Below are 55840 nucleotides of genomic sequence, written 5' to 3'. Positions count from 1 at the left end.
ATATCCAGATGGTCTTCCAGGACCCGCTGGCCTCGCTCAACCCGCGCATGACCGTGGGCCAGATCATCGCCGAACCGCTGACCACCCATCACCCCGGCCTGAAACGCGCGAGGTGAAGGAACGGGTCAAGGCGATGATGGAAAAGGTCGGGCTGCTGCCCAACCAGATCAACCGCTATCCGCATGAATTCAGCGGCGGCCAGTGCCAGCGCATCGGCATCGCCCGCGCCCTGATCGTCGAGCCGAAGCTGATCATCTGCGACGAGCCGGTCAGCGCGCTGGATGTCTCGATCCAGGCGCAGGTCATCAACCTGCTGATCCGGCTGCAGCGGGAACTGGGGCTCGCGCTGATCTTCATCGCCCATGACCTGTCGGTGGTGAAACATATCAGCGACCGGGTGATGGTGCTGTATCTGGGCCGGGTGATGGAGATCGCCTCTTCCGACGAACTCTATGCCGCGCCCCAGCATCCCTATACGCAGGCGCTGCTATCGGCGGTGCCGGTGCCCGATCCCGCGCATGACATGGCCGGATCGGTGGTGCCGCTGGCCGGCGACCTGCCCTCGCCGCTCGCCCCGCCCTCGGGCTGTGTCTTCCGCACCCGCTGCCCGCGCGCCACCGAAAGATGCGCGGCAGAGGCGCCGGTGCTGCTGGGTGCGGATCACCAGACCGCCTGCCATTTCCCCGGCCCGCTGACCGAAGCGGAAATCGCCTTCGCACGCAGGACCGAGGCCGCGTAACAGGCCGGAACCGCATCCCGGCCCGATCTTGCCCGGTCCGACCCAAAGCCCTCCCGCATTTCTTCTTTGTCCAAATACCTCGCGGGGGGCTCCGGGGGGCGCGAAGCCCCCCGGCAATCGCGGGACGCAACTCATCGGCGCTTGATCTGCAGGCGAATCCCGCCTAGGCAACCCCTGCCGAAACATGGGGGCCACATGTCCGACAAGGATTTCGAAGCGCGCCATCTCGAGACGCTCGACCGCGATCTCGGCAGGTTCTCGAATCTAGAACGGGCCGCGGCCTATACCGGACGCCCGCTGGTCGGCCCCGGCATCGCGCTGGTCTTCATCGTACTGGTGGGACTGGCCGCTTCCCTGTTCCTGGGGCAGGGCAACAACGCGCTGATCGTCACCGTGGCAGCCGGGTTCGGTGCCTATATGGCGCTGAATATCGGCGCCAATGACGTGGCCAACAACATGGGACCGGCGGTGGGCGCCAACGCGCTGACCATGGGCGGCGCCATCGCCATCGCGGCGATCTTCGAGAGCGCCGGCGCGCTGATCGCCGGGGGCGACGTCGTCTCGACCATTTCCAAGGGAATCATCGCGCCTGCCGGCCTGGCCGACAGCACGGTGTTCATCTGGGCGATGATGGCGGCACTCCTGTCCTCGGCGCTCTGGGTCAATCTGGCGACCTGGATCGGCGCGCCGGTCTCGACCACCCATTCGGTCGTCGGCGGTGTCATGGGCGCGGGCATCGCGGCTGCAGGGCTTGGCGCGGTCAGTTGGGGCACGATGGGCGCCATCGCCGCAAGCTGGGTGATCTCGCCCGCGCTTGGCGGTCTCTGCGCCGCCGGGTTCCTGTGGTTCATCAAGGCCCGGATCATCTATCGCGACGACAAGATCGCCGCCGCCCGGGTCTGGGTGCCGGTGCTGGTGGGGATCATGGCAGGTGCCTTTGCCGCCTATCTCGCGCTCAAGGGGCTCAAGCACCTGATCTCGGTCACACTGGGGCTGGCCCTGCTGATCGGGCTGGTGCTCGGCGTGGCGACATGGCTGACGATGATCCCGGTCATCCGCCGCCAGTCGCGCGGACTGGAAAACCGCAACAAGTCGCTCAAGGTCCTGTTCGGCATCCCGCTGGTCGTCTCGGCCGCGCTGCTCAGCTTTGCCCATGGCGCGAATGATGTCGCCAACGCGGTCGGCCCGCTGGCCGCGATCGTCGCCGCTTCGCAGACCGGCAGTTTCACCGAGGCCGTGAGCATCCCCTTCTGGGTGATGCTGATCGGTGCCTTCGGGATCTCGTTCGGGCTGTTCCTCTTCGGGCCGAAGCTGATCCGCATGGTCGGCAGCCAGATCACCAAGCTGAACCCGATGCGCGCCTATTGCGTGGCCCTGTCGGCAGCGATCACGGTCATCGTCGCAAGCTGGCTTGGCCTGCCGGTCAGTTCCACCCATATCGCGGTCGGCGCGGTCTTCGGCGTCGGCTTCTTCCGCGAATGGGATTCCGAGCGCCGCTTGCGCCGCGCCCATATCGCCATCCCCGACAGCCCCCGCGTCGGCCCCGAGGAACGCCGCCGCCGCAAGCTGGTGCGCCGCTCGCATGTGCTGACCATCGTGGCCGCATGGATCGTCACCGTTCCCGCCGCCGCGATCCTGTCGGCTGTGCTCTTTACCGGCATCCGCATCCTGGCGATGTAACCCCGGTTGCCGCCGCCCGACCCCAAGGCTAGAGTGGCGCGACCGCCGAGGTGAGGATGAGCGAAGACAAACCCGCATATCAGGTGCTGGCCCGCAAATACCGGCCCGAGACATTCGCCGATCTTGTCGGGCAGGATGCGATGGTGCGCACGCTGAAGAACGCCTTCGCCGCCGACCGCATCGCGCAGGCCTTCATCATGACCGGCATCCGCGGCACCGGCAAGACCACCACCGCCCGGATCATCTCCAAGGGCATGAACTGCGTCGGCCCCGACGGCCAGGGCGGCCCCACGACCGAGCCTTGCGGACAATGCGAGCATTGCGTGGCGATCAGCGAAGGTCGCCATGTCGATGTGCTGGAAATGGACGCGGCCTCGCGCACCGGCGTCGGCGATATCCGCGAGATCATCGAATCGGTGCATTACCGGGCGGCCTCGGCCCGCTACAAGATCTATATCATCGACGAGGTCCACATGCTCTCGACCAGCGCCTTCAACGCGCTGCTCAAGACGCTTGAGGAACCGCCTCCGCATGTGAAATTCATCTTCGCCACGACCGAGATCCGCAAGGTTCCCGTCACCGTCCTGTCGCGCTGCCAGCGTTTTGATTTGCGCCGGATCGAGCCCGAGGTGATGATCGCGCTCCTGCGCCGGATCGCCACAGCGGAAAACGCGCAGATCACCGACGAGGCACTGGCCCTGATCACCCGCGCCGCCGAAGGCTCGGCCCGCGACGCGACCAGCCTGCTGGATCAGGCGATCAGCCATGGCGCCGGGGAAACCGGGGCCGAGCAGGTCCGGGCGATGCTGGGCCTGGCCGATCGGGGCCGCGTCATCGACCTGTTCGAGATGATCCTGCGCGGCGACGCCGCCAGCGCCCTGACCGAGCTGCAATCGCAATATGCCGATGGCGCCGACCCGATGGCGGTGCTGCGCGACCTGGCCGAGATCACGCATTGGATCTCGGTCGTCAAGATCACGCCCGAGGCGATGGAAGACCCCACCATCTCGCCCGATGAACGCACCCGCGGGCAGGATCTGGCCGGACGTCTGCCGATGCGGGTGCTGACCCGGATGTGGCAGATGCTGCTCAAGGCGCTGGAAGAGGTCTCTGCCGCGCCCAACGCGATGATGGCCGCCGAGATGGCGATCATCCGCCTGACCCATGTCGCCGACCTGCCCGACCCCGAGGCGCTGATCCGCAAGGTCCAGCAGGCGCAGGCGGCGGGCGATTTCACGCGCGGACCTGCCGCGCCAGCCGCCCCGAACGGGCAGGCCCCGCGTGCCACCCGCCCCGCGCCACCGGTCGCGATGCAATCCGGCACCGTGCAACCCTCGGGCGCGGCCACGGCGCTGGCCGTCTCGCCCGACGCTTTCGCGGCCTATCCCGATTTCGCCTCGGTCATGGAACTGATCCGGCGCATGGGCGACATGCTTCTGCTCGTGCAGGTCGAGCGTCATGTCGCGCTGGTCCGCTACAGCCCCGGCCGGATCGAGTTCGAACCCCGCGCCAACCCGCCTGCCGACCTGGCGCAGCGGCTGGCCGAACGGCTGCGCGGCTGGTGCGGCGGGCAGCGTTGGGTGGTGACCGTCTCGAATGGCGGCGGTGGTCCCACCATCGCCGAGACCCGCGAGGCCGACATGAAGGCCGCGCGCGAACGGGCCCTGCAACTGCCCATCGTGCAGCAGGTGCTGGCCGCCTTTCCGGGGGCAGAACTGAAAAACGTCTCCCGGATCGCACCGGAACCGCTACAGACCGACGAGATCGCCGCCGAGGGCGCGGCGAACCCGCATGACATGACACAGGGACCCGTTGCCGAAGTCGAGGAATGGGATCCGTTCGAGGATGAGGATTAGGGAATGTTCAAGGGATTGGGCGGCATTGGCGACATGTCCAAGATGATGAAGGCCGCCAAGGACATGCAGGACCGCATGCAGCAGATGCAGGCGGATATGGACAAGATCACCGTCACCGGCGAATCCGGCGCCGGGCTGGTCAAGGCCACCGCCACCGCCAAGGGCGAGCTGACATCGCTGGACATCGACCCGTCGATCTTCCAGCCAAGCGAGAAAGAGGTGGTCGAGGACCTGATCCTCGCCGCGATCAAGGACGCGCAGCGCAAGGCGCAGGACAAGATGCAGTCCGAGATGTCCCGCATCACCCAGGAACTCGGCCTGCCCGCCGACATGAAACTGCCGTTCTGACGCAATGGCCGAGGGCAGCGACGACATCCAGGCGCTGATCGCCCTGATGGCAAGGCTGCCCGGCCTCGGCCCCCGCTCGGCCCGGCGCATCGTGCTGCAGCTGATCCGCAAGCGCAACGGCCAGATGACCCAGCTTGCCCAGCTTCTGGACAATGTCGCCCGGAATTCGCGCGAATGCCTGACCTGCGGCAATATCACCGACCGCGAGCAATGCGCGATCTGCGCCGATCCGGCCCGCGCCAATGGCGAGATCTGCGTGGTCGAGGATGTCGCCGATCTCTGGGCGCTCGAACGCGGCCGGGCCTTTCGCGGCCGCTACCACGTGCTTGGCGGCACGCTTTCGGCGCTGGACGAGATCGGCCCCGAGGATCTGCGCATCCCCGCCCTCATCGACCGCATCGGGAATGAGGGCATTCGCGAGGTCATCCTGGCGCTGAACGCCACCGTGGACGGCCAGACCACCGCCCATTACATCGCCGACGCGCTGGAGGGCAGCGGTGTCTCGATCACCGGTCTTGCCCAAGGCGTGCCCATCGGCGGCGAACTCGACTATCTCGACGACGGCACCATCAGCGCGGCCCTGCGGGCGCGGCGCAGTCTTTAGGATGGGGTGCGGCCGGAAGCGGCCGGACATGCGCGATACGGACAAGCTTGCCATTTGCCGGCGAATGCTTTCCGCTATGCCAGACAGATCAGGAGGCAGATGAATGCCCTTCGAGAACTGGATCGCCTATGTGATCGCCTATGCCGTGATCTCGCTTATTCCCGGCCCAAGCGTATTCATGGTGATCGGGCAATCCCTGTCTCGTGGAACCCGAGCCGCCATTTTCTGCATCCTTGGCGACCTTGCCGGAGGCGTGATCGTCATGATGGCATCCTATCTGGGGCTTGGCCTGATTCTGGCATCATCCAGCATTGCCTTCATGGCGCTGAAATGGGCGGGCGTGGCCTATATGGCGTGGTTGGGCTTCATGCAGATCAAGGCTGCTCACAACCTGCTGGAAGTCAAACCGATTGGTCCTGCCGCTACACGGGGAAGCCTGGGCGCGGGCTTCCTGACCGGCGTTCTCAACCCGAAAGCCATCATGTTCTACATGGCCTTTCTTGCCCAGTTCATCGAACCGAGCGCCCCGCAGCTTCCCCAATTTTTGATCCTCATGGCGACTTCCACGCTGCTCGTCGCGCTTGTGCTTGGTGCTTATGCCTTGTTGGCCGTAAAGGCCAGCGCCCGGCTGCAAAGCCTCACGGCCCGCAAGAGGATGGGTTATGCGGGCGGTTCCTGCCTGCTCGGCGGCAGCGTCCTCATGGCAACAACACGCTAATGCGCTGAGGCCACGAAGCGACCACCCCACACAAAAAGGCGGCCCGAAAGCCGCCCCTTTCTTCTTCATCCAAATATCCCGGGGGAGTGAGGAGCGTCAGCGACGAACGGGGGCAGAGCCCCCGATCACCGCGGAAGACAGCGCGATCAGGCGTCCAGCTTCTCGACCTTCGGGGCAGATTTGGCGATCTCGATCCGGCGCGGCTTCAGCGCCTCGGGGATCTCGCGGACCAGGTCGATATGCAGCATGCCATCGACATGGCTGGCGCCCTCGACGCGGACATGATCGGCCAGGGTGAACTTGCGCTCGAAGGCGCGGGTGGCGATGCCGCGATGCAGGTAGCTGCGGTCCTCGTCCTCCTCGGCCTTCCGGGCCGCGACGATGACGGCACTGTCGCGCAGCTCGACGCTCAGATCGTCGGCGGCGAAACCGGCCACGGCGATCGAGATGCGATAGCTGTCCTCGCCGGTCTTCTCGATATTGTAGGGGGGATAGGTCGGCGCGGCCACGTCAGCGGTCAAAGCGCGGTCCATGACGTCGGCCAGCCGGTCGAAACCCACGGTGGCACGATAAAGCGGGGTCAGGTCGAAATTACGCATCAGTCACATCCTTTCATAAGCGATGCCATGTCATTGCCCCCCGGTCTCCGGGCGGGCGGTTCACCGGCGCCATTCCGGCCGCCGATGCCAAAAATCTGGTAGCGGAATCGCGGCTTTCAAGACCCGGCGGTTGATTTTTCCGACCATCCCCGCATTTCGCCGGATCGCCTCACGGCCTATCGTTCCGATATGCCTTCGGGGCGCGAAACCGGTATCCACCCTTGCTGGAAATGCTATAGAAATGGACATGTTCGCCAATATCCCCTTCGCCACCGAATTGACGCCGCTCGATATGGCGGCCGTCATGCTGCTGTTCCTCGCATGGCTGGGCATCGGCTGGATCACCGAGAACCCGCCGCCCGGCAAACCCTCGGTCTCGGTGCTGATGAAGCGCTATCGCCGCGAATGGATGCAACATTTCGTCACCCGCGACCCGCGCATCTTCGACGGCAATATCCTCGCCAGCCTCCGCGAGGGCACGGCGTTCTTCGCCTCGGCCTGCATGATCGCCATCGGCGGCGCGCTGGCCCTGATCGGCAATACCGACCGGCTTCGCGGCATCGCGCGGGAATTCGAGCTGGAGCATGGCACCGCGCTTCTTTGGGAACTCAAGCTGCTGGTGCCGATGTTCTTCGTCGTCAACGCCTTCCTGAAATTCGTCTGGTCGCACCGGCTGTTCGGTTATTGCGCGATCATGATGGCGGCGGTCCCGAACGAGACCGACCACCCGATGGCCCGCGACCGCGCCAGCCAGGCGGCAGAGTTGAACATCACCGCCGCCCGCAGCTTCAATGCCGGGCTGCGCTCGGTCTATTTCGCGCTCGCGGGGCTGGCATGGCTGGCCGGAGCCTGGGCATTGCTCCTGGCGGCGGTGGTGGTGCTCTTGGTGACATGGCGGCGCGAATTCGCCTCGAACTCGCGCCGGGTCATCATGCGCAGCCTTCCGGCACCGCAACTGCCCGATCCTGCCAGACCGCCAGCGTCAGAACCACCGCCCCCGCAACCGTAAGCCCGATTCCGACAAGGCCCGGCGCCTGCCAGCCCCATCCGGCGGCAAGGGCGGCCCCGGCCAGGAACGGCCCCAGGGCATTGGCGGCGTTGAAGGCGGCATGGTTCATGGCGGCGGCCATGCTCTGCGCAGGGCCCGCCACATCCATCAGCCGGGTCTGAAGCGGAATGACCAGCCCCGCCCCCGCCGCCAGCAGGAAGGAAGACAGCACCATCAGCATCCAGTCGCCCACGACCAACGCCGCGAAACCCTGCGTCACGGCCATGGCCGCAAGGCTGATATAGGCGGCGCGGATCTGGCCCAACCGCTCGGTTATCTGCCCGGCGGCCCATGTGCCAAGCGTGCCGCCCACCCCGAACATCGCGAGTGCCAGCGGGATCGCCCAGCCCGGAGCATTCGTCGTGGCCAGCATCGCCGCCGTCAGGAAGGCATAGACGGCGAACAACCCGCCAAAGCCGATCGCGCTCACCGCCAGAAGCCACAGCACCCTGGGATTGCGCAGCGCCTGCAACTCATCCCAGGGCCGCGCATTCGGATCCGCGCCCACGCGCGGCGCCAGCCGCAGGATCGCCCAGGCCGAGACCAGCGCCAGAACCCCGGGCAGCGCAAAGCCCCAACGCCAGCCGATCCCCTGCCCCAGGGCTCCGGCCAGCGGCACTCCGGCGATATTGGCAACCGTCAGCCCCATGATGATCTGCGCCGCCCCCCTCGCCCGATGCTCGCGCGGCAGGGCATCGGCGGCATAAAGCATCGCCACGCCCAGGAAACCGCCATGCGGCAGCCCCGCCAGGAAACGCATCCCCGTCAGCAAGGCAAAACCCGGCAGCACTGCCGCCAGCAGGTTCATCACCCCGTAAAACGCCATCAGCGCCGCCAGGTAACGTCGCCGCGGCAGCCTCGCCCCAAGGATCGAGGTGAGCGGCGCGCCGATGACCACGCCAAGCGCATAGGCGCTGATGACATGGCCCGCCTGCGGCTCGGTCAGCCCCAGGTCACCGGCGAAATAGGGTAGCAGCCCCATCGCCGCGAATTCCGACGTCCCGATCGCGAAGGCCCCCAACGAGAGGGCCATGATGGCAGGCCGCAGGCCGCGCGAATCACTCATGACGAGTCCTTTCCAGTTCGGTGCCAAGATCATGCTGCGGCGCAGCATAGACAAGGGCCCGAACAGGCAAGGCAGCATTGCGATACACGCAAAGCGCGCGAAAGGCTCAGAGAGCCCCGCGCCTGACCATCACCCAGATCAGCAGCGCCGCCAGCAGCATCAGCCCGAACAGGACCGAGGCCGCGAAATTCAGCGCGCGGTTGCGCCAGCGGCTCATCTCTCCGAGCGGTTGCAGATGCGCGATCAGCGCGCGATGGGCGCGGCTGATGGCGGGCAAATCCAGTTGCCGGGCGATCCTTGGCTGGGCGCCATGCAGATCGGCCTCGGACAGGAGCCTGGCCATCCGCCGCAACTTGCGCGGCAGGGCTCCGCCCCGGCGCCGCAGCATGGCCTGCATGTCCGGGTGCTCGCCCCGGCGGGCTCCACCGAAACGATCGGCCATCAGTCCGGCGACCTCATCGGCCATGTCGCGGACATCTTCGATTGTCTGTGCATCGCGAGTCATGCCCGACTCATAGACGGGATGGCGCAGGCAGGCCAGACATCATAGGATCGCCGCCATGAAGCTGAATCACTCCGTCACCGGGCAGGATCAGGGCCTGCCGATCATGCTGGTCCACGGCCTGTTCGGGCAGGGCCGCAATCTGGGCGCCATCGCCCGGCGCCTCTCCGAACAGCGTCGGGTCATCCTTGTCGACCAACGCAATCACGGCGACAGCCCGCATGATCCCGATCACAGCTATGCCGCCATGGCCGGCGATCTCGCCGAGGTGATCGGGGCATTCGGCGGGCGCGTCGATCTTGCCGGGCATTCCATGGGCGGCAAGGCCGCGATGCACCTGGCGCTGACCCAACCGGAACTGATCCGCAAGCTGGCGGTGATGGATATCGCGCCGGTGGCTTACGCCCATAGCCAGAACCATCTGGTCGACGCGATGGCAGCGATGGATCTGCAAGGCGTGGTCCGGCGCAGCGAGGCAGACCGGCGCCTTTCCGAACATATCCACGATACCGGCCTGCGGGCCTTCCTGCTGCAATCGCTGGACCTGAAATCCGATCCGCCCCGCTGGCGGCTGAACCTGCCGGCGCTGCGCGACTGGATGGACCGCACGACCGGTTGGCCCGAGGGCCTGCCCAAGGGCATATTCGACGGCCCGGCCCTGTTCATGGCCGGTGCCGAATCGGATTACGTGGATGACGCGGGCGAGGCCGCCATCCGCGAATATTTCCCGCAGGCACGGTTATTGCGCATCAAGCATGCCGGGCATTGGATGCATGCCGATGCGCCCGAGGCGGTGGCCGAGACCCTGTCGGCCTTCATGGGTGGTGGGTGACCAATAGCGGTTCGGGTCATGCGGAGATCATTACCCGCAAAATCCTAACAGCGGGTTAATGGCCACGCATTTTCATCCAGCCATACCCGGCACAGGCGAATTTCTCCGGGCCTGACCGCCCCAAAGACAGCATGGCCGCCAACCACGAGCCATTCATCGAATCGACTGCAACATATCACGCTTACCCATTGATCATGAACGATCAATATCGCACCCAGAAAGCCGCTTCTTCTTCATGAAAATATCCCGGGGGAGCGCCCGGAACGGGCGCGGGGGCAGCGCCCCCAGTCATCACCCGGGACAATATCCCACCCCACACCCGATCTTCGGAAAAGAACGTGGCTCAACCGTTCTGCTGATCTTCCAGCCGCTCGGCCAGCGATTCGGCGCGGGCGGCCAGTTCGGCCATCGCCTCCTTCAGGTCCGAGGGAATCACCGGCACCTCGACGCGGGTCGGGTTGGATTGCAGGCGATTGGCAAGCCGCTCGGCCTTCTCGGCCCGCGCCTCCATCGACGCGAAACGATCCGCAAGCATCAGCCCGGCCAGCAGCAGCAGGCGCGGCTCGGGCATCCGGCCCGCCTGTTCGATGATCTGCCGTGCCTCGCCATCCAGGATCTCGGCGGCGCGTTGCAACTGCTTTTCCTCGCCATCCTGGGTTCCAAGGCTGTATTCCTTGTGCCCGATGGTGAATTCGACTTCCGCCATTTACTTCTCCTCCACCCCGGTCTCGTCCTCGGCCACATCATCGTAAACGCCCGAGAACAGCCCCTGCCCGTCCCGGTTTCCCGCCTCGCCGCCGTCCTCGGGCACGCCGGCATCGTCGCCTGCCATCTCGGGCGCGGGCGCGGCAGCATGGTCCGCCTCGGGCAGGAGCCGTTCAAGCTCGATGATGATATCCCCGAGATTCGAGATCTCGGCGGCCCGCGCGGCCCGCAACGCCTCGATCTCGGCCTCCAGCGCCTCGCGGATCGCGGTGACGGAATCGCCATCGGCCTGCGCCGCGACGGTCTCGACCAGCGCCCGGTTCGCAGCCGCCAGATCGTCATTCGCCGCCGCCAGGCGTGCCGCCTGTTCGCCCGCCTCGACCAGACGATCCTCGCCATTTCCAGGGACGGGCTCGGCCAAGGCGCCATCGGCCTTTCTCAATTCGGCGATCTCGGCCTTCAGGCGGGCATTCTCGGTCTGCGCCGCTTCCAGCGCATCCCTCAGGTTCGGCTCGCCCGCAGCATCCGGCGATACCGATCGGGAGCGGCCGGTTTCCAGGATCTGGTCGATGCGATCGAGTGCGGCACTGAGACGGCGTTCACTGGCGGCAATTTCGCTCATCGTGGCGGTCCTTCGGAATCGATATCCCCGGTTTTGGCACCCATGGGACGATAAAACAAGAACGGGCAGGATTTTCCCGCCCGTTCCACTGATTATCTCGGCATACTCAGGCGAGTTCTCGCCGCTCGGCCAATAGCCCCTTGACCGTGGCCCAACTTGCCCCGAGCAGGACCAGCGTAAAGGGCAGCCCGGTCGAGACGGCCATGGCCTGCAACGCGGCCAGGCCGCCGCCCAGCAGCAGGGCGATGGCGACCACGCCCTCGATCGTGCACCAGAAGATCCGCTGCGGCACCGGCGCATTGACCTTGCCGCCCGCCGAGATCGTGTCGATCACCAGCGAACCGGAATCCGACGAGGTCACGAAGAACACGATGACAAGGATGATCCCCACCGTGCTGGTGATCGTGGTCCATGGCAGATGCGTCAGCATTTCGAACAGCTTGAGCTCCAATGCCGCGTTTCCAATCGTCTCGATCCCTTCGGCGGTCATCGAGATCGCGGTGCCGCCAAGCGCGGTCATCCACAGGACCGAGATCAGCATCGGCACGATCAGCACGGCAATCAGGAATTCCCGCACCGTGCGGCCCCGCGAAACGCGGGCGATGAACATGCCGACAAAGGGTGACCAGCTGATCCACCAGGCCCAGTAGAAGGCCGTCCAGCCTTGCCGGAAATTGTCGTCGTCCCGGCCGAACGGGTTCGACAGCGGCACGACCTCTTTCACGTAAGCGCCCAGATTGCCGAAGAAACCGGTGATGATGCTCATCGTCGGCCCGACCGCGATGATGAAGAACAACAACAAGACCGCAAGGCCCATGTTCAGCTCGGACAGGCGCTTGACGCCCTTCTCGACACCCAGGATCACCGACATCAGCGCAACCCCGGTGATCAGGACGATCAGCACCACCTTCGCGGTCGCGTCGGCTTCGAACAGCCCCAGGAAGTTGAAACCGGCCGCCGCCTGCTCTGCCCCGATGCCCAGGGAGGTCGCAAGGCCGAACAGCGTCGCCAGCACGGCCATCACATCGATGACATGCCCCGGCCAGCCCCAGACACGCTCGCCCAGCAGCGGATAGAAGACCGAGCGCAGCGTCAGCGGCAGCCCCTTGTTATAGGCGAACAGCGCCAGCGACAGCGCCACCACCGCATAGATCGCCCAGGGGTGCAGCCCCCAATGGAAGATCGTGGCGGCCATGCCAAGCCGCCTTGCCGCGGCCTCGTCCCCTTCGGCGCCGTTCAGCGGCGCCCAATCGGTCCGCACGCCATCCTCGACGACCGGACCTCCGAATGCCGATTGGAAATGTCCGAGAGGTTCGCTGACCCCGTAGAACATCAGGCCAATGCCCATGCCCGCGGCGAACAGCATCGCGAACCAGCCGATCATCGAGAAATCCGGCGTCGCCTCGGGACCGCCGAGGCGCACCTTGCCCAGGGGCGAAACGATCAGCGCCAGGCAAAGCACCACGAAGATGTTGCCGGCCAGCAGGAAGAACCAGTCGAATGTCGAGGTGACCCAGTTGCGCAGCCCCTCGAACGAGGCCTGGATACCGCTTGGCTGCGGCACGCCATCGATCGGCGGCACCGCCGTCACCACCTGGAGGATGATCGTGATAACGGTAAACAGAACCACGGCGCCCGCCGAAATGGCGAATACCGGATTGTGAATATCGAATGGAATCGGAGCCTTGCCCTCGATGTTGTCCTGACCGACCTCGAATGCGGTTTCGATGATCTCGGTCGGACCTTCCGGCGAGGGCAAGGATTCTTCACTGGCTTCGGGAAGTTCCGGCTCGAAGCGGCCCTTCAGGGCTTCGCGCTCGCGCCACTCATCGCCAGGTCGGCCCTTGTGCCCCTTGCGGGGAGGGTTGGGTGTTTGGTCTGACATGCGTCCCTTTCTCGTTCCGTTTTTCGTTTCGGTTTCGGTCGGATCGGTTCGGATCGGTTCAGCGCATCGGCGCAGGTGAAAATCCCGCGCAACGCTCTCCCATCTTCACATTCCTATCACAATGACCGGATGGCTGCAAAAAGCGCTCCTTTTACGACGGGTTAGCAGTCACAAGCGACTCAAACCCCGCCCATGCTTGACCTCGACGATGCCGCAGGTGAGAAATGGGCGGCATTTGGAAATCGGCCGGAGTCCCGATGGGCAAGGAAAATCGAAGCTTCGTCGTCGTCGGCCTTGGCGCCTTCGGCAGCGTGGTCGCAACGGAACTGGCACGATTCGGCAATCGCGTGCTGGGCATCGACAGGGATCAGAAACGCGTCGCGGCACTGGCCGAACAGCTTTCCAACGCAGTCATTCTCGACGCCACCGACGAAGGCGCGCTGCGCGAGGCGGGGGTGGATCGCTACGATGTCGGGCTGGTGTCGATCGGCAATGACCTGGAAAGCAGCGTCATCGCGGCGATGAACCTGCGGCTGATCGGCATCGAGACCATCTGGGCCAAGGCCGAAAGCCGCACCCATCACCGCATCCTTTCCAAGATCGGCGCCGACCGGGTGGTCCTGCCGGGATTGGAAATGGGCCGGCATGCCGCGCAGATGCTGAACAATCCGGCGGTGCAGGATTATGTCAGCCTCGGCAACGGGTTCTCGGTGGTCAACCTGCTGATCCCCGAGCGGCTGAAGGGCAAGAAACTGTCCGATCTGCCTTTCGGAACCGGCATCACCCGGTTGGGCATCATGCGCGGCACCGAATATATAGACCTGCGCGAACGCGATCCGGTCCTGCTGACCAATGACCGGCTGCTTCTGCTGGGCAAACGGGTCGAACTGACGCAATTCGGCGACCGGCTGTGAAACGCCCCCTTTCGACCGCCCTGCGGCGATGGCTTGAGCATACGCCGCCGCCCGCGGTGCTGGCCACGCTGTATATGGTGCTGATCCTGCTGGGTGCCTTCGCGCTGAAGCTGCCCTTCATGACGCGCGAGGCGATCAGCCTCAGCGATGCGCTCTTCACCTCGACCTCGGCGGTGACCGTGACCGGGCTCGCCGTCATCGACACCGAGCTGACGCTGACCTTCTGGGGCCAGCTTATCGTGGCGCTGCTGATCCAGTTGGGCGGGCTGGGGCTGATGAGCTTTGCCGTGCTGGTCCTGTCGGCGCTCGGGCTGCCGCTTGGCATCACCCATCACACCTATCTGCGCGAGGATCTGAACCAGACCTCCTATGTCCGGCTGATGAAACTGGTAAAGACGATCTTCCGCGTCGTGCTGATGGCCGAGATCGCGGGCGCAATGCTGCTTTGCCTGACCTTCATCCCTCGCACCGGGCTGGGGCCGGGATTGTGGCATTCGATCTTTCATTCAATCTCGGCCTTCAATAATGCGGGCTTCTCGACCTTTTCATCGGGGCTGACGGAATATGCCACCGATCCCGTCGTCAACAGCGTGATCCCGTTGCTCTTCATCACCGGCGGCATCGGCTATGTCGTCATCTCGGACGTCTTCCGCCAGCGGTTCTGGCATGGCTGGTCGCTGCATACGAGGCTGATGCTGGTGGGCACGGCGGCGCTGGTGGTGATCGGGGTCGGGCTGACTGCCATTCTCGAATGGAACAACCCCCGCACGCTCGCAGCCTATGACAGCGCCGCATCGCGGATGACGATTGCATGGTTCCAGGGCGTGACGACGCGGACGGCGGGCTTCAACACCACCGATATCGGCGGGCTGCATGATTCCACCTCGCTGCTCTACATGGCGCTGATGATGATCGGCGGCGGGCCGACCTCGACGGCGGGCGGCATCAAGGTGACGACGGTGGTGGTCATGCTGCTGGCCACGCTGGCCTTCTTTCGCCGCCGCACCCAGATCTGGGCCTTCGGGCGCTCGATCGGGCTGGACGAGGTGCTCAAGGTCATGGCGCTGGTCGCCATCGCCGCCATGCTGGTCTTTTCGGCGGTATTCGTGATGACGGCCACCCATGACGGCCATTTCCTCGATATCAGCTTCGAGGTCGCCTCGGCCTTCGGCACCACCGGCCTGTCGCGCGGTTACACGTCCGAATTGAACGAGCTTGGACGCGGGGTGATCATGCTGGTGATGTTCCTGGGCCGGGTCGGGCCGCTGACGCTCGGCTTCTTCCTCGCCACCCGCATCTCGCCCCGCGTGCGCTATCCCGAGGGACAGGTCCATCTTGGCTGATCGCCCCGCCCGTCCTATAAGCGCCATGCAATGAGAAGGATATCCCATGCGCAAGGCCAAGATCACCCGCAAGACCGCCGAGACGCAGATCGAGGTGGAGCTGAATCTCGATGGAACCGGGCAGTATGAAAATCATACTGGCGTCGGGTTCTTCGATCACATGCTGGACCAGCTCTCGCGGCATTCGCTGATCGACCTGAGCGTGACCGCCAAGGGAGACCTGCATATCGACGATCACCACACGGTCGAGGATACCGGCATTGCCATCGGGCAGGCGCTGGTCAAGGCGCTTGGCGACAAGAAGGGCATCCGCCGCTATGGCAGCTTTCACCTGGCAATGGATGACGCGCAGATCCGCGCGGCGCTGGACCTGTCGGGGCGGCCCTACCTGGTCTGGAATGTCGATTTCCCCAGCCAGAAGATCGGCAGCTTCGATTGCGAACTGGTGCGGGAGTTCTTCCAGGCGCTGTCCACGCATGGCGGCATCACGCTGCATATCGACCGGTTGCACGGGCTGAACAGCCACCATATCGCCGAGGCCGCCTTCAAGGCCGCCGCCCGCGCCTTGCGCGAAGCGGTCGAGCCCGATCCGCGCATGTCCGGCGTGCTGCCTTCGACCAAGGGCGCGTTGTGATGCGCGTGGCGCTGATCGATTACGACAGCGGCAACCTGCATTCGGCGGCCAAGGCGTTCCAGTTGATGGGGCGCGAGGCCGGGGCCGAGGTCGTCGTGACCTCGGACCCCGAAACCGCCCTCGCCGCCGACCGTATCGTGCTGCCCGGCGACGGCGCATTCCCCGCCTGCCGCGAGGCCCTGGGCGAGGTGGACGGCATGGCCGAGGCGGTCCGCGAGGCGGTATTGACGCGCGGCGCGCCCTTCATGGGGATCTGTGTCGGTATGCAGATGCTGGCCACCAGGGGGCATGAATATCGCGAGACCGCCGGGCTGGACTGGATCGGCGGCGAGATCGAGGCCATCGACGCGCCGGGCCTGAAAGTGCCGCATATGGGCTGGAACGACCTGGTGATCGACCACCCTCACCCGGTGCTGGAGGGCATCGCGACCGGTGATCACGCCTATTTCGTCCATGGCTGGCAGTTCCGCGTCGCCGATCCGGCGCACCTGCTGGCGCATGTCGATTACGGCGGGCCGGTGACGGCGGTGGTCGGGCGCGACAATATCGTCGGCACCCAGTTCCACCCCGAGAAATCCCAGCAGGTCGGGCTGCGCCTGATCGCCAATTTCCTGCGTTGGACGCCCTGACAGGCAAGCCGTGATTGCGTCCCGCGATGGCCGGGGTGTTTCACACCCCCCGGCACCCCCCGTGGGATATTTTCCTGAAGAAGAAGCGGCCCGTGGATTCGCTATTGCCCGCGCGCATCCGCCAGGGCTGCGCCGATGGCATGGGTGAAGATCCCCGTATCGGTCGAGAGCGAGGCAAAGTCGAAGCCGCGCTGATGCATCTGCCGGATCATCTCTCCCGAGCCGCAATGGATACCGGCCAGCAGCCCCGCCTTTCGGGCCGAGGCGAGGATGGCATCGATCGCCTCATGCACCTCTGGCGCTTCGGGGCTGAGTGTCGGGGGATGACCGAGCGACAGCCCCAGGTCAGCCGGGCCGATATAGATGCCCGACAACCCCTCGACCGACATGATCGCGTCGCGATTGGCCAGCGCCTCGGCGGTTTCGATCATCGCGAAGACCTGCACCAGCTCCCCTGACCGCGCGACGTAATCGGAATGAAGCGCCGCGGCCCGCACCGGCCCGTAGCTGCGCGCGCCAAGCGGCGCATAGCGCGTGGCGGCGACAAGGCGGCTTGCATCCTCGGCATTGTTGATCATCGGGCAGATGATGCCGCTTGCCCCGGCATCGAGGCATTTCATCGCGATGCCGGGCTCGTTCCATGGCAGCCGGACGAATTTGGGCGCGGTGCTGGCCGACATTGCCTGCAGCATGGTCAGCATCACCTGGTAATCGACCAGCCCATGCTGCATGTCGATGGTCAGCATGTCGAAACCCGCCCGCGCGACGATCTCCGCCGTCGCTGCCGATGGCAGGCCACACCAGCCATTCACCGCCTTGCCCCCGGTGGAAAAATGGCTGTGGAAATTTTCTGCCGTCAGTGTCATGGCGCACCCTCCCCTCGCTGCTGGCCGCAGGCAAGCATGCGCCCATGCCAATGGCAAGCAGATCCGGGGCAAGCGGATCTGGACTGTCGGACGGGGATGGGGTTCTGTAGGGGGTGACAATGACGGAGGCCCGCATGGACGATCTGGAACGGCGTATCGCGCAGGCCCGTGGGGATCAGCCCGCCGATCTGGTGCTGCGCGGGGGGCAGGTCTTCGATCTGGTGACCGGGGCGATGATTGCGGGCGACGTGGCGATCTGCGGCGACCGCATCGTGGGAATCGGTGCCGATTACGACGCAGGCGAGGTGATCGACGTGACCGGCCTGACGCTGGTGCCGGGTTTCATCGACACCCATCTGCATGTCGAAAGCAGCCTTGTCACGCCCTTTGAATTCGACCGCTGCGTGACGCCACGCGGCATCACCACCGCCATCTGCGACCCGCATGAGATCGCCAATGTCATCGGGCTGGACGGGATCCGCTATTTCCAGCAAGCCTCGGAACATCTGCTGCTGGACCTGCGGGTGCAACTGTCCTCCTGCGTGCCCTCGACCGATATGGAGACGGCGGGCGCCCGGATCGAGGCCGATGACCTGCGCGAGGTCATGAATCATCCGTCCGGCATCGGGCTGGCCGAATTCATGAATTATCCCGGCGTGATCCATCGCGACCCCTCTGCCATGGCCAAGCTGCGCCTGTTCGAGGGCGGCCATATCGACGGGCATTGCCCGCAACTTTCGGGCCGTGACCTGAACGCCTATATCGCCGCCGGTATCCGCACCGAGCATGAGGCAACCACGGCCGAAGAGGCGCTGGAAAAACTGCGCAAGGGCATGCGGGTGCTGATCCGCGAGGGCTCGGTCTCCAAGGACCTGGACGCGCTGCAACCGATCCTGACCGAGGCGGCCAGCGGCTATATCTGCCTGTGCACCGATGACCGCAATCCGCTGGATATCGGCGAGCATGGCCATCTCGACTACATGATCCGGCGGCTGATAAAGCTGGGCACGACGCCGCTGTCCGCCTATCGCGCCGCCTCGCTTTCGGCGGCAGAGGCCTTCGGGCTGAAGGATCGCGGGCTGATCGCGCCGGGCTTGCGGGCCGATATCGTGGCGGTGGGCTCACTTGAGGCATGTGATGCACGATTGGTGCTCTGCGCGGGCCGGGTGGTCGAAGACGCCGCTTTCGCAGAGCGCGGATTTATTCCGCCGGTCGGGCGGGCCTCGGTCAAGGCTCCGACGGTTCGGGCCGAGGATTTCCGCTGCAGCGGCAACAGGGCCGAAACCGATGTGATCGGGATCATGGAAGGCAAGATCATCACCCAGCATCTGCGCGAAGAGATCACCCCGCAGGATGGCGACAAGCGCCCCGATCCGGCGCGTGACCTGATGCGGATCGCGGTGATCGAGCGCCATGGCAGGAACGGCAATATCGCCACCGGCTTCGTGCGCGGCTTTGGCATCGCGCGCGGCGCCATCGCCTCGACCGTCTGCCACGATCACCATAATATCGCCGTGGTGGGTGCGGATTACGATGACATGGCGCTGGCCGCGAACCGGCTGTCGGATATCGAGGGCGGGTTTGTCGTGGTCGATGGCGGACGCATCCTGGCCGAGCTTGCCCTGCCCATCGCCGGACTGATGAGCCTCGATCCCTTCGAGGCGGTCCGCGACCGGCTGGTCGATCTGCGCGAGGCGGCCCGCAGCCTTGGCGTCACGCTGGAAGAACCGTTCCTGCAGCTCGCCTTCCTCGCCCTGCCGGTGATCCCGGCCCTGAAGATCACCGATCGCGGCATGGTGGATGTCGAGAGATTCGAGATCATCGCGGGATGATCCACTACTGCTTGCCGCACCCCGACCTCCGGCAGCGGCTCGCCCCCTTCTTCTTCATGCAAATATCCCGGGGTTGTCGGGTGGTGCGCCACTGGTTCGAGAACCACCCGGCGACGGGGTGGAACCCCGGTCCCGTTGCGGCAATCAATCGTGCCGTATCACCATGGTCCTTGTGGCGGCAAATTCGTAAAGCGCATCGAAGCCCTTTTCCCGGCCATGCCCGGATTTCTTCATGCCGCCGAAGGGCAACTCGACCCCGCCACCGGCGCCATAGGCATTGACGAAGACCTGCCCGACCATGATCTGCCGCGCCACGCGGATCGCCCGGCTGCCATCGCGCGACCAGACCCCGGCGACCAGCCCGTATTCGGTGTCATTGGCCAGCGCCACGGCATCGGCCTCGTCCCGGAATGTCATCAGCGACAGGACCGGGCCGAAGACCTCCTGCCGGGCCAGCATGTGATCGCGGGGAACCGGGCCATAGGCGCGCGGAGCGATGAAATTACCGTTTTCCGAGATGCTCGCATCCAGCTTCCCCTCGGCAATCAGCGGGATGGCATCGGCATCGGCCTGCTCGCAGAAACGGCGCACGCGGGCCAATTGCCTCGGATTGATCAGCGGGCCGAGATCGCGGTCATCCTCGGGCGCGCCCGCGGTCAGCGCCGGGAATTCGGCGCGCAGACGCTCGGTTACGGTCTCGGCGATGCTTTCCTCGACCAGCAGCCGCGCTCCGGCAGAACAGGTCTGCCCGGCATTCTGGGTGATCGCCTTCATGATGATCGGCATGGCGCGGTCCAGATCGGCATCGGCAAAGACGATCTGCGGAGATTTGCCGCCCAGTTCCAGAGTGCAGCCGATATGATGCGCCGCCGCCGATGTCTGGACCGCCGCGCCGACCTCGGGACTGCCGGTGAAGCTGATGAAATCGATGCCGCGATGCGCCGACAGCGCCGCCCCGGCCTCTTCCCCGCGCCCCGGCACCACGTTCAGCGCCCCCGGCGGAAGCCCGGCGTCGCGCAGCAATTCCGCCAGCCGCAAGGGCGTCAGGCAGGCATCCTCGGCGGGCTTCAGCACGCAGGCATTGCCCATCGCGAGAGAGGCGGCGATGGTGCGACCGAACATCTGCGCGGGGTAGTTCCACGGGATGATATGACTGGTCACGCCAAAAGGCACGTATTCGGTGGTCACGAAATGCCCCGGCAGGAAGGGGATCATGTCGCCGTGAACCTTGTCGGCCGCGCCGCCGTAGAATTCCAGGTAACGGGCAGCCGCCGTGATATCGGCGCGGGCCTGCGTCATCGGCTTGCCGGTATCGCGGGCCTCCAGCGCGGATAGTTCCTCGAAATTCTCAAGGACCAGCGCGGCGGCCCGGCCAAGGATTCGCCCGCGTTCGGTCGCGGTCAGCCTGCCCCATTCCCCCTCGCGGGCGCGCCGCGCGGCGGTGACCGCCGCGTCGATATCCTGCGCATTCCCGGCGGCGATCCGGGTAAAGGCCTCGCCATTGGCCGGGTCGATGACATCGAGCGTGGCGCCGCTGGCGGAGGGCTGCCAGCGATTGTCGATGAAGACGCCGTCCGAGGCGGCGGCGATGGCGCGGGGCTGGATATTCATGGCGGCTCCTCCTTGCGGGAGATAGCCTCGCCTATTGGCGGGATCAGCGCAAGAGGCTCAGCCGCGCACCCGGTCCACGATGGCGATGGCGGCGGTGATCGCCTCATCGACAGAGATATGGCTGGTATCGATGATTGTCGCGTCATCGGCGGGGCGCAGCGGCGCGGTGTCCCGTTCACGATCCCGGCGGTCGCGCTCGTGCAACTGGGCCAGCATCTCGGCCGGGTCCGCCCCCAGTTCCTCGGCCCGGCGCCGCGCCCGGACCTCGTTCGAGGCGACCACGTAGAGTTTCACCTGCGCATCGGGGCAGATCACCGTGCCGATATCGCGCCCGTCCAGGACCGCCCCGGGCTCTTGCGCGGCAAAGCGGTGCTGGAAATCCACCAGCGCGGCGCGCACTTCGGGTATGGCGGCGATGCGGCTGGCGGCCTGCCCCGCATCGGCGCTGCGCAGATCGTTGCGGCGCAGATCGTCGGGCACGAGGGTGCGGGCGGCCTCCACCGGGTCGCCGCCTTTCGCACCGGTGGCGCGATAGAGCAATCCCGTGTCGAGATGGTGAAACCCGTAGTGATCCGCCAGGGCACGGGCAATCGTGCCTTTACCCGATGCGGCGGGTCCGTCGATGGCAATGATGAAGGGCATACCTGGTAAACAGATTAAGGGAGTCGGACAGTTCAGCCTGATTGGCACATTTTCGGTACACGAATCCAGCACCTGATCGGGAAGAAGGCAAAAAATACGACGCCAACCGGGATCGGCTGGCGTCGCGTTCATCCAGACGATGAGGAACGGATCAGTTGCCGCCCAGGGTCTTGGCGACCTCGGCTGCGAAATCCTCTTCCTTCTTGTCGATGCCTTCGCCCACGGCGACACGGGCGAAACCGGTGATCGTCGCGCCGGCCTCTTTCGCCGCCTCCTCGACCGTCAGGTCGGGATTGATGACGAATTTCTGGCCCAGCAGCGTGACCTCTTCGAAGAACTTGTTCATCCGGCCCACGATCATCTTCTCGATGACGGCTTCGGGCTTGCCGGATTCGCGAGCCTGCTCGGTCAGCACCTGCTTTTCGCGCTCGATCAACGCCGGGTCCAGGTCGTCCTGGCCAAGCGAGGCAGGCGAGGTCGCGGCGACATGCATGGCGATCTGGCGGCCGATCTCGTTATCGCCGCCTTCCAGGCCGACCAGCACGCCGATCGTGCCCATGCCTTCGGCGACCGAGTTATGCACATAGGTCACGACGGCCGGAGCAGTCACGACGGTCATACGGCGCAGCGACATGTTCTCGCCGATCTTGGCGATCGCGTCGGTCAGAACCTCGGAGACGGGCTTGCCGTCGATCTGGGCGTTCTTCAGCGCCTCGACATCGTCCACGTCCAGCGCGGCATTGGCGATCTTGCGGACCATGTTCTGGAATTCTTCGTTCTTGGCGACGAAGTCGGTTTCCGAGTTCACCTCGACCGCGACCCCCTTGCCGTCGCGCGTGGCGACCGCAACCAGGCCCTCGGCGGCGACGCGGCCGGATTTCTTGGCGGCCTTGGCAAGGCCCTTGGTGCGCAGCCAGTCGGATGCGGCCTGCATGTCGCCATCAGTCTCGGTCAGCGCCTTCTTGGCGTCCATCATCCCTGCGCCGGTCGTCTCGCGCAGCTCCTTCACCATCGCGGCTGTGATAGCATGATCCGTCTCCTTTGTTCAACGCCTCAGGCGGGGCATATCCCCGCCTGACGACAATTCTGTAAACCTGCGATAATCCGATCCGGCGAGATCAGGCGTCGGTCGTGGCCTGCTCGGCGGCGGCGGCTTCGGCCTCGCCTTCTTCCAGAACCTCTTCCGGAGCCTCGGCCAGCGCGCCGATATCGACCCCGGCAGCGCCCATCTGCGCCGACATCCCGTCAAGGGCCGCACGGCTGGCCAGATCGCAGTAAAGCGCAATCGCCCGCGCCGCATCGTCATTGCCCGGGATGATGTAGTCAACGCCGTCGGGCGAGCAGTTGGTATCGACGACGGCAACGACCGGGATACCCAGCTTCTTCGCCTCGGCGATGGCCAGGTCTTCCTTGTTCACGTCGATGACGAAGAGCAGGTCCGGCAGACCGCCCATGTCGCGGATACCGCCCAGGGAAGCCTGCAGCTTGGCCTGCTCGCGTTCGAGGCCAAGGCGTTCCTTCTTGGTCATGCCCTCGGCACCGCCCGCCATGGTCTCGTCGATCGCCTTCAGGCGGTTGATCGACTGCGACACGGTTTTCCAGTTGGTCAGCGTGCCGCCCAGCCAGCGGTGGTTCATGTAGAACTGCGCCGATTTCTCGGCCGCGTCGGCGATCGATTTCTGCGCCTGACGCTTGGTGCCGACGAACAGCACGCGGCCGCCCTTGGCAGCAGTGTCGCGGATGACCTGCAGCGCCGCGTCCAGCATCGGCACGGTCTGGGTCAGGTCGATGATGTGAATGCCGTTGCGATCACCGTAGATGAATTCGCCCATGCGCGGGTTCCAGCGCTGAGTCTGGTGACCGTAGTGAACGCCAGCTTCCAAGAGCTGACGCAGCGAAAATTCGGGAAGCGCCATGTCCATTTCCTTTCCGGTTTGCGCCTTGGCAGAGGTTTCGAGGCGGATGCCCCAACCGGTGGACCGTTCACGGATGTCTCCCGCAAGGGCCCTCCTCTGCCTGAGAAGTGTGGGGGAAATAGCCGCTCCGGGCCGCTTTGGCAAGGGGATCGGCCAAGAAAAGCATGCAGGTCGCGTTGCGTCATCGGCAGTTATCGCGCATCATGACAGGCAAGGCTATCCCATCCAGACAGGCCCTGCCGCAAATGACCTCGCAATTCCCGTTTGGCAGACCCTATGATTTCTATGAGTTGCTGGCGGACGGTATCGTCCACGGCATCGGCATGGCTTTCGCGCTGATCGGCGCGACCACGCTGATCTTCTATGCGACAATATGGGGCGGCGGGGGCGAGCAGGTCGCCATCTGGATCTACAGCCTGGGGCTGGTTCTCGCCCTGGGGGTTTCGTTTGCTTATAACATGCTGCCGCATTCGCGGGTCAAATGGGTGATGCGGCGCTTCGATCATTCGGCGATCTTCATCCTGATCGCGGCAACCTACACGCCGCTTCTTCAGCAAGGGATGAGTGATCCGCAGATCACCGCGCTGCTCGTCTGGATCTGGACGGTCGCATTTTTGGGAATCGTCCTGAAATGCGCCTTTCCCGGCCGGGGCGACCGGCTGGCGGTGCTGCTCTATCTCGCCATGGGCTGGAGCGGGCTGGTCGCCATCGGGCCGATCTCGGGCTATCTGCCGGGGGCGTCCATGTGGCTGATCGTCATCGGCGGGCTGATCTATTCCGCCGGGATAAGCTTTCACCTGCGGGAAAAGCTGCGTTTTCAGAACGCGATCTGGCACGTCTTCGTCGTCGCAGCAGCAGCGGTGCATTACTCGGCCATCTTCACGGCCCTGCATCTGGGCGGGATGTGAACGCTCCTTCATCGGCAGGCCATCGGCACCGGCGAGGCGGCATCGCCTCCGAAAGTCACGGCAAGTTGCTTGCATTGCCGGGACAATGGGGTCAGTTTGCAGGCGATTTCCGCCAGTGAGGTGAGGCCATGACCCCAGAACTCCAATCGCAAAAGACCCGTGCGCTGTGCCAATTGGCCCCGGTCGTGCCGGTGATCGTCATCAAGGATGCCGGCAAGGCCGCCGACCTGGCGCGGGCGCTGGTGACGGGCGGATTGCCGGTGCTGGAAGTAACCCTGCGCTCGGATGCCGCGCTGGACGCGATCCGGGCGATGTCGGCGGTCGAGGGCGGACATGTCGGCGCGGGCACCGTGCTGACCCCGGATGACGCGAAACGCGCCAAGGATGCCGGGGCGGAATTCGCCGTCTCGCCGGGAGCCACCGGCAAGCTGATCATGGCCTGCGCCGAACTGGAACTGCCGCTATTGCCCGGCGCGGTCACCGCCTCCGAGGTGATGCGGGCGGCGGATGCCGGTTTCGACATGCTGAAATTCTTCCCTGCCGAGGCAGTGGGCGGCGCCCCTGCCCTGAAATCGCTGGCCGGTCCGTTGCCGAAGATCAGTTTCTGCCCGACGGGCGGCGTCTCGCCCTCGAATGCGGGCGATTACCTGGGCCTGCCCAATGTCATCTGCGTCGGCGGAAGCTGGATCGTGACCGATGCCGACATGGCGGCGGGCAATTGGCAAGCGATCGAGGACCGGGCGCGAACCGCCGCGGCCCTGCCACGAAGTTGAGCACCGCGGCGAGCATGACCCGCGCCCGGCGCAATGTCGTGGTGCTGGTTGCCGCACAGGCCCTGCTTGGCGCGCAGATGCCGGTAAATTTCATCCTCGGCGGCCTGGCCGGGCAGACGCTTGCGCCCAATGCCTGCCTTGCTACCCTGCCCCTGTCGATGATCATCCTCGGCTCGGCCCTGACCGCGCGGCCTTTGGCCCGCTTCATGCAGCATCACGGGCGGCGCGCCGGATTCATGCTGGCGGTCCTGGCGGGCGCGTTGGGGGCGGCGGTTTCCGCCGCCGCGCTGTGGGTCGGCAGTTTCTGGCTGTTCATGGCGGGTGGTCTGATGACCGGGATCTACATGTCGGCGCAGGGATTCTTTCGCTTCGCCGCCACCGATACCGCACCCCCGGAATTCGAGGCCCGCGCGATCAGCTGGGTGATGGCCGGAGGATTGGCGGCAGCCATCATCGGCCCGGCCATCGCACGAACCACCAACGACCTGGGGGCGATCCCCTTCCTGGGCAGCTATATCGCGGTGATCGTGGTCAACCTGCTGGGGCTGGCCCTGTTCATGTTCCTGGACATTCCCAAGCCCCCTGCCGCGCAGAATGGCGAGGACCAGGGGCGCCCCCTGCCGCAGCTCTTGCGCGAACCGGCCATCGTCGTGGCGATGATCTGCGCGATGGTGTCCTACGCGCTGATGAACCTGGTGATGACCTCGACCCCGCTTGCCGTGGTCGGCTGCGGTTTCGCCGCCAATAACGCCGCCGATATCGTCAGCGCGCATGTGCTGGCCATGTATGCGCCCAGCTTCATCACCGGGCCGCTGATCAATCGCTTTGGCACCACCCGCATCGTCGGGCTGGGCCTGATCCTGCTGGCCCTGGCCGGGGGAGTCGCGCTGTCGGGGGTGGAGCTCACGAATTTCTTCGGCGCATTGATCCTGTTGGGGCTGGGCTGGAATTTCGGCTTCATCGGCGCGACGGCGATGCTGGCGCGCTCCCATAGCCCCGCCGAGCGTGGCCGGGTGCAGGGCATGAACGATTTCGTGGTGTTCACCGGTGTGTTCATCGCCTCGCTTTCGTCGGGCGGGCTGATGAACTGCCTCGGAGGATCGCCGCAAGCCGGATGGAGCGCGGTCAACCTGGCGATGCTGCCCTTCCTGGCGCTGGCAGGGCTGGCGCTGGCTTGGCTGACGCTTCGTCACCGCCGCGAGGCACGGGCGGCTGGCTGACACCCTGCAGGTGGAGGCCGTGAATTTGCGTCCCGCGATGGCCGGGGGTGTTTCACCCCCCGGACCCCCAGAGGATATTTGCATGAAGAAGAAACGGCCGCTTGCCCGGGGCGATATCTGCCTGCCGGGCAAGGCCGGAGCGCTTCAGATCTGGCGCTCAGGCATCTGCACGACCAGTCCGTCGAGTTCGTCGGTCACTTTCAACTGGCAGGTCAGGCGCGAGCGCTCGGGATCGGGTTCATAGGCGAAATCCAGCATGTCCTCTTCCATCGGGTCGCGTGGAGGCAGGCGGTCGATCCATTCCGCGTCCACATAGACATGGCAGGTCGAACAGGCGCAGGCACCGCCGCAATCGGCATCGATCCCCGGGATTCCGTTGTCGCGCGCGCCCTCCATCACGGTCATGCCGGGGGTGACGTCGACTTCATGGCGGGTGCCGTTATGCTCGATATAGGTGATCTTGGCCATTTGCTCGCTTCCTTTGCTGCGCCGGAAATAAGACATCGCTGCCGCAATGAAAAGGGGCGGACCGGCAGGCCCGCCCCTTCTGGCTCATCGGCAATGCAGGCCTTATTCCGAGGACTCGCCGACCGGCAGCGCGACGAATCGCGGCTCGCCCCCGCGACGGATCAGGACCAGCACCGATTTCCGGCCCGCCTCGCGCGCCTCGTCGATGCGGGCATTCAGGTCGTCCAACGAGGAAACCGCCTGCTGCCCCGCCTCGGTGATGACATCCCCGGGCATCAGGCCCTTGTCGGCGGCGGCGCCTTCGGGATCGACCTCCTTGACCACCAGCCCCTGCGCATCCTTGGGCAGATCCAGCTCGGCCGCGATTTCCGGGGTCAGGGTGGCGATGGTCATCCCCAGCAACTCCTCTTCGCCCGGAGCCACCGGTTTCGCCTGCCCCTGCTCATCGGCGGTGCCTTCGGCGACCTCCCGGCGGCCAAGCGTCACGGTCAGCGTCACCGGTTCGCCATCGCGCTGCACGGTCACCTCGACCGGCTCGCCGGCGGGCGCATCGGCAACGCGCTGCACCAGTTCGCGGATATCCTTGACCTCGCCGCCATCGAAACCGGTGATGACATCGCCCGCCTGCATCCCGGCATCCTTGGCCGGGCCGTCGGGAACATCGGTCACCATCGCCCCGCCCCTGGTTTCCAGCCCCAGGGCCTCGGCCATGTCGGGGGTCACGTCCTGGATCTTGACGCCCAGCCAGCCACGGCGGGTTTCACCATATTCGCGCAGCTGATCGACCACTTTCGAGACGACATTCGAGGTCATCGAGAAACCGATCCCGATCGAGCCGCCATTGGGCGACAGGATGGCGGTATTCACGCCGATCACCTCTCCGTCGAGATTGAAGAGCGGGCCGCCCGAGTTGCCGCGATTGATGGCCGCGTCGGTCTGCAGGTAATCGTCATACGTGCCCGACAATTCGCGGTTGCGGGCCGAGACGATCCCCGAACTGGCCGAGAAGCCCTGTCCGAGCGGGTTGCCCAGGGCCAGCACCCAATCACCCACCCGCGCCGAATCGGAATCGCCGAATTTCACGAAGGGAATCGCCTCGTCGCTTTCCACCTTCAGCAGCGCGACATCGGTTTTCGGATCGGTGCCCACGACCGTGGCGGGCAGCGTATTGCCCGAATAGAACTCGATCTCGATCTCGTCGGCGCCCTCGATGACATGGTTGTTCGTGACGATATAGCCATCGGCCGAGATCACGAAGCCCGAACCCAGGGCATTCGACCGCTGCGGCCTGTTCGGAGCCCCGTCAGGTCCGGGGAACTCGGGAAAGCCGAAATCGCGGAACAGGTCCTCGAACGGGCTGCCCTCGGGGAAAACCGGCCCCGGTCCGCGCGTCGGCTGCGAGATCACCGCCGTGGTGGTGATGTTCACGACCGCCGGTGCAACCTGCTCGACCAGGTCGGCAAAGCTTTGCGGCATGACACCAGGGGCGCCGGGTTCTGCCTTCGGTGCGGTCAGCGGCTCGTTGTTGTTCGCCGCCTCCTGCGCCTGCTGGCTGACTTCGGGTGAAACATCGGGTTTGGTCTGCTGCGCGGCGGCAAAGCCGAGGCCTAGGCTCACGGCCAGGGCCGAGGCGGTGAGAAGATACCGAGGAGAACGCGGTTTCATGCTGAATGTCCTCATATTTCAATTGAATTGCGGCTGATCGATCGCAGCCGGGACAGGATTGATGTGAAACGGATTTCGCGGCTCGTTGCAAATAAAGCACGCTCGCAGCGAGTGAACTGATCGTGACTTTTATTGCAAGACGGGCGGAAAACCATGTTTCCGCCCGCCCTTGGCTCAGTTTCCGTTTTGCGCATCCTCCGGCGCATCATCCTCCGCCGGCGCGGGGTCCTCTGCGGGGGGAAGCTCTTCCGAGGTTTCGTCATCCGCGGGGGCGGCTTCCTCCGCAGGGGCGGCTTCCTCCGCGGGGGCCTGCCCCTGCGCTTCCGTCCCGCCTTCCGCCCCGTCCGCGGACGGTTCCTCGGCGGGCGGCATCACCTCCGAGGGCTCCTCGGGCGGGGTGACCAGGCTTTCGGGGACCGGGGTCAGCTTTACCCCTGCCGATTCACCGAGGGGCTTGCCCTCGCGATCGGTGACCTCTGGCGTGACCAGTTCCTGATCCTCGCCCCCCGCCGGACCCCGTGTCTGGCTTTGGGCTTCCGAGGCGCGGTCTCCGGGAGGCACCGGCTCTGACGCCGGATTGGCTGTCTTCGAGCCGTCCTCGGCCAAATAGGAGAAGAATTCACCATCCGGGCTGATCACCATCTGGCTGTTTTCCCCCTTCAACGCCCGCTCATAGGAGGTCATCGAGCGAGTGAATGCGAAGAATTCGGGGTCGCGGCCAAAGGCATCGGCATAGATCGCGTTACGGACCGCATCGGCCTCACCGCGAACGATATCGGCGCGTTTCTGCGCCTCGGATGTCAATTCGACGACCGTCCGGTCGGCGGCGGCACGGACACGCTGCGCGGCCTCGCCGCCCCGTGCCTTCTCATCCGCCGCTTCACGCTCGCGCTCGGCCCGCATCCGGGCATAGGTGGCGTTCAGGTTCTGCTCGGGCAGATCGGTGCGGGTCAGCCGCACATCGATGATCTCGACCCCCAGCCCGGCCGAGTTCTTTCGTGCCTCGTCGCGGATCTGGTTCATCAGCGCGGTCCGGTCGTCGGATAGCACATCGGTCGAGGGAACCGCACCCAGAACCTCGCGGATCGCGGCGTTCACGATCGGCTCCAGCCTCCCCTGCGCGGTCTCGATGCCGCCGGCGCCGACGGCCTGACGAAAGCCGACCGGATCGGTGATGCGCCAGCGCGCGAAGGCATCGACCACCAGGCGGCGATCGTCCAGCGGCGTCACCTCAAGCGGCGTGGTCGGCAGGCCGAGGATACGGTCGTCATATTTCACGACATTGTCGAGAAACGGCACCTTGAAGCCCAGCCCCGGTGCCTCCTGCACCGAAACCACGCGGCCAAGGCGCAGAACCAGCGCCTTTTCACGTTCGTCCACGATGAAGACAGAGGCGAGACCGACAACGACGATCCCGATGATGACTGGAACCGCAAGTGCGGAAAGGGCTATTTTGCGGGCGGCCATCACTTGTCCCCTTCGGTCGGTTTGCTGTTGCTGCCACCGCCCGAGCGGCGCAATTGATCCAGCGGCAGGTAAGGCACCACATTCGAGCCTTCGCCACCTTCATCCAGGATGATCTTGTCGAGCCCGCCCAGAACCTTTTCCATGGTTTCCAGATACATCCGGCGGCGGGTCACTTCCGGCGCCTTGACATATTCCTCGTAGATCGAGTTGAAGCGCGCCGCCTCGCCCTCGGCCGTGTTCACGGCCTGGGCGCGATAGCCCTCTGCCTCTTCAAGCAGCGCAGCCGCCTGACCACGCGCCTCGGCGAGGACGCGGTTGGCATAGGCGTCGGCCTCTTTCTCCAGCCGGTCGCGTTCCTGCTGCGCGGCCTGCACCTCGCGGAACGCGTCGATCACCTCTTGCGGCGGATCGGCGCGGTCGAGGTTCACACGAACCACGTTGATGCCCGACTGATAGGCGTCGAGCGTGCGCTGCACCGCATCCTTGAGGTCGCTGGCGATGGAACCCCGGTCACGGTTGAGGATCGGCGCCAGTTCGCTGCGCGCGATGATGTCGCGCATCGCCGATTCCGATACGGCCCGGATGGTGTCGGCGGGATCGGCCAGGTTGAACAGGAATTTCTCGGGATCGGCGATGTTCCAGACCACCTGGTATTCCATGTCCACGATATTCTGGTCGCTGGTCAGCATCAGCCCGCTATCCATCGGCCCGGCACGCCCGGTGCCGATCTCGGTCACGCGTTCATTGGTCACCGACACGACCTCGGCGGTCACGATGGGCCAGGGGGCAAAGTTCAGACCCTCGGTTCCCACGGAGACCGCGCGACCGAACAGGAACTCGACGCTCTTTTCATTGGTCTGCACACGGTAGAAGCTTGAGAAGGCCCAGATGGCGATGGCAACCAGCGCCACGATGGACAGGGTCGTGCGGTTGAAGCCGAAACCGAAACCCGGCCCGGAAGGTCCGCGACCGCCGCCGTTGCGGCCGCCGCCGCCGCCACCGCCCATCAGCACGCGAAGCCGCTCTTGCCCCTTCTTCATCAGCTCTTCGATTTCGGGCATCTGCTCACCCTGCTGGCCGGGGCGCTCCGGCCCACCCTTCGGAGGCTGCTGATCGCCCCAAGGCCGGTTCGACGGACGCTTGCCGCGATCATCGTCACCTCCGCCACCTTTACCGCCGCCGCCCCAAGGGCCCTGATTTGCCATGTGGTTGACCTTCCTTCCCTGTCAATTCCGTTAGTCGCAAACTGGGGGCGGGGGAACAAAAGTCAACCCTGCCCGCCCGCTTTCACTTCTCGCCGCCATGGCGCCGGGTCACGCTGCGCATCGTCACCAGCTCTTCGGCGGCGGTCGGATGCACCGCCATCGCCGCGTCGAAATCGGCCTTTGTCGCGCCCATGGTGATGGGGATCGCGGCCAGCTGGATCATCTCTCCGGCCTCGGGGCCGAAGATATGGCAGCCCAGCACCCGGTCGCTTTGCGGCTCGACCAGCAGTTTCATCATGGTCCGGGCATCCGAGCCCGCGAACATCGAGCGCATCGGCCGGAACACCGCCGAATAGACATCGACCGGGCCCCGCTCTGCCGCCTGCTCCTCGGTCAGCCCGATGCTGCCCAGCTCATGCGGGCGTAGATAGACGGCGCTGGCGACCAGATCGTGGTTTACCTGCCGGGCCTTGTCGCCGAACACCGTGTCGGCGAAGGAATGTCCCTCGCGGATCGCCACCGGGGTCAGGTTGACCCGGTCGGTCACGTCCCCCACGGCAAAGATCGACGGCACCGAGCTTTGCGACCACTCATCGACCGCAATGGCCCCGTTATCCTTGAGGCGAACGCCGGTATTCTCGAGCCCCAGCCCCCATGTATAGGGCGCGCGCCCTGTCGCAAGGAACACCGCGTCGAATTCATCCGCGCTACCATCATCGAACCGCGCGGTGGTCCGGTCGCCGGTCTTTTCCAGCCCCATCGGCGACAGGCCAAGGCGCAGGTCGACGCCGATATCCTGCAACTGGGCGCTTGCCATCTCGCGCGCCTCGCGGTCGAAGCCGCGCAGCACCGCATCACCGCGATAGGCCTGCACGGTCTCGACCCCCAACCCGTTCAGGATGGTGGCAAACTCGCAGGCGATGAAGCCGCCGCCGATCAGGAGCGCGCGTTTCGGCAACTCGTCCAGCAGGAACAGATCGTCCGAGATCAGCCCCAGTTCCGCCCCGGGGATCTCGGGTCTGGCCGGACGTCCGCCCACGGCGATCAGGATATGCTTGGCGGTCTTGCGCGTGCCGTCAGTCAGCTCGATCGTGTGGTGATCGGCGAGCCGGGCGCGCTGGTGATGGATCTCGACCCCGGCATTGTTCAGGCCCGAGGTATAGGCCGCCTCCAGCCGGTTCAGCTCGGCATCCAGCTTGGCGCGGAAATCACGCCAGCTGAATTCGCCCGCCGCCGCATCGGCCCAGCCATAACCGCGCATCTCCTCGGCCATCAGCGGGGCGTTCGAGGCAAAGATCATCAGCTTTTTCGGCACGCAGCCCCGGATGACGCAAGTGCCGCCCATGCGGCTTTCCTCGGCCAGCCCGACCTTGGCGCCATGCTGTCCCGCCGCGATCCGCGCCGCGCGCACCCCGCCCGAACCGCCGCCGATGACAAACAGATCATAGTCGAAACTCATCACGCTACCCCTTCCTCGTCTTCGCGCCGCAATTCCACCACGCTGCCATCGGCTCGCCCGATAATCGCAAGATGGCAGATGCCAAGAAACAACCCATGTTCCACCACGCCCGGGATCGCGGATAACGCGCGCGCCAACGCAGGCGCATCCGGAATGGCCTCAAGCGCCAGATCGAGAATGTAATTCCCCTCATCGGTGATGACGGGCTCGCCATCGCGCAGGCGTTGCAGGATCGGCCGCCCCTTGAGGCCGAGATCCTCCAATGCGCGGCGGATCAGTTCCCGCGTCGTCTCGAAACCGAAGGCGAGCGCCTCGACTGGCAGGTGAAAGGCTCCGAGTTGCTCGACCACCTTGCCGGGATCGGCGATCACCACCATCCGGTCGCTGGCCATGGCGACGATCTTTTCGCGAAGATGCGCAGCTCCGCCGCCCTTGATCAGGTTCAGGTCGGGATCGACCTCGTCGGCGCCGTCGATGGTCAGGTCCAGCCAGCCGATCTGATCGAGGCTCTCGATCCGCAGCCCAAGGCTTTCCGCCAGGTCCGCCGTCGCCTGCGAGGTCGCGGCACAGCGCAGCGCCAGCCCCTCGGCCTGCACCTTCGCGGCCAGTTCGCGGACCATGACACTTGCGGTCGAGCCGGTGCCCAGCCCCACCCGCATGCCATCGCGGACCAGTTCGATTGCGGCGCGCGAGGCGGCCAGCTTGGCGGGATCGGGATCGGACATCCGGCTCTCCTGTCTTCGGTTCACGAGGTATATATGCGATGCGCCGCCCGAGGGCGAGGGTTCCCGCCCCTGCTGCGACAGATTAGCCCCGTTGCAGGGTCTCGGGCAGGATCACGGTAAAGCGGCTACCCTCGCCCTTGCGGCTGGTGATCCGCAGCCGGCCACGATGGCGGTTGACGATATGCTTGACGATGGCGAGCCCCAGCCCGGTGCCGCCCTGCGCCCGCGAGCGATGCGTATCGACGCGATAGAACCGCTCGGTCAGCCGCGGCAGATGCATCTCGTCGATGCCCTCGCCGAAATCCTCGACCCGGATCGCCCAACCGGGGCCGCGCAACAGCGGCTCGTAGGCGATCCGCTGCAAGCCGATCCGGACCCGCCCCCCGGAGGTGCCGTATTTGATCGCGTTCTCGATCAGGTTCTGGAACACCTGCACCAATTGGTCGGCATCTCCGGGCAGGCTCAGGTCGATGTCCAGCCCTTCGGTCTCGAAACTCACACCGGCCTCGTCGGCGCTGTGCTGCATGGTCGCCATGACGCTGCGCAGCAGCCCCGGCAGATCGACCTCGGCCGAGGGCCGGCGGCGTTCCTCGGACTGCACGCGGCTGAGCGACAGCAGGTCATGGACCAGCCGGTTCATCCGGTTCGCCTCGCGCTCCATGATGTCGAGGAAACGGTCGCGTGCCTTGGCATCGTTGCGGGCCGGGCCGCGCAATGTCTCGATAAAGCCGATCATCGCGGTCAGGGGGGTGCGCAGCTCATGACTGACATTGGCCACGAAATCGCGGCGCATCTGTTCGGCCTCTTCGGCGACGGACTGGTCAAGGATGGCGATCAGCGCGCCCCGCCCGATCCCCGCGGGAAGCGGCGAAACGGTCACCTCGGCGGCGATGTCGCGCCCGTCGGCGGCAAGGCTGGCGCGCAGGGTCGCGGTTCCGTCGGAAGGCGTGGGAAGCGTGGGATCGGGCGGCGGTGCGTCATGACCGTCCGGCCACAATACCCAATCCACCGCCTGCACCACCGCCGGGTGGCGCACGACGGTGACGAAGGGCCGGTCCAGGAGACCCGAACCGAACAGCGCCTCGGCGGATTGATTGGCCCCGATCATCCGGGCGCTGCCATCCACGGCCATCATGGCGATCGGGATGCCGTCCAGCAACGTGGCCACGCGTCTTTGCGTCTCGGCATTCATTCGACGCGCCGGAGCCCCGCGCGATACCGTTTCGCATTGTCGCGATAGCGCGCTGCGGCGGCCCGCAATCCCTCTTGCGCATCGTCGTCCAGCATCCGCACGACCTTGCCGGGAGCGCCCATGACCAGGGCACCGGGCGGGATTTCCTTGCCCTCGGCGATCAGTGCACCTGCCCCGATCAGCGCCCCTGCCCCGATCCTCGCGCCATTCAGCACCGTGGCGCCCATGCCGATCAGCGCCCCCTCGCCGATCTCGCAGCCATGCAGGATCGCCCGGTGACCGATCGTGCAATCCGGCCCGACCGACAAGGGGAAACCGGGATCGGTATGCAGCACGCAGAGATCCTGCACATTGCTGCCCCGCCCGATCCGGATTTCCTCGTTGTCGCCGCGCAGTACAGCCCCCCACCAGACCGAGGCCCCCTCTTCCAGCACAACGCGCCCCGTCAGTTGCGCATCAGGGGCGGCCCAGGCATCTTCGGCCAGTTGCGGAGCAATTCCGTCCAGTTCCCAGATCATCAGCGATCCTCCTCCATCAGCCCCTTGACGAAAGCCCCCAGCCCACCCATCCGGTCACGGCGGAGCCGCTCGGCGGTGAGGATGGCGCGCAGGCGGGCCTCGGTCTCGTCCAGATCGTCATTGACCAGCACATAGTCGTATTCGGCCCAATGGCTGATCTCGGCCCGGCTTTTCTCCATCCGCCCCTCGATCACCTTGTCGCTGTCCTGTCCCCGGGCGCGAAGCCGCCGCTCCAGCTCGGACAGGGAGGGCGGCAGCACGAAGATCGAGACCACATGCCCGCCAAGCGCGGATGCCCGGATTTGCTGCCCGCCCTGCCAGTCCACGTCGAAAAGCGTATCACGCCCCTCGCGCATGGCGATCTCGACCGGCCCGCGCGGGCTGCCGTAGAAATTGCCGAAAACCTCGGCATGTTCCAGCATCTGGTCCGCCTCGATCATGGCCCGGAATTCTTCCAGAGAGGTGAAATGGTAATGCTGCCCGTCCACCTCGCCCGCGCGCGGAGGGCGGGTCGTGGCCGAGACGGAAAAGCCGAGCGCCGGATCCCATTCCATCAGGCGCCGCGCCAGCGTGGTTTTGCCGGCGCCGGAAGGCGATGACAGGATGATCAGCAACCCGGTACGATCCATCGGCGTTATCCTCTGCGGCCAGTTTCGGGGATGGGATGGACCAGCACCCGCGATGGGTCAAGCCCGGATCCGGTCGGAACAGGTCCGGATCGCGCCTTAACCATCTGTTAGGAAATGACTCGGCGGCGGCAGGTCATGGCCGTAACCTGATGATGTGATTGCGGAACGTGGAACGCGGTATCGGGCCACCCGCATATCATGACGCATATTGTGACCTACCGGACAGATTCGACGTGGAAAAACAGACGAACAGGTATCGCATTACGCAGACCGGCAACATCCTGTATATCGTGGATTCCAAGCGGCCCAGTGCCGGCTGCATCATGGCGGAGATGCGCGAATACTGGCAAGGGCTACGCCGCAATGGATCGGTCCCCCTGCGCGCGGATGTCTCGGCGGATGCCATATCCAGGGTGCTGGACTATGCCTTCCTGGTCGAGCGGCTGGCCCCGGGAATGGCCCGCTTCCGGCTGGTGGGGCAGCATCTGGTCGATCTGATGGGGATGGAACTGCGCGGGATGCCGCTTTGCTCGCTGATCAATCGCGTGTCGCGCAAGCGGGTGTCCGAGGTGACGGAAACCGTGTTCCGCGCACCGCAGATCGCAGAGATGCAACTCTCCTCCCAATCCGTCCCCGGATCTTCGGGAATACGAGGGAACATGCTGCTCCTGCCGCTGAAATCCGATCTCGACGATGTGACCCGGGCGCTTGGTTGCCTGGTTTCACAGGGAACCGTCGGCGTCAGGCCGCAGCGCTTCGACCTGGACGGGACGAAATTCACACCGGTCATCCCTGGCGGAGAGATCCTGCAACCGTCCTTTCCAGCCGATCCAGACCCGCCGTAACCGCCTGTTTCACAGGGTCAGTGGCTGCGCCGCCAGCGATAGATACCGGCTGGCGCCGCAGCCTCGCGGCCAAGCGATGGACAAGCTATGTCCTCGACGCGCTGGAATCCCAGGTTGCGCAGGATCCGGGCGGATGCGGGATTGTCGTCGAATACCTCGGCCTGCAATTCGGGCGGATCGAAGCGCAACAGATATTCATTCACGAATGCGCTGACGGCCTCTTGCCCCAGCCCATTTCCGGCCAGGGACGGGTCGAGGAAATAAACGATCGAGGGCACATCGCCGGGCAGCATCCCGACCGATCCCGCCACCCGGCCCTGATGGCGAATCACCAGCCGCATCGGGGGCACGAGAGCCTCCTTGGTGAAGATCGGCGCAACTTCCTGCAAGCTCATGTCCGGGGCAAAGCGCAGCAGCATACGGGCAACCTCGGGGCGGGTCACGATGCGGTGCAGGTCGGCCAGGTCACTGGGCCGGAACCCGTCGATTCTCAGACGCGGGGTATCCAGCGCAATCCCATGCCGCGCCGCGAAATCCGCCCGCGCCAGATGCAGCGAGGTGGCGGGCAGTTCCTTCGCCAGGGCGCGCGACCAGGCGGTGACCTGCCCTTTCGCGCGAAACCCCAACCGCGACAACAGCATTTCCGAGCGATGATTGCCATTCAGGTAAACCGCGTCGATCCCCTCTGACCCGGCCAGAAAACAGCGGCTGAGTCCCAACACGGCGGCGCGCAGGGCAATGCCCTGGCGCTGGAAACGCGATGCGATCCAGATGCCGAAACTGTCGGCGACACGCAGCATTCCCGCCAACTCGCCATCGACGCGAATCGCATATTCCTCCGCACCCGCCTCGGCGACGAACTGGGCCGCATCGCCGAACTCGTAGGGCTGCGGGATCGAGGTCAGCCAGCGGCTCATCTCGGGATTTCGCATCGCCTCGACGATCGCATCGCAATCTTCGGGATAGACGCGGCCCAGGCTGATCCGTTCACGCATGCTGTCAACCCGCCGGGACGACACGAACCTGGCCATTGCCGGCCGAGAGCGCGATTTCGCCCGTGGCCAGCCGCAATGCATCCTGCCCGAACACTTCCGCCCGCCAGCCCTTCAACGCGGGCAAGTCCCGCTCTCCGGTGGCGATCGCATCGAGATCCGAAGAAGAGGCGATCAGCTTGGGCGCAACCCCAGCCTCATCCGCCTTGGCCTTCAACAGCACGCGCAAGAGATCGGACAGCGCCGCATTTCCCGGCTTGCCGGGGGTTTCCTTCCTGGGCTGCGGCAATTCGCGCGCCTCAAGCCCCGCCTTCACCGCCGCCAGTATCCCTGCGGCGATATCGCCTTTGCGCGCCTCGCGCAGCAAGAGCCGGGATCGCCCCAGATCGCTTTCGCTGGCCGGCTTGGTCGAGGCAAGCTCGATCATCGCGTCATCCTTGAACACGCGCGACCGGGGGATATCGCGCTCTTGCGCATAGGTTTCGCGGAACCGGGCCAATTCGCGCAGAAGCGCCAGGAAGCGCGGTGAATTGGTGCGCGTTCGCACCTTCTGCCAGGCATCTTCCGGGCGGGTGATATAGGTCTCGGGGTCTTCGAGAACAGCGATCTCCTCGGCCAGCCAGCTTTCCCGGTGGTTCCGGGCAAGCTCCCCTGACAGGAATTCGTAGATGACCCGCAAATGGGTCACATCGGCCAAGGCATAGGATTTCTGCGCATCCGATAGCGGCCTGCGCGACCAATCGGTAAAGCGCGAGGATTTGTCCAGGCTGGCATGGGCGATCTTGCGCACCAGCGTCTCGTATCCGACCTGTTCGCCGAAACCGCATACCATGGCCGCGACCTGAGTGTCGAAAAGCGGTTCGGGAAACAGTTCCGCATCATGGAAGAAGATTTCCAGATCCTGGCGCGCGGCGTGGAACACCTTCACCGTGGATTTGTGGCGGAACAGGTCATAAAGCGGTTCCAGCGACAACCCCTCGGCCAGGGGATCGACCAGAACGGCCTCGCCCCCCGGTTCCTTCGCGGTCGAGGCGGGCGGAATGGCCAATTGGATCAGGCAGAGTTTCGACCAATAAGTCCGTTCACGCAGGAATTCGGTATCGACGGTGACATAGGGGGCGGATTTCGCGATCTCGACAAAGCGGGCAAGATCCTCGGTACGGGTAATCGTGTTGATTTGCTGGCTCATTTGGCTCTTTCTGAACTGGGCGGTTCGTCCGCCAACAGCGCAGACATACGCCCAAGCGAACCGGATGGAAAGGGCTCGCCCGCCCTTCCCCGCCATCGCTTCCGGGCAAAAGCCCGAAAATCCGCCTATCGGGCCGCTTCCAGCGCCGAAATGATCGCTCCGAAATCCGCGGCTTTCAGGCTGGCGCCGCCGACCAGCGCACCATCCACATGCGGGAGGGCAAAGATCTCGGCGGCATTCGCGGGCTTGACGCTGCCGCCATAGAGCAGCCGCGCCTCGTCCGCATCACCGACGCGGTCCTGTATCCGCTCGCGCATGAAGGCGTGAACCTCGGCAATCTGCGCTTCGGTCGGGGTGCGGCCGGTTCCGATGGCCCAGACAGGCTCATAGGCGATGACGGTATTGGCCGCGCTCGCCCCCTCGGGCAACGATCCCGCGAGTTGCGCTCCGATCACGGCAAGCGTCTCGCCCGCATCGCGCTGCGCCTCGGTTTCGCCCACGCAGATGATCGCGGTCAGCTCCGCGCCATGCGCCGCCGCCGCCTTGGCCGCCACATCGGCATCCGTCTCGCCATGATCGGCGCGGCGCTCGGAATGGCCGAGGATCACATAGGTCGCGCCGGCATCCTTCAATTGCGAGGCCGAAATATCCCCGGTATGCGCCCCCGACGCATTGGCATGGCAATCCTGCCCGCCCACCGCCGTCGCATGGGCCCCCAAGCGCGCCTTCATCGGATGGATCAATAGTGCCGGAGGGCAGATCAGCACCTCGCAGCCGGGCTCCGGATGCGCTTCACGCAACAGATCCAGCTCTGCCAGCGCGGCGAGATCGCCATTCATCTTCCAGTTTCCTGCGGCCAGTTTACGCGGCGCCATCATCATCCTCCTGATCCGTTGCAGGCCACGGATTAAGAGGAACGGCACCGGGGTGCAATCATGATAGCGCCGCAACCGGCCCCTGGCCGGGCGGGATCAGGGCTGGGCGCGGCTGCCTTCCAGCGGCTCGAACCGCACCGATTCACCGCAGCCGCAGCTATCGGTGACATTCGGATTGCGGAACCGGAAACCCGATTCCAGCAGCCCGGTCTCGTAATCGATCTCGGTCCCGAACAGGAACATCTGCGCCATCGGGGCAATCATCACCCGCGCCGCACCCTGCTCGATCACTTCTTCGTTCGCCTCGGGCGTCTCGGCCAGTTCCATCGTGTATTCCATCCCCGCGCAGCCGCCCTTTTTCAGCCCGATGCGCAGGCCATAAGCCTGTTTGCCGGCCATCAGCCGGGCAATCTGCCGCTCTGCCGCGGGGGTCATGGTCACCGGAGATGCGCCGGGAATCCCAAACATGATCGAACCTTCCTGTCTCGCTGCCCTGAAAGATAAGGCCTCGCCCGCCTCGTCTCAAGGTGTGACCAGCTCTGGCTGCTTCTTCTTCAGGAAAATATCCTCGGGGGGGAGACGCCCATCGGGCGTCCGGGGGGGCAGACAGCCCCCCGCCATCGCCGCCACCGGGCGGCAAGGGCGCGTTCTACATGAAGCCCAGTTCCAGCCGCGCCTCGTCCGACATCATGTCCATGCCCCATTGCGGCTGGAAGGTCATCTCGACATCGACCTGTTTCACGCCCGGCAAGGGTTCGACCGCGTCGGCGACCCATCCCGGCATCTCTCCCGCCACCGGGCAACCGGGCGCGGTGAGCGTCATGATTACCCGAACCGCGTTCGTGTCACTGATGTCGATCGTGTAGATCAACCCCAGGTCATAGATATTCACCGGGATCTCGGGGTCGTAGACGGTCTTGCACGCCTCGACCACGGATTCGTAAAGCGGGTGATCTGTGCTCGAGGGCGCGATCAGCGGAGCCCCTTCCATCATCGGTTCGGTCATAACGCGTTCCTGTCCATTTCACTCGATTATATAGGGCATGGGGTGGCATCGGTCCAGCCCGGGCCAGATTGCCTTTGCGGGCCAAAGCGGCTAAGGGCGGGCGGTTCCAGACAAAGCAGACCCGATCATGTCCGACCGCTTTTCCTTTACGCTGAATGCCCGCGACGGCCACGCCCGCAGCGGCATCATCCATACGCCAAGGGGCGAGATCCGCACCCCCGCCTTCATGCCCGTGGGCACCGCCGCGACGGTCAAGGCGATGCTGCCGGAATCGGTGCGCGAAACCGGGGCCGACATCCTGCTGGGCAATACCTATCACCTGATGCTGCGCCCCGGCGCCGAGCGTGTCGCGCGCTTGGGCGGGCTGCATGACTTCATGAACTGGCAACGGCCGATCCTGACCGACTCGGGCGGCTTCCAGGTCATGAGCCTCGGCCCCTTGCGCAAGCTGACCGAGGAAGGCGTCACCTTCGCCAGCCATATCGATGGCTCGCGCCATGTGCTGACGCCCGAGCGCAGCATGGAGATCCAGAACCTCCTGGGCTCGGATATCGTGATGGCCTTCGACGAATGCCCCGCCCTGCCCGCCACCCCAGAGGATGTGGCCCGGTCCATGCGCCTGTCGATGCGTTGGGCGCAACGGTCGCGCGACGCTTTCGGAGACCGCCCCGGTCACGCGCTCTTCGGCATCATGCAGGGCGGCGTGACCCGCGAATTGCGCGAGGAATCGGCACAGGCCCTGACCGGGATCGGTTTCGACGGCTATGCCATCGGCGGGCTGGCCGTCGGTGAGGGACAGGAGGCGATGTTCGGCGTGCTCGACTATGCCCCCGGTCTCCTGCCCAAGGACAAGCCGCGCTACCTGATGGGGGTGGGCAAGCCCGACGATATCGTCGGCGCGGTTCAGCGCGGGGTGGACATGATGGATTGCGTGCTGCCCTCGCGCTCGGGACGGACCGGGCAGGCATGGACGCGGCGCGGTCAGATCAATATCAAGAATGCCCGCCACCAGGACGATCCGCGCCCGCTGGACGAGAATTGCTCATGCCCGGCCTGCCGCAGCTATTCCCGCGCCTATCTGCATCACGTGTTCCGGGCCGGAGAGATGATCTCGGGCATGCTCTTGACCTGGCATAACCTGCATTACTACCAGGAACTCATGGCTGGGCTGCGCGATGCCATCGCCGAAGGGCGGCTGGACGATTTCGTCGCCGGATTTCACGCGATGCGGGCCGGGGGCGATATTCCGCCATTGTGAACACCGCCCCTCGGGTCAATTACGCAGGATCAGGCACGCGGTCTCTCAGACCACCGCCTTGCGATAGAGATACCATGTGGCATGCCCCAGGATGGGCAGCACGACGCTCAGCCCCAGCAATAAGGGCAGTGATCCGATCACCAGCGACACCGCCACGATCAGCCCCCAGGCCATGGTCGTGACCGGGTTGGCGATCACCACCCGCACCGAGGTCATGACGGCGGTCACCACGCCGACATTACGCTCCAGCAGCAGGGGGAAGGACACGATAACCGTCATCAGCACCAGAAGGGCAAAGACAAAGCCCACCGCCGTTCCCACGATCATCATCGTCCAGCCCGCTCCGGTGCCGAACACGTCAGCCAGGAAGGAGCCGATGCTTTCCGGTGGCCATGTGCCGATGGTCAGCAGATAGATGACATGGGCAAGCCCCAGCCAGGCCGCGAAGATCGCGAAGCATATCACGGCAAGCACGACGATCGCCCCGATCCCGGGGGATCGGATAACCTCGAAAATGGCGAACCAGTTGGTTTCTTCCCCCGCTTCTCGGCGCCTGCTCATTTCATACATGCCGACCGACGCGACCGGCCCAAGCAGGGCAAAGCCCGAGATCAGCGGAACGACAAGGTGAAACAGGCTGCCCTGGAATGCCATGAAGGCCAGGCAAACGCCTATGATCGGGTAAAGCGTGCAAACGGTGATCACGTCGGAACGAAAAGTCTTGAAATCGTCATAGCCTTGCGCGAGCGCGTCGCGCAGGTCACCCATGGTCAATGTCCGGATGATCGGCTTCGATTCCTCCTTGTCGCCCCCGATGGTTCGTATCATGACACCGAAATGGGAAAACGTGGCAATCACATGGCGCGCCACCCATGAGGCCGGGTTTCCGATTGTATGGTCCATGTTCAAGTCTCCCTTATGCGCTGCGTCTAGGCATCGGGAATGCGCGGCACAGGCATATCTCACACCTAGGCACTTATAGTGTAACAGAAAATCGGGCATTCGGGGATCACGTTTTCTGTAATGTCCTCGGCAACCGCGCAGGGACGGAGTTCCGTGGACGGCCGGATTTCACCGGAATCCGGTTTTCCGGTTGCACCTCTTCGCATCGCCGCGCAGAACTTGTTGAAAGCGAGGGATAATCATGACGCAGAAAATCATCATCGATACCGATCCCGGACAGGACGACGCCGTCGCGATCCTGCTTGCATTGGCCAGTCCCGAACTGGAGGTGCTGGGCATCACCGCTGTCGCCGGAAATGTGCCGTTACCGCTGACCGAGGTGAACGCGCGCAAGATCGTTGAGCTGGCCGGACGGCATGACGTGCCGGTTCACGCGGGTTGCGAGGTGCCGATCAAGCGCAAGCTGGTCACGGCAGAGCATGTACATGGCAAGACCGGCCTTGACGGGATCGAACTGCCCGCGCCCTCGATCCCGCTGCAATCCCTGCATGCGGTCGATTTCATCATCGAGACCCTGCGGCAGCATCCCGAGGGCAGCGTCACGCTGGTGCCGATCGGGCCGCTGACCAATATCGCCACCGCCTTCGAGCGCGCGCCCGACATCATCCCCCGCGTGAAACGGATCGTGTTGATGGGCGGCGCCTATTTCGAGGTCGGCAACATCACCCCGGCGGCGGAGTTCAATATCTATGTCGATCCCGAGGCCGCACAGGCGGTCTTCGCCTCGGGCGTGCCCCTGGTCGTGCTGCCGCTGGACGCCACGCATGAGGCGCTGACCTCGCGTGATTGGGTCGATGCGATGCGCGCCCTGCCCAACCGGTGCGGTCCTGCCGTCGCCAGTTGGACCGATTTCTTCGAACGCTTCGACCGCGAGAAATACGGCAGCGAGGGCGCACCGCTGCATGATCCCTGCACCATCGCGTGGCTGATCCGCCCCGAATTGTTCGAGGGACGGGAAATCAATGTCGAGATCGAAACGCAGGGCGAATTCACTACCGGCATGACCGTCGCGGATTGGTGGCGTGTCAGTGACCGCCCCGCGAATGCGCTGTTCATCCGGCACCTGGACCGCGACGGGCTGTTCGCCCTGCTCGGCGAAAGGATCGCACAGCTTCCCTAATCGCCGCTGTCACCCTGTTCCGGCACCTCATCGCCGGTTGCCGCTGCGGGGCCTTCGCCGATGCGCTTGTCCAGTTCGGCGATCAGTTCCTCGGTAATGTCGATGGCGCTCAACGAGACGAACACGGTTCGCCGGTCGAGCACGACAACCGCACCACGGCGCTGCATCACCTCTCCCATGATCGGCAATGCCGCCTGAAAGAAATTGTTGCGTTCGGCATCGTTCCGGGCGCTCAACTCTTGCACGATCTGCGCCCGTTCCCGGCGGATCTCGGTGGCGCGGGCATCGAATGCCTCGGCAAGCTTTCGGAACTCCGCCGGATCCGTCGTCTCGCGCTTGCGGGTCAGTTCCGCCTCCTCGTCAGAGAGTTGCTGCGCGAGCCGCTCGTTTTCGGCCTCGATCTTGCCGCCTTCCTCTTCCAGCTCCGCCTTCGCGCGCTGTCCCCATGCCGATCCGGCAAACAGCTGTTCCTGGTCCACGGTCAGAACCGGCGCGCCCATATCCTGCGGAATCTCGCCCCCCGTCTCGATGGTTCGATTGGGCAGTTGCTCGGCACTCGGCGGCTCGGTGGGTGCGAGGTCATCCGTCAGTTCCTGCGCCGAAACGGCGGATCCGGCGATCAGGCAGGCACAAGCCAGCCAGACCGCCGCGATCATGCGAAGAAGGCGTGGCATCAGAACCTTGTCGAGATGGTCAGATCGAAGCTCTGTTCCTCGTCATAGTCTTCCTTGCGCAGCGCCTTGGAAAAGTTGAAACGCAGAGGTCCGATCGGTGTTGTCCAGAAAATCGAGGCGCCGACGGCGGCACGCACATACATGTCGTCATCAACGACATTACCGTCAGTGCCCACGGTATTGTCGAGCCCCCAGATCGAGCCGACATCGGCAAAGAGACCGCCGGTGATGCCATATTCCTCGGGCAGGCCAAGGGGGAACTGCGCCTCGGCGCGCGCGGCCCAGTAATAGTTGCCGCCCAGGCCATCCTCGTTAGGCGCGGCCAGGTCACGCGGGCCGATTCCGTTGGGCTCGAACCCGCGAATCTTGTTGCCGCCCCGGAAACGGTCGAGGATCCATGTCTCGTAATCGCCATAGGCGTGAACGGCACCCGCCTCGATCTCGGCCCGCAGGGTCACCTCTTCGCGCCAAGCATTGCTCTCGATCCCGGCCAAAGCGGTGGTGGTGACGCTTTTCACATCGCCGCCAGCCCCTGCAAAGTCCTGCGAGAATTCCAGCTTGTAGCTGGTCAGCGGGTCAAGCCCGGTGATCCTGGTGTCCCATCTATAGGTATAGCCGAATCCCGAGCTCAGCCGTGCCCCGCCTTCCGCTTCATCCATCAGGATCTGGGAACTTCCCTCATCCACATTGTCCAGCTTTTCCTCGGACAGGCGATAGCGCAGTTCCAGTCGGCCATTCGCCGAAACCGGAAACTCGATCGAAGGCGCGATGCCGATGGAACGGGTATCGTAATCCGAATTGAGGTTTTCGGTCTCGTTATACCAGGTATTGAACCGGAAACGCAGGTCACGGCCCAGGAAATAGGGCTCGACGAAGTTGAACGAAGCCTGCCGGTCATCCTTGGCCGTCGCGATGCTCAGACCGACGGTCTGGCCACGTCCCAGGAAATTCGACTCGGTCAGCGATGCGTTCAGCCCGACGCCGGAATTGACGCCATAGGACGCACCGAAGGAAAGCGAGCCCGTCGGCTGCTCTTCCACGTTCACATCGACGACGACCTGTTCTTCGCTGGTTCCCGGCCGGCTATCAACCTGCGCATCGGAGAAATAACCCAATGCACGGATACGCTCGGCCGCGTTGCGGATTTCGCGCGGGTTGAACGGGTCGCCTTCGACCGTCGTGAACTGGCGGCGGATCACCTCGTCCCGCGTCGTCGTGTTGCCCTCGATATCGATCCGCTCGACGAAGACGCGCGGGCCGCGGGTCAGGGCAAAGACCAGATCAAGCGTCTGGTTCGAGGGATTGCGCGTCACCCTCGGCTCGATATTGACGAAGTTCAGCCCTTGCTGGATCGCCACGGTCTCCATCCGGCGGATGGTGTTGTCGATGGCGGCCGGGTTGTAGTAATCGCCGCGCCCGACCCGGTTCTGTGCCGCGAAGGCCGAGGCATCAACGCCCGGGATCTCGGACACCGTATCGATGCGGGCAAAGCGGTAACGCGGACCTTCCTGGATATTGAAGGTGATGTAGAACGCGTCGCGTTCGCGGGTGATCTCGGACGCGATCCCCTGCACCTTGAAATCGGCGTAACCGCGCGACCGGTAGAAATCGGTCAGCAGGCTCTCGTCCAGCGGGATACGTTCGGGGGCGAAAGTGTCGCGGCGAATGAGCGTGCGCAGGATACCGGCCTGCTTGGTTTGCAGAACCTGGCGCAAGCGGCGATCCGAATAGGCCCGGTTGCCCGAGAAACTGATCCGCTCGATCTCGGTCAGGTCGCCTTCGCGGATCTCGAAGACCAGATCGACGCGATTGTCGCTGCGGCGGATGATCTTGGGATCGACACGCGCCGCGAGCCGCCCCTCCGTCGCATAGGCCTGCGCGATGTTCGAGGCGTCGGTCAGGGCCTGCGACGGCTCATAGACCCTACGCGACTGGCTTTGCACGACCTGCGCAAGCTGATCGTCCTTGATCCGGCGATTGCCCTCGAAGCTGATCTGGTTGATGGTCGGGTATTCGCTGACCCTGATGACCAGAACCCCGCCCTGCGGATCCACCTCGACCGTCTCGAACAGGCCGGAATTCTGCAAACGCTGCAACGCGTCGTTCAACTCTCCCGCCGAAACGTCCTGGCCGCGCGCGATATTGGCATAGGACAGCACCGTGGCCGGATCGACCCTTTGCGTCCCTTCGATCCGCACATCGTTGAAGACATAAGCCGCAGCGGGTTGCGGCACCAACAGCCCCGCAGGGACCGAGATCGTCAGAGCCGTCACCAGCGCGACTGCGCCCTTGCTCAGTTTCCGTGTCATTGCCGCCCCTCTATTTTCCAGCCTGCATCTGCGCCTGCCGACGCCTTCTTTTGGTCCTTTCTCTAGCCCTAACCGGGGTAGGCTGTCAAAAGCGCATCGCGTTTCAGGGACAGAAAAGATCGTTTGTGAGGCCGAAAATCATCAAGCTCAATACCGCGGCCATCCCGAATGCGGTCAAAAGGTTCAGCACCCGGTCCGAAGGCGGACGTCCCGTCACGGCCTCGAAGGCATAGAACATCAGATGTCCGCCATCCAGAACGGGGATCGGCAGCAGATTCAGGAACCCGATCGCGGCTGACAGCACCGCGATCCACCACAGGAAGCTTTCCGCCCCCGCGCTGGCGGCCTGCCCGGTGCTTTCGGCGATCGAGATCGCGCCGCCGAGGTTGCAGCTTCCGATCTGGCCGGTGATCATCGCCCATAGTCCCGTAAGCGACGAGGCGATGATGTCCCAAGTCTGCGAGACCCCCAGCCACAAGGCCTCCAGCGGTCCCGCCCGGCGGGTCGCGGGCTCGAAATAGCTCGTGCCGCCGGTGACACCGATCAGCCAGCGCTTCTCGAAACCGCCACCCGCTGAGGGAATGTCCTGCTCCTTGGGCACCAGGCTGTAACTGGCCGTTCCGTCATTCTGCCGCCAGACTTCGAGCAGCAGGGGCTGACCCTGGGCTGCGGCCACGATCTCCGGCATCTGGGAAAAGCGCAAGATCGGGCGGCCGTCGATGCTGAGGATCACATCCCCCGCCTTCAGCCCCGCATCGGCGGCAGCACTGCGGGGCGCCACGCCGGTGATCCTCGCGGGCATCGGATCGGGGCCGGTCACGATGATCTCGGCACCGTCACGCTCCACCCGCCAGTCATGCTGCTCCGCGATGGGCAGGTCCTCGGCCATGCGCGACATGTCCCGCCAGTTTTCGACCGGCAGCCCGCCGATCGCGAGCACCCGGTCCCCCGGCTGCAATTCATTCACGACCTGCGGTGGCGCGGCTGCGATCTCTCCCAGCCTGACCTCCTGCGTCGGCAACCCCTGCACCAGCGCGAAACCGCCAAAGATCAGGATCGACAGGATGAAGTTGAACACCGGCCCGGCCAGCAAGGTCGAGAACCGCGCCCAAAGCGGGGCGCCGGTCAAGGTCTGCCGCTTCAGCGCGGGATCGACCTCCAGCCCGGTTCCGGCGCTGGCGGCATTGGCGTCACCCAGGAAACGGACATAGCCGCCCAGGGGAATTGCCGCGATCTGCCAGACGGTTCCCCGCCGGTCGCGGCGTGCGATCAGCCGGGGGCCGAAGCCGACCGAGAACACCTCGGCCCGGATGCCGGACCACCGGCCGATGATGTAATGGCCGTATTCATGCACGGTCACGATCACGGCCAGCGCGACGACAAAGGCGGCAAGCGTCCAAAGGGTTCCCCCGAATTGCGGGATCAGATCAGTCATGCTGCGGCCTCCTGCCGGGCGATGCGGTCCCAATGCAGGACCATGTCCAGATCGGCGGGCGGATCGGCAAAACCCGCCTGCCCCGACAGCGTCTCTAGCACAGCCTCGACCCGGGGTGCCATTTGCACGAAGCCGATCCGGTTGGCGATGAAATCGTCAAGTGCCTGTTCCTTGGCCGCGTTGAACACCGCCCCGGCCATGCCGCCCGCCGCCATGACCTCGCGCGCAAGGCGCAGGGCGGGCCAGCGGGTTTCGTCCGGCTCGCGGAAGGTCAGGCTGCCGGTCTTGGCCAGGTCCAGCGCGGCGACCGGAAGCGGCGCGCGTTCGGGCCAGTTGAGCGCATAGCCGATGGCATGGCGCATATCCGGCGCGCCCAGATGGGCGATGGTTCCGCCATCGACATGGGTCACCATCGCGTGAATGATCGATTCCGGGTGGAGCAGGACCTTGATCCGCTCCGCTTCCAGATCGAAAAACTCATGCGTTTCGATGACTTCCATGGCCTTGTTGAACATCGAGGCGCTGTCGATGGTGATCCGTTGTCCCATCGCCCAATTCGGATGGGTCGAGGCCTCGGCCACGGTCGCCGCCGCCAGCCGCTCCAGCGGCCAGTCGCGAAACGCCCCGCCCGACGCGGTGATGGTCACATGTTTGACGCTATCGCGGCTTTCCGAGCCAAGAGCCTGGAAAATCGCGGAATGCTCCGAGTCCACCGGCAGGATCTTGGTGCCGTTCCGATCTGCCGCTGCGCGCATCAACGGCCCCGCGCAGACCAGCGATTCCTTGTTCGCCAGCGCCAGCACGCCACCCTGGGCCAGCGCGGTCAGGCCCGGCGCCAGCCCTGCCGCGCCAACGATGGCCGACAGGACCCAATCCGCCGGACGCGCCGCCGCCTCGACCAGAGCCGCAGGTCCGGCGGCAGCCTCGACGCCGCTGCCTTCCAGCCGTGCACGCAGATCGTCCAGCAATTCCTCATGCGCCGTCACCGCGATCTCGGCCCGCATCTCCCGCGCGCTGCTGGCGAGCCGTTCGATATTCCGCCCGGCAGTCAGCGCAACGACATGGAACGCCTCCGCTCCGCCTGCCCGACGGATCAGGTCAATCCCATTGGTTCCGACCGATCCGGTCGCTCCGAAAATCGAAATACGTCGCATGTCTCAGTTAACCGCCGGTAGACTGGTCAGAATCCCCAGCAACATCGTTGCAAGAACCGCCCCTGTCACAGCATCGAACCGGTCCATGAAACCACCATGCCCCGGGATCAGGTTCGAGCTGTCCTTGACGCCCGCCCGTCGCTTGAGCCAGCTTTCGGCGATATCGCCCATCTGGCCCGCAAAGCAAACCAGCGGCGAACACCAGATCAGTGCCGCGTCGCCCCAATTTGCCAACCACAGGACCGTGCCAAAAATCAGCGCGCCGATCCAGCCGGAAATCGTGCCGGACCAGGTTTTCTTGGGGCTGAGCGCGGGCCAGAATTTCGGTCCGCCGATGATCCGGCCGCAGAAATAGCCCGCCGTGTCAGAGATGATCACGATCCCCATCAGCCACAGCACGAAGCCCAGCCCGAACTCTTCGCGAAAGCCGACAAGACCATAGGCAACCAGCAGGATCGCGATGCCGAAGACCGCATAGGTCCAGCGGTCGCGCGCCAATGCGCCGGGCAGGCCGGCAAGGATCGGCACGGCCAGCAGCAGCCATGCCAGCGGATGCAGGATCATCAGCGCGGCGAATTGCGACAAACCGGCGATCACGGCCAACGCGATGGGGCGCCATCGGCCGAAACCTGCGTGGAAGCGCGGATACCGCCAGCCGGTCATCGCCGCCAGTTCCCAGAAAGTGATCGCCGAGATCACCGCCATGCCCAAACGCAACCAGACGCCCGAGGCGGTCACCAGCAGCAGCCCGATTGCCAGCAACACCAATGTCGAGGCGATACGCCTTGAAAGATCGGCCCATTTACCCGGAGGGACAGGGGTTTTCGGTGCTATCGGCCCCTTGCTTGTCATGCGCCCCCGAAACGACGCTCGCGCATGCCGAAACGCTCGAGAATGGTCCCAAGATGCTCGGGCGTGAAATCCGGCCACATCGTCGGGGTGAATTCGTATTCCGCATAAGCGGCCTGCCATGGCAGGAAATTCGAGGTCCGCGTCTCGCCCGATGTGCGGATCACCAGGTCCGGGTCGGGTTGGCCAGCGGTATCCAGGCATCCCGCCAGATCGTCCTCGCCCGCCTCCGCCAGTTCGCCACGCGCGATCTTTTGCGCCAGCCGCCCTGCCGCTCGGGTGAGTTCGTCCCGCCCGCCGTAATTGATCGCCACGGTCAGGTTCAGCCGCGTATTGCCCGCAGTGCGCGCCTCGATCGAGGACATCAGCGCCCGCAGCTTTGGATCCAGCCGTTCGCGCCCGCCGATGAAGCGCATCCGCACGCCCTCGGCGGACATGCCCTCGGCCTCGCGCTCGATATAGCGGCGGAAGATCTTCATCAGCCCGAGCACTTCCTCGGTCGAGCGTTTCCAGTTCTCGGTCGAGAAGGCATAGATGGTCAGCCAGTTCACCCCGAGATCGGGACAGGCGCGGACGATCTGCTTGACGCGCTCGGCGCCGCGGCGATGACCGACCAGCCGCGGCCAGCCGCGTTCGGTCGCCCAACGGCCATTTCCGTCCATGATGATGGCAACATGACGCGGGCGTTGTTCTACGCCACCCGTCGCGGTCAGGGCTTGTGCAGGTCCGGCGGCCATGATTCCTCAGACCTGCATGATTTCGGCCTGCTTGGCCTCGAGCGCCTCATCGACACCGGCAATCATCTTGTCGGTCAGTTCCTGGACAGCCGTTTCCCAGAATTTCTGGTCATCCTCGGGCATGCCGCTGGCCTTGCCCTTCTTGACCTGGTCCATGCCGTCGCGGCGCACATTGCGGATCGCGACCCGCGCGCTTTCGGCATATTGGGCGGCAACCTTGGTCAATTCGCGGCGGCGTTCCTCGTTCAGCTCGGGGATCGGCAGCATGATGATGGTGCCGTTGGTCTGCGGGTTGATGCCAAGGCCGCTTTCGCGGATCGCTTTCTCGACCTTGCCGACCATGGACTTGTCCCAGATATTGATGGTGACCATGCGCGGCTCGGGCACGTTCACGGTACCAAGCTGGTTGATCGGTGTCATCTGGCCATAGGCGTCGACCTGAACCGGCTCGACCATCGAGGCCGAAGCGCGGCCGGTGCGAAGCGAAGCGAATTCATGGCGCAGGCTTTCCATCGCGCCCTTCATCCGCCGTTCCAGATCGTCTATATCGATTTCGATGTCCTCTGCCATATTCGGACTGCCTCTGAATTGGATTTTCACCGCTTGTAACCGCAATACACAGGCTTGGCAAAGGCTTTACCCGCCGATCGGCGGGCATTTGACCGCCCGGCCGATGACGGGAAATCACACCGTCAGTTATGCACCCGGGTATAGGTGCCGTCACCCTCGAGGATGGTCCGGAACCCGCCGGGCTCGTCCAGCGAGAAGACGATGATCGGCAGGCGGTTGTCGCGCGCCAGCGCAATGGCCGAGGCATCCATCACGCCCAGATGCTTTTGCAGCACCTCGTCATAGGACACGTTGTTGTAGCGCGTCGCGTCCTCGTGTTTCTCGGGATCCTTGTCATAGACGCCATCGACCTTGGTGCCCTTGAAGATCGCCTCGCAGTTCATCTCGTTGGCGCGCAGCGTGGCTGCGGTATCGGTGGTGAAATAGGGATTGCCGGTCCCGGCGGCGAAGATCACGATCCGCTTCTTTTCCAGGTGGCGGATGGCGCGGCGGCGGATATAGGGCTCGCAGACCTCGTCCATCCGGATGGCGCTGATGACGCGGCAATGCAGGCCCTTGGCCTCCAACGCCGACTGCATCGCCAGCGCGTTCATCACCGTGGCCAGCATTCCCATATAGTCGGCGGTGGTCCGTTCCATCCCCTGGGCACTGCCCTGCAATCCGCGGAAGATATTGCCGCCGCCGATGACCATGCAGACCTCGACCCCCATCTGGGCAACCGATTCGACCTCGTTCGCGATCCGGGCCACGGTGGGCGGATGCAGGCCGTAGCCCTGGTCGCCCATCAGCGCCTCTCCCGAGATCTTCAGCATCACCCGGCCATATTGAGTGGGCGCAGAGCCCGTTCGATCAGTCATGTCCTGTCCTTTTTCATCGCCGCGCCCGCCGCTTTCATTGCCGCGCAAAATGTCGCAAAAAGCGGACAGGATCAACCGCCCGGAACCACCCATGCAAGCACCCGATCTCGCACAGATCGACCCCGCGCGCCACCTGCTGATCGCAGGGCCGACCGCCAGCGGCAAATCGGCACTGGCGCTGGCGGTGGCGCAGGCACAGGGCGGGCTGATCGTGAATGCCGATGCCTTGCAGATCTGGTCCTGCTGGCGGGTGCTGACCGCGCGGCCTTCGCAAGCCGACGAGGCCGCGGCTCCGCATGCGCTTTATGGCCATGTCACGCCGGATCGCAGCTATTCCGTCGGAGACTGGCTGCGCGATGTCGCCCAGCTTGCGGATCAGCGCCTGATCGTCGTGGGCGGCACGGGGCTCTACCTGACGGCGCTGACGCAGGGATTGGCCTATGTCCCGCCTGTCCTGCCCGGGATCCGTGCGGCGGGTGACGCGATGCTGGCCGAGGAAGGCGGGCTGGCGCAGATGGTGGCCGAGCTCGACCCGGAAACCGGACAGCGCATCGATCTCCGCAACCCGGCACGTGTCCAGCGCGCATGGGAGGTGCTGCGGGCGACCGGGCGTGGGCTGGCGTCCTGGCAGGCCGACACCCCACCGCCGTTGATCCCCGCCGCAGAATGCCAGCGGCTGGTCATCAGCGCCGACCGGGACTGGCTGGCCGAGCGCATCGCCCGGCGCTTTCGCTTGATGACGGCCGGCGGGGCATTGGCCGAGGTGCAGGCGATGCTGCCCGAATGGGATCCCGGCAAGCAATGGGCCCGCGCCATCGGGGCGCCGGAACTGGTTGCGCATCTGCGGGGCGAGTTCGATCTTGAGACCGCGACCGAGCGCGCCATCATCTCTACCCGGCAATATGCGAAATCGCAGCGGATATGGTTCCGGAACCGGATGAAGGATTGGCAGGACTGGCCGGTGGGACCAAGGGACTGACCCGGCCGGTCACGCAACCCGGATATTTTCGGGATTCACGGTTGCCGAACCGCCGGCGTTAGGCGACAGTTTACCCGGAGAGTATATGAGTTCACGGTTACAGATGGCGTCTCATGATCGAACAGATTGGGAGGGCGGTTTTCCTTTCTCGCCCAGCCCCTTCGCAGAGCGAAGCCCATCGGGCCAGTCTCGCCCGATGGCAGGCGGCCTGCCGGATGCCCGGATCAACGATGCGCATATTCCCGAGGGACGTGCCCCGGATATGCACCGCTATCACGCCGCCACGGACCGGCTCGGGACGACGCCCCTTCCGATGCCGCCGAAGGTGTTGGCCACAGCGGGCCGCCCCTTTGCACAGCGCCCGGTAGTGCGGCAATCCGGGCTGCGCCTCTTGCCGCTGGCGGGGTTCATCTGGGGCAGCCGCGCCACGCCTCCGCAGCCCCGGACCCGTGCCGATCATATCCTGATCTGGGTGACCGTGGGGCATTTGCGCCTGAACTTCCCGCGGCAGCAGCATGTCATGGAATGCGATGCGGTCCGTTACATCCCCGCCGGAACCGCCTTTGCCGCATTGCCGATGCCGGGAACCGAGGGCCACGCCCTGCTGCTCGCCCCCGCATTGCTGCGCGATATCGATCCGCCATTTCCCCGGCAGCCGATGGCGGGCTCCGCCGGCGAATCCAGGGAGGCGCTGCTGGCAACCCTCCGGGAACTGGCCGAGGAAAGCGCCGGACCCAATTCCGAAAAGGCGCTGCAATGCCTGCTTGGGGTTCTGGCCCTGCGCCTTGCCCGGCTCGAACCCATCCGTGCCAATGCGGGCCTGCCGCCTCTCCTCGGCGAAACGCAACGTCCTCTGGTCGAGCGCTTTCTTTCGCTGGCCATGGCGCATTTGCGGGAAGGACCGACCATCGCCGATCTCGCGGCAGAGCTGGGAACGGGCACGGCGGCGCTGGACCATGCCTGCCAGAGCGCCCGGGGCAAGCGTGCCATCGACCTGATGCACGAGGTGCGGCTGCAACGGGCGGTCGAAATGCTGCGCGAAGGCGGACAAAGCCCGGCACAGATCGCGAAGGAACTGGGCTATACCAGCCACACCCATTTCACCCGCAGCTTTGTCGCGGCGACCGGGCAGCGCCCCGAAACTTTCCGGGATCAATCCTCCTGATCGTCCTCTTCGACGGGATCGCGGCGGCCCCGGAATCCGGTCGCGACCACGAATTTCTCCGACGAGTCGCTGCGGCTGGCCGGGGGTTTTACATTGGCGACCTTCTGGAAGTTCCGTTTCAGCATCGCCTGCATGTCGCTTTCCGCACCGCCCGCCAACACCTTGGCGACAAAGGTTCCGCCCGGTTCGAGAACATCGAGGGCCAGCGCGGCAGCAGCCTCGACCAGCGCGACGATACGCAGGTGATCCGTCCCCTTGTGACCCGAAGAGGACGCGGCCATGTCGGACATCACGACATCGGCCGCTCCGCCCAGCCAGTCCTTGACCTTGTCATCGGCACCGTCGGACAGGAAATCCAGCAGGTGAATCTCGGCCCCCGCCACCGGATCGACCTCTTGCAGGTCGACGCCCAGCACCCGGCCCACCGCTTTACCGGATTTCTCGCCAAGCGCGTTCACGCGCTGCACGGCCACCTGGCACCATCCCCCCGGCGCACAGCCAGATCGACCACGCGCGCGCCCGGCACGAGAAAGCGATACTTGTCGTCCAGCTCAAGGATCTTGTAGGCGGCCCGTCCCCGATACCCCTCGCGCCTCGCCCGCGCGACATAGGGATCGTTCAACTGCCGCTCCAGCCACAGCTTGCTGGACAGCTTGCGTCCCTTTGCGGTCTTGACCCGAACACGCAGGTCACGCTCTCCGCGCCCGCTGGATTTTCCTGCCCGGCTACCGCCTGAACCTTTTGCTGCCATCATGCCACTCCATTCAGCCCTTCCGGCCTGAGCACCCCATCGCGCACCATCTGGGCATAAAGCAACCCCTCACGCAGTCCGCGATCGGCGACCGACAGCTTGTTCGTCGGCCAGACCCGCATCAGGGTCTGCAGGATCGCCGCGCCAGACATGATCAGCGCATGCCGTTCCCGCCCGATCCTCGGATCCGAGCGGCGGCCGGCAGGGCCAAGGGCCAGGTAGGAATGGATGACCCGGTCGATCTGCGCGGTGCTCATCGTCAACCCGTCCACCTTGGTCCGGTCATAGCGGC

Annotated in this window: 54 protein-coding genes and 3 pseudogenes (2 of these 57 only partly in view); 21 read left to right on the top strand and 36 right to left on the bottom strand. The window is 65.0% G+C overall.

From position 1 onward, the window contains the following. From A7A09_RS15155 to A7A09_RS15130, 6 genes and pseudogenes are all read left to right on the top strand, one after another. Positions 1 to 739: pseudogene (locus tag A7A09_RS15155) on the top strand (oligopeptide/dipeptide ABC transporter ATP-binding protein) (it extends 286 nt beyond the left edge of the window). Positions 740 to 934: 195 nt separating this feature from the next. Beyond that, complete coding sequence (locus A7A09_RS15150) at positions 935 to 2419, top strand: inorganic phosphate transporter (protein WP_106692173.1); 1485 nt, start codon at positions 935 to 937, stop codon at positions 2417 to 2419. A 56-nt stretch (positions 2420 to 2475) separates the two neighbouring features. Further along, entirely contained in the window at positions 2476 to 4275 is a 1800-nt protein-coding gene (locus A7A09_RS15145; protein WP_106692172.1) for a DNA polymerase III subunit gamma/tau, read from the top strand. Positions 4276 to 4278: 3 nt separating this feature from the next. Next, positions 4279 to 4623: a YbaB/EbfC family nucleoid-associated protein gene (locus tag A7A09_RS15140; RefSeq protein WP_106692171.1), complete on the top strand. Its 345-nt coding sequence runs from the start codon at positions 4279 to 4281 to the stop codon at positions 4621 to 4623. A gap of 4 nt (positions 4624 to 4627) precedes the next feature. Continuing rightward, on the top strand, positions 4628 to 5227 hold the full coding sequence (gene recR, locus A7A09_RS15135) for a recombination mediator RecR (RefSeq protein ID WP_106692170.1): 600 nt from the start codon (positions 4628 to 4630) through the stop codon (positions 5225 to 5227). A gap of 130 nt (positions 5228 to 5357) precedes the next feature. Continuing rightward, the gene (locus A7A09_RS15130) at positions 5358 to 5945 is read left to right on the top strand and encodes a LysE family translocator (protein ID WP_245999382.1); all 588 of its coding nucleotides are present in this window, start codon (positions 5358 to 5360) and stop codon (positions 5943 to 5945) included. A 146-nt stretch (positions 5946 to 6091) separates the two neighbouring features. On the opposite strand, the gene A7A09_RS15125 is transcribed toward A7A09_RS15130, so the two are convergent. Next, entirely contained in the window at positions 6092 to 6544 is a 453-nt protein-coding gene (locus tag A7A09_RS15125; protein WP_106692168.1) for an Hsp20 family protein, read from the bottom strand. 247 nt (positions 6545 to 6791) lie between these two features. On the opposite strand from A7A09_RS15125, the gene A7A09_RS15120 reads away from it, so the two are divergent. Beyond that, positions 6792 to 7553 carry a DUF599 domain-containing protein gene (locus tag A7A09_RS15120; RefSeq protein WP_106692222.1) on the top strand — a complete coding sequence of 254 codons (762 nt, stop codon included), beginning with the start codon at positions 6792 to 6794 and terminating at the stop codon, positions 7551 to 7553. Here the strand turns inward: A7A09_RS15120 and A7A09_RS15115 are convergent. Further along, on the bottom strand, positions 7474 to 8658 hold the full coding sequence (locus A7A09_RS15115) for an MFS transporter (protein WP_106692221.1): 1185 nt from the start codon (positions 8656 to 8658) through the stop codon (positions 7474 to 7476). The two genes, A7A09_RS15120 and A7A09_RS15115, sit on opposite strands and share 80 nt — an antisense overlap. A 106-nt stretch (positions 8659 to 8764) precedes the next feature. Further along, positions 8765 to 9163, bottom strand: a complete 399-nt coding sequence (locus A7A09_RS15110; protein ID WP_106692167.1) for a hypothetical protein — start codon at positions 9161 to 9163, stop codon at positions 8765 to 8767. A 55-nt stretch (positions 9164 to 9218) separates the two neighbouring features. Between A7A09_RS15110 and A7A09_RS15105 the strand changes: the two genes are divergently transcribed. Next, entirely contained in the window at positions 9219 to 9992 is a 774-nt protein-coding gene (locus A7A09_RS15105) for an alpha/beta fold hydrolase (RefSeq protein WP_106692166.1), read from the top strand. Positions 9993 to 10335: 343 nt separating this feature from the next. Here A7A09_RS15105 and zapA read toward each other — a convergent pair whose 3' ends face one another. From zapA to A7A09_RS15090, 3 genes are all read right to left on the bottom strand, one after another. Beyond that, complete coding sequence (gene zapA, locus A7A09_RS15100) at positions 10336 to 10698, bottom strand: cell division protein ZapA (RefSeq protein ID WP_076525730.1); 363 nt, start codon at positions 10696 to 10698, stop codon at positions 10336 to 10338. After that, positions 10699 to 11319, bottom strand: coding sequence for a hypothetical protein (locus tag A7A09_RS15095; protein WP_211341143.1), 621 nt, complete (start codon positions 11317 to 11319; stop codon positions 10699 to 10701). It lies immediately after the preceding gene. Between the two features lie 106 nt (positions 11320 to 11425). Beyond that, on the bottom strand, positions 11426 to 13204 hold the full coding sequence (locus A7A09_RS15090) for a BCCT family transporter (protein ID WP_106692165.1): 1779 nt from the start codon (positions 13202 to 13204) through the stop codon (positions 11426 to 11428). 257 nt (positions 13205 to 13461) lie between these two features. Here A7A09_RS15090 and A7A09_RS15085 point away from each other — a divergent pair, with 257 nt between their 5' ends. The 4 genes from A7A09_RS15085 to hisH are packed head-to-tail and all read left to right on the top strand — an operon-like array spanning position 13462 to position 16724. Then, positions 13462 to 14118 (top strand): potassium channel family protein, encoded by a 657-nt coding sequence (locus A7A09_RS15085; RefSeq protein WP_106692164.1) that lies wholly within the window; start codon positions 13462 to 13464, stop codon positions 14116 to 14118. Next, entirely contained in the window at positions 14115 to 15461 is a 1347-nt protein-coding gene (locus tag A7A09_RS15080; RefSeq protein ID WP_436277801.1) for a TrkH family potassium uptake protein, read from the top strand. Before A7A09_RS15085 ends, A7A09_RS15080 begins: the two co-directional genes overlap by 4 nt. 46 nt (positions 15462 to 15507) lie before the next feature. After that, on the top strand, positions 15508 to 16095 hold the full coding sequence (gene hisB, locus A7A09_RS15075; protein WP_106692163.1) for an imidazoleglycerol-phosphate dehydratase HisB: 588 nt from the start codon (positions 15508 to 15510) through the stop codon (positions 16093 to 16095). Then, positions 16095 to 16724, top strand: coding sequence for an imidazole glycerol phosphate synthase subunit HisH (gene hisH, locus A7A09_RS15070; RefSeq protein WP_106692162.1), 630 nt, complete (start codon positions 16095 to 16097; stop codon positions 16722 to 16724). Before hisB ends, hisH begins: the two co-directional genes overlap by 1 nt. A gap of 101 nt (positions 16725 to 16825) precedes the next feature. Here the strand turns inward: hisH and A7A09_RS15065 are convergent, their stop codons facing one another. Further along, positions 16826 to 17590 (bottom strand): HpcH/HpaI aldolase family protein, encoded by a 765-nt coding sequence (locus A7A09_RS15065; protein ID WP_106692161.1) that lies wholly within the window; start codon positions 17588 to 17590, stop codon positions 16826 to 16828. Positions 17591 to 17724: 134 nt separating this feature from the next. Between A7A09_RS15065 and ade the strand changes: the two genes are divergently transcribed. Beyond that, entirely contained in the window at positions 17725 to 19422 is a 1698-nt protein-coding gene (gene ade, locus A7A09_RS15060) for an adenine deaminase (protein ID WP_106692219.1), read from the top strand. 144 nt (positions 19423 to 19566) lie between these two features. Here the strand turns inward: ade and A7A09_RS15055 are convergent, their stop codons facing one another. The 4 genes from A7A09_RS15055 to rpsB all read right to left on the bottom strand — a co-directional run bounded on the left by A7A09_RS15055 (position 19567) and on the right by rpsB (position 23591). Continuing rightward, a complete protein-coding gene (locus tag A7A09_RS15055) occupies positions 19567 to 21033 on the bottom strand; it encodes an aldehyde dehydrogenase family protein (protein ID WP_106692160.1) in 1467 nt (488 codons plus the stop codon). A gap of 57 nt (positions 21034 to 21090) precedes the next feature. Next, a complete protein-coding gene (locus A7A09_RS15050; RefSeq protein ID WP_106692159.1) occupies positions 21091 to 21675 on the bottom strand; it encodes a (d)CMP kinase in 585 nt (194 codons plus the stop codon). A 151-nt stretch (positions 21676 to 21826) separates the two neighbouring features. Beyond that, a complete protein-coding gene (gene tsf, locus A7A09_RS15045) occupies positions 21827 to 22699 on the bottom strand; it encodes a translation elongation factor Ts (RefSeq protein WP_281277606.1) in 873 nt (290 codons plus the stop codon). Positions 22700 to 22793: 94 nt separating this feature from the next. Further along, positions 22794 to 23591 carry a 30S ribosomal protein S2 gene (gene rpsB, locus A7A09_RS15040; protein WP_106692157.1) on the bottom strand — a complete coding sequence of 266 codons (798 nt, stop codon included), beginning with the start codon at positions 23589 to 23591 and terminating at the stop codon, positions 22794 to 22796. Positions 23592 to 23836: 245 nt separating this feature from the next. Here rpsB and trhA point away from each other — a divergent pair, with 245 nt between their 5' ends. The 3 genes from trhA (at position 23837) to A7A09_RS15025 (ending at position 26492) form a co-directional block, all read left to right on the top strand. Then, the gene (gene trhA / locus A7A09_RS15035; protein WP_106692156.1) at positions 23837 to 24499 is read left to right on the top strand and encodes a PAQR family membrane homeostasis protein TrhA; all 663 of its coding nucleotides are present in this window, start codon (positions 23837 to 23839) and stop codon (positions 24497 to 24499) included. A gap of 128 nt (positions 24500 to 24627) precedes the next feature. Further along, complete coding sequence (gene eda, locus A7A09_RS15030; RefSeq protein ID WP_106692155.1) at positions 24628 to 25272, top strand: bifunctional 4-hydroxy-2-oxoglutarate aldolase/2-dehydro-3-deoxy-phosphogluconate aldolase; 645 nt, start codon at positions 24628 to 24630, stop codon at positions 25270 to 25272. Between the two features lie 14 nt (positions 25273 to 25286). Then, positions 25287 to 26492 (top strand): MFS transporter, encoded by a 1206-nt coding sequence (locus A7A09_RS15025; RefSeq protein ID WP_106692154.1) that lies wholly within the window; start codon positions 25287 to 25289, stop codon positions 26490 to 26492. Between the two features lie 144 nt (positions 26493 to 26636). Here the strand turns inward: A7A09_RS15025 and A7A09_RS15020 are convergent, their stop codons facing one another. The 9 genes and pseudogenes from A7A09_RS15020 to gmk all read right to left on the bottom strand — a co-directional run bounded on the left by A7A09_RS15020 (position 26637) and on the right by gmk (position 35820). Beyond that, entirely contained in the window at positions 26637 to 26960 is a 324-nt protein-coding gene (locus tag A7A09_RS15020) for a 2Fe-2S iron-sulfur cluster-binding protein (protein ID WP_076525706.1), read from the bottom strand. 102 nt (positions 26961 to 27062) lie between these two features. Continuing rightward, positions 27063 to 28625 carry a DegQ family serine endoprotease gene (locus tag A7A09_RS15015; RefSeq protein WP_106692153.1) on the bottom strand — a complete coding sequence of 521 codons (1563 nt, stop codon included), beginning with the start codon at positions 28623 to 28625 and terminating at the stop codon, positions 27063 to 27065. A 593-nt stretch (positions 28626 to 29218) separates the two neighbouring features. Further along, positions 29219 to 30092: pseudogene (gene hflC / locus A7A09_RS15010) on the bottom strand (protease modulator HflC); the annotation flags it as partial. Then, positions 30092 to 31297 (bottom strand): FtsH protease activity modulator HflK, encoded by a 1206-nt coding sequence (gene hflK / locus A7A09_RS15005; protein WP_106692152.1) that lies wholly within the window; start codon positions 31295 to 31297, stop codon positions 30092 to 30094. The gene hflK and the pseudogene hflC, both read right to left, overlap by 1 nt. 82 nt (positions 31298 to 31379) lie before the next feature. Continuing rightward, complete coding sequence (gorA, locus tag A7A09_RS15000; protein WP_106692151.1) at positions 31380 to 32756, bottom strand: glutathione-disulfide reductase; 1377 nt, start codon at positions 32754 to 32756, stop codon at positions 31380 to 31382. Continuing rightward, complete coding sequence (gene rpiA / locus A7A09_RS14995) at positions 32756 to 33481, bottom strand: ribose-5-phosphate isomerase RpiA (RefSeq protein ID WP_106692150.1); 726 nt, start codon at positions 33479 to 33481, stop codon at positions 32756 to 32758. Before rpiA ends, gorA begins: the two co-directional genes overlap by 1 nt. An 82-nt stretch (positions 33482 to 33563) precedes the next feature. Beyond that, positions 33564 to 34673 carry a sensor histidine kinase gene (locus A7A09_RS14990; protein ID WP_106692149.1) on the bottom strand — a complete coding sequence of 370 codons (1110 nt, stop codon included), beginning with the start codon at positions 34671 to 34673 and terminating at the stop codon, positions 33564 to 33566. Further along, positions 34670 to 35191 (bottom strand): gamma carbonic anhydrase family protein, encoded by a 522-nt coding sequence (locus A7A09_RS14985; RefSeq protein ID WP_106692148.1) that lies wholly within the window; start codon positions 35189 to 35191, stop codon positions 34670 to 34672. Before A7A09_RS14985 ends, A7A09_RS14990 begins: the two co-directional genes overlap by 4 nt. Then, complete coding sequence (gmk, locus tag A7A09_RS14980) at positions 35191 to 35820, bottom strand: guanylate kinase (protein ID WP_106692147.1); 630 nt, start codon at positions 35818 to 35820, stop codon at positions 35191 to 35193. The genes A7A09_RS14985 and gmk overlap by 1 nt, the downstream gene beginning before the upstream one ends. Positions 35821 to 36053: 233 nt before the next feature. On the opposite strand from gmk, the gene A7A09_RS14975 reads away from it, so the two are divergent. Next, positions 36054 to 36665: a PAS domain-containing protein gene (locus A7A09_RS14975; protein ID WP_106692146.1), complete on the top strand. Its 612-nt coding sequence runs from the start codon at positions 36054 to 36056 to the stop codon at positions 36663 to 36665. Between the two features lie 17 nt (positions 36666 to 36682). Here the strand turns inward: A7A09_RS14975 and A7A09_RS14970 are convergent, their stop codons facing one another. The 5 genes from A7A09_RS14970 to A7A09_RS14950 form a co-directional block, all read right to left on the bottom strand. Further along, entirely contained in the window at positions 36683 to 37660 is a 978-nt protein-coding gene (locus tag A7A09_RS14970) for a GNAT family N-acetyltransferase (protein WP_170167123.1), read from the bottom strand. 4 nt (positions 37661 to 37664) lie between these two features. Continuing rightward, positions 37665 to 38834 carry a ribonuclease D gene (gene rnd, locus A7A09_RS14965; RefSeq protein ID WP_106692217.1) on the bottom strand — a complete coding sequence of 390 codons (1170 nt, stop codon included), beginning with the start codon at positions 38832 to 38834 and terminating at the stop codon, positions 37665 to 37667. Between the two features lie 137 nt (positions 38835 to 38971). Beyond that, complete coding sequence (tpiA, locus tag A7A09_RS14960; protein WP_106692216.1) at positions 38972 to 39721, bottom strand: triose-phosphate isomerase; 750 nt, start codon at positions 39719 to 39721, stop codon at positions 38972 to 38974. Positions 39722 to 39817: 96 nt separating this feature from the next. After that, entirely contained in the window at positions 39818 to 40189 is a 372-nt protein-coding gene (locus A7A09_RS14955; RefSeq protein WP_106692144.1) for a HesB/IscA family protein, read from the bottom strand. A 181-nt stretch (positions 40190 to 40370) separates the two neighbouring features. Then, positions 40371 to 40727, bottom strand: a complete 357-nt coding sequence (locus A7A09_RS14950; protein ID WP_106692143.1) for an SUF system Fe-S cluster assembly protein — start codon at positions 40725 to 40727, stop codon at positions 40371 to 40373. A gap of 127 nt (positions 40728 to 40854) precedes the next feature. On the opposite strand from A7A09_RS14950, the gene tgt reads away from it, so the two are divergent. Then, the gene (gene tgt / locus A7A09_RS14945) at positions 40855 to 41985 is read left to right on the top strand and encodes a tRNA guanosine(34) transglycosylase Tgt (RefSeq protein ID WP_106692142.1); all 1131 of its coding nucleotides are present in this window, start codon (positions 40855 to 40857) and stop codon (positions 41983 to 41985) included. Positions 41986 to 42030: 45 nt separating this feature from the next. Here the strand turns inward: tgt and A7A09_RS14940 are convergent, their stop codons facing one another. Continuing rightward, on the bottom strand, positions 42031 to 42888 hold the full coding sequence (locus A7A09_RS14940) for a DUF2189 domain-containing protein (protein WP_106692141.1): 858 nt from the start codon (positions 42886 to 42888) through the stop codon (positions 42031 to 42033). 241 nt (positions 42889 to 43129) lie between these two features. On the opposite strand from A7A09_RS14940, the gene A7A09_RS14935 reads away from it, so the two are divergent. Then, entirely contained in the window at positions 43130 to 44068 is a 939-nt protein-coding gene (locus A7A09_RS14935) for a nucleoside hydrolase (protein ID WP_106692140.1), read from the top strand. On the opposite strand, the gene A7A09_RS14930 is transcribed toward A7A09_RS14935, so the two are convergent. The 8 genes from A7A09_RS14930 to pyrH form a co-directional block, all read right to left on the bottom strand. Then, the gene (locus tag A7A09_RS14930) at positions 44065 to 44742 is read right to left on the bottom strand and encodes an OmpH/Skp family outer membrane protein (protein ID WP_106692139.1); all 678 of its coding nucleotides are present in this window, start codon (positions 44740 to 44742) and stop codon (positions 44065 to 44067) included. The genes A7A09_RS14935 and A7A09_RS14930 overlap by 4 nt on opposite strands. After that, positions 44742 to 47051 (bottom strand): outer membrane protein assembly factor BamA, encoded by a 2310-nt coding sequence (gene bamA, locus A7A09_RS14925; RefSeq protein ID WP_106692138.1) that lies wholly within the window; start codon positions 47049 to 47051, stop codon positions 44742 to 44744. Before bamA ends, A7A09_RS14930 begins: the two co-directional genes overlap by 1 nt. Before the next feature lie 103 nt (positions 47052 to 47154). Continuing rightward, entirely contained in the window at positions 47155 to 48486 is a 1332-nt protein-coding gene (gene rseP, locus A7A09_RS14920) for an RIP metalloprotease RseP (RefSeq protein ID WP_106692137.1), read from the bottom strand. Next, entirely contained in the window at positions 48483 to 49640 is a 1158-nt protein-coding gene (dxr, locus tag A7A09_RS14915) for a 1-deoxy-D-xylulose-5-phosphate reductoisomerase (protein WP_106692136.1), read from the bottom strand. Before dxr ends, rseP begins: the two co-directional genes overlap by 4 nt. Before the next feature lie 3 nt (positions 49641 to 49643). After that, complete coding sequence (locus A7A09_RS14910) at positions 49644 to 50492, bottom strand: phosphatidate cytidylyltransferase (RefSeq protein WP_106692135.1); 849 nt, start codon at positions 50490 to 50492, stop codon at positions 49644 to 49646. After that, the gene (gene uppS, locus A7A09_RS14905) at positions 50489 to 51226 is read right to left on the bottom strand and encodes a polyprenyl diphosphate synthase (RefSeq protein ID WP_106692134.1); all 738 of its coding nucleotides are present in this window, start codon (positions 51224 to 51226) and stop codon (positions 50489 to 50491) included. The genes A7A09_RS14910 and uppS overlap by 4 nt, the downstream gene beginning before the upstream one ends. A 6-nt stretch (positions 51227 to 51232) precedes the next feature. Next, the gene (gene frr / locus A7A09_RS14900; RefSeq protein WP_106692133.1) at positions 51233 to 51796 is read right to left on the bottom strand and encodes a ribosome recycling factor; all 564 of its coding nucleotides are present in this window, start codon (positions 51794 to 51796) and stop codon (positions 51233 to 51235) included. A 122-nt stretch (positions 51797 to 51918) separates the two neighbouring features. After that, complete coding sequence (pyrH, locus tag A7A09_RS14895; protein WP_106692215.1) at positions 51919 to 52653, bottom strand: UMP kinase; 735 nt, start codon at positions 52651 to 52653, stop codon at positions 51919 to 51921. Between the two features lie 91 nt (positions 52654 to 52744). Here pyrH and miaA point away from each other — a divergent pair, with 91 nt between their 5' ends. Beyond that, a complete protein-coding gene (gene miaA, locus A7A09_RS14890) occupies positions 52745 to 53632 on the top strand; it encodes a tRNA (adenosine(37)-N6)-dimethylallyltransferase MiaA (RefSeq protein ID WP_106692132.1) in 888 nt (295 codons plus the stop codon). 196 nt (positions 53633 to 53828) lie between these two features. Then, the gene (locus A7A09_RS20845) at positions 53829 to 54797 is read left to right on the top strand and encodes a helix-turn-helix transcriptional regulator (RefSeq protein ID WP_170167122.1); all 969 of its coding nucleotides are present in this window, start codon (positions 53829 to 53831) and stop codon (positions 54795 to 54797) included. Here the strand turns inward: A7A09_RS20845 and A7A09_RS14875 are convergent. Beyond that, positions 54785 to 55548: pseudogene (locus A7A09_RS14875) on the bottom strand (RlmE family RNA methyltransferase). The gene A7A09_RS20845 and the pseudogene A7A09_RS14875 sit on opposite strands and share 13 nt — an antisense overlap. Then, on the bottom strand, positions 55548 to 55840 hold the 3' portion of the coding sequence (locus tag A7A09_RS14870; RefSeq protein WP_106692129.1) for a Ppx/GppA phosphatase family protein. The gene runs 829 nt beyond the window's last position; the window shows 293 of its 1122 coding nt (coding positions 830-1122); its start codon lies beyond the right edge, outside the window; the stop codon is at positions 55548 to 55550. The pseudogene A7A09_RS14875 and the gene A7A09_RS14870 overlap by 1 nt, the downstream one beginning before the upstream one ends.

Origin of the sequence: Paracoccus methylarcula (assembly GCF_003007735.2) — a bacterium.
Lineage (GTDB): Bacteria > Pseudomonadota > Alphaproteobacteria > Rhodobacterales > Rhodobacteraceae > Paracoccus > Paracoccus methylarcula.
This window is presented reverse-complemented; position numbering and strand designations above follow the sequence as displayed.

What these genes read in the sequence shown, in the direction of transcription:
- uppS (WP_106692134.1), bottom strand. Translation starts at nt 51,226, where the DNA reads ATGGCCGCCGGACCTGCACAAGCCCTGACCGCGACGGGTGGCGTAGAA.
- A7A09_RS15140 (WP_106692171.1), top strand. Translation starts at nt 4,279, where the DNA reads ATGTTCAAGGGATTGGGCGGCATTGGCGACATGTCCAAGATGATGAAG.
- eda (WP_106692155.1), top strand. Translation starts at nt 24,628, where the DNA reads ATGACCCCAGAACTCCAATCGCAAAAGACCCGTGCGCTGTGCCAATTG.
- A7A09_RS15145 (WP_106692172.1), top strand. Translation starts at nt 2,476, where the DNA reads ATGAGCGAAGACAAACCCGCATATCAGGTGCTGGCCCGCAAATACCGG.
- A7A09_RS15050 (WP_106692159.1), bottom strand. Translation starts at nt 21,675, where the DNA reads ATGCCCTTCATCATTGCCATCGACGGACCCGCCGCATCGGGTAAAGGC.
- A7A09_RS15095 (WP_211341143.1), bottom strand. Translation starts at nt 11,319, where the DNA reads ATGAGCGAAATTGCCGCCAGTGAACGCCGTCTCAGTGCCGCACTCGAT.
- A7A09_RS14955 (WP_106692144.1), bottom strand. Translation starts at nt 40,189, where the DNA reads ATGTTTGGGATTCCCGGCGCATCTCCGGTGACCATGACCCCCGCGGCA.
- hisB (WP_106692163.1), top strand. Translation starts at nt 15,508, where the DNA reads ATGCGCAAGGCCAAGATCACCCGCAAGACCGCCGAGACGCAGATCGAG.
- A7A09_RS15085 (WP_106692164.1), top strand. Translation starts at nt 13,462, where the DNA reads ATGGGCAAGGAAAATCGAAGCTTCGTCGTCGTCGGCCTTGGCGCCTTC.
- A7A09_RS15120 (WP_106692222.1), top strand. Translation starts at nt 6,792, where the DNA reads ATGTTCGCCAATATCCCCTTCGCCACCGAATTGACGCCGCTCGATATG.
- A7A09_RS20845 (WP_170167122.1), top strand. Translation starts at nt 53,829, where the DNA reads ATGGCAGGCGGCCTGCCGGATGCCCGGATCAACGATGCGCATATTCCC.
- A7A09_RS15025 (WP_106692154.1), top strand. Translation starts at nt 25,287, where the DNA reads ATGACCCGCGCCCGGCGCAATGTCGTGGTGCTGGTTGCCGCACAGGCC.
- A7A09_RS15090 (WP_106692165.1), bottom strand. Translation starts at nt 13,204, where the DNA reads ATGTCAGACCAAACACCCAACCCTCCCCGCAAGGGGCACAAGGGCCGA.
- ade (WP_106692219.1), top strand. Translation starts at nt 17,725, where the DNA reads ATGGACGATCTGGAACGGCGTATCGCGCAGGCCCGTGGGGATCAGCCC.
- A7A09_RS15015 (WP_106692153.1), bottom strand. Translation starts at nt 28,625, where the DNA reads ATGAAACCGCGTTCTCCTCGGTATCTTCTCACCGCCTCGGCCCTGGCC.
- rseP (WP_106692137.1), bottom strand. Translation starts at nt 48,486, where the DNA reads ATGACTGATCTGATCCCGCAATTCGGGGGAACCCTTTGGACGCTTGCC.
- hflK (WP_106692152.1), bottom strand. Translation starts at nt 31,297, where the DNA reads ATGGCAAATCAGGGCCCTTGGGGCGGCGGCGGTAAAGGTGGCGGAGGT.
- rpsB (WP_106692157.1), bottom strand. Translation starts at nt 23,591, where the DNA reads ATGGCGCTTCCCGAATTTTCGCTGCGTCAGCTCTTGGAAGCTGGCGTT.
- bamA (WP_106692138.1), bottom strand. Translation starts at nt 47,051, where the DNA reads ATGACACGGAAACTGAGCAAGGGCGCAGTCGCGCTGGTGACGGCTCTG.
- A7A09_RS14935 (WP_106692140.1), top strand. Translation starts at nt 43,130, where the DNA reads ATGACGCAGAAAATCATCATCGATACCGATCCCGGACAGGACGACGCC.
- A7A09_RS15125 (WP_106692168.1), bottom strand. Translation starts at nt 6,544, where the DNA reads ATGCGTAATTTCGACCTGACCCCGCTTTATCGTGCCACCGTGGGTTTC.
- A7A09_RS15150 (WP_106692173.1), top strand. Translation starts at nt 935, where the DNA reads ATGTCCGACAAGGATTTCGAAGCGCGCCATCTCGAGACGCTCGACCGC.
- A7A09_RS15110 (WP_106692167.1), bottom strand. Translation starts at nt 9,163, where the DNA reads ATGACTCGCGATGCACAGACAATCGAAGATGTCCGCGACATGGCCGAT.
- A7A09_RS15105 (WP_106692166.1), top strand. Translation starts at nt 9,219, where the DNA reads ATGAAGCTGAATCACTCCGTCACCGGGCAGGATCAGGGCCTGCCGATC.
- tgt (WP_106692142.1), top strand. Translation starts at nt 40,855, where the DNA reads ATGTCCGACCGCTTTTCCTTTACGCTGAATGCCCGCGACGGCCACGCC.
- pyrH (WP_106692215.1), bottom strand. Translation starts at nt 52,653, where the DNA reads ATGACTGATCGAACGGGCTCTGCGCCCACTCAATATGGCCGGGTGATG.
- A7A09_RS14940 (WP_106692141.1), bottom strand. Translation starts at nt 42,888, where the DNA reads ATGGACCATACAATCGGAAACCCGGCCTCATGGGTGGCGCGCCATGTG.
- A7A09_RS14910 (WP_106692135.1), bottom strand. Translation starts at nt 50,492, where the DNA reads ATGACAAGCAAGGGGCCGATAGCACCGAAAACCCCTGTCCCTCCGGGT.
- tpiA (WP_106692216.1), bottom strand. Translation starts at nt 39,721, where the DNA reads ATGGCGCCGCGTAAACTGGCCGCAGGAAACTGGAAGATGAATGGCGAT.
- gmk (WP_106692147.1), bottom strand. Translation starts at nt 35,820, where the DNA reads ATGGATCGTACCGGGTTGCTGATCATCCTGTCATCGCCTTCCGGCGCC.
- hisH (WP_106692162.1), top strand. Translation starts at nt 16,095, where the DNA reads ATGCGCGTGGCGCTGATCGATTACGACAGCGGCAACCTGCATTCGGCG.
- A7A09_RS14950 (WP_106692143.1), bottom strand. Translation starts at nt 40,727, where the DNA reads ATGACCGAACCGATGATGGAAGGGGCTCCGCTGATCGCGCCCTCGAGC.
- A7A09_RS14930 (WP_106692139.1), bottom strand. Translation starts at nt 44,742, where the DNA reads ATGCCACGCCTTCTTCGCATGATCGCGGCGGTCTGGCTGGCTTGTGCC.
- rpiA (WP_106692150.1), bottom strand. Translation starts at nt 33,481, where the DNA reads ATGTCCGATCCCGATCCCGCCAAGCTGGCCGCCTCGCGCGCCGCAATC.
- A7A09_RS15065 (WP_106692161.1), bottom strand. Translation starts at nt 17,590, where the DNA reads ATGACACTGACGGCAGAAAATTTCCACAGCCATTTTTCCACCGGGGGC.
- gorA (WP_106692151.1), bottom strand. Translation starts at nt 32,756, where the DNA reads ATGAGTTTCGACTATGATCTGTTTGTCATCGGCGGCGGTTCGGGCGGG.
- dxr (WP_106692136.1), bottom strand. Translation starts at nt 49,640, where the DNA reads ATGCGACGTATTTCGATTTTCGGAGCGACCGGATCGGTCGGAACCAAT.
- frr (WP_106692133.1), bottom strand. Translation starts at nt 51,796, where the DNA reads ATGGCAGAGGACATCGAAATCGATATAGACGATCTGGAACGGCGGATG.
- A7A09_RS15115 (WP_106692221.1), bottom strand. Translation starts at nt 8,658, where the DNA reads ATGAGTGATTCGCGCGGCCTGCGGCCTGCCATCATGGCCCTCTCGTTG.
- recR (WP_106692170.1), top strand. Translation starts at nt 4,628, where the DNA reads ATGGCCGAGGGCAGCGACGACATCCAGGCGCTGATCGCCCTGATGGCA.
- A7A09_RS14970 (WP_170167123.1), bottom strand. Translation starts at nt 37,660, where the DNA reads ATGCGTGAACGGATCAGCCTGGGCCGCGTCTATCCCGAAGATTGCGAT.
- A7A09_RS15020 (WP_076525706.1), bottom strand. Translation starts at nt 26,960, where the DNA reads ATGGCCAAGATCACCTATATCGAGCATAACGGCACCCGCCATGAAGTC.
- A7A09_RS14985 (WP_106692148.1), bottom strand. Translation starts at nt 35,191, where the DNA reads ATGATCTGGGAACTGGACGGAATTGCTCCGCAACTGGCCGAAGATGCC.
- trhA (WP_106692156.1), top strand. Translation starts at nt 23,837, where the DNA reads ATGACCTCGCAATTCCCGTTTGGCAGACCCTATGATTTCTATGAGTTG.
- zapA (WP_076525730.1), bottom strand. Translation starts at nt 10,698, where the DNA reads ATGGCGGAAGTCGAATTCACCATCGGGCACAAGGAATACAGCCTTGGA.
- A7A09_RS15055 (WP_106692160.1), bottom strand. Translation starts at nt 21,033, where the DNA reads ATGAATATCCAGCCCCGCGCCATCGCCGCCGCCTCGGACGGCGTCTTC.
- A7A09_RS14990 (WP_106692149.1), bottom strand. Translation starts at nt 34,673, where the DNA reads ATGAATGCCGAGACGCAAAGACGCGTGGCCACGTTGCTGGACGGCATC.
- miaA (WP_106692132.1), top strand. Translation starts at nt 52,745, where the DNA reads ATGCAAGCACCCGATCTCGCACAGATCGACCCCGCGCGCCACCTGCTG.